Source organism: Olsenella phocaeensis, from assembly GCF_048189965.1.
Lineage (GTDB): Bacteria > Actinomycetota > Coriobacteriia > Coriobacteriales > Atopobiaceae > Olsenella_I > Olsenella_I phocaeensis.
In genome coordinates this window covers 1-55,972 of the sequence record NZ_DBEZHV010000009.1, presented here as the reverse complement: position 1 = coordinate 55,972, position 55,972 = coordinate 1, and the positions used below count along the sequence as shown (strand labels likewise).

The window sequence follows — 55,972 nt, the reverse complement described above, 5'->3', positions numbered from 1 at the left end:
CCCATGCGCATCAGCTTCCCCATTGCGAGCGAGTCGCGCCTGCGCCCCGTCCTCACCCACGACGAGGCGATGACCCTCATCGGCGAGTACCCGAGCCTGGACGTCGTGGAGCTCGGTCCCAACAACAACGCCATGGAGGAGTACTTCAAGAACAAGATTCGCCGTGGCAGCTGCCGTGACTCCGTGCGCGTGGCGAAGACCTTCCGCCGCCGCATCGCGCAGGTCAGGGCCAACAACAAGAAGCCGCCCGTGGCGTACGAGCGCATCCTCAAGCAGGCGCGCGAGCGCTCCCTGCAGGAGCTTGCCGTGGCCCTGGACTCCACCAAGGAGGACGTGCAGCAGCTCTTCGCGCAGCGCGAGGATGCCGCCACGGCCTAGGTTACGCTTGTGCACCCGCTTGGCCCGTCCGGCCGGGACGGGGGCGGGACTGCCATACAATGGTATGACGCAGAACCAGCGTGGGCGCCGATGCGGTGCCCACGCGCTCTTTGAGGGGAGAAACGCCACATGGCGGTAGCAGACGAAGCCTCCAAGTCCCGTGCCATCATCACCGTCCTGGGCAGCGACCGCCCGGGCATCGTGGCCGCGGTCACGGCGGCGCTCGCGCATCACGGCGCAAACATCCTGGACATCTCCCAGACGATCCTGCAGGGTACCTTCACCATGACCATGCTGGTCGACCTGGCCGACTCCAAGGTCGACTTTTCCGCGCTCCAGGACGAGCTGAGCGGCCTCTCGGGCGAGCTGGGCGTGCAGACCAACATGCAGCGCGAGGAAGTCTTCAACTTCATGTACCGCCTCTAGCGCGGCCAGCCGCAGCGGCGCCCCCGCGCGCAATGGCGGCAGACGAGAGGAGCGTGGAAAGAGACATGCCCAAGAGCCCCCTGACGCATCGGGTTAGGAGCTTCCTCACCTCGAAGGACACCTCCGCCCTGAGCCACATAGCCGACGCCTACCCCATGCCCTCCGAGGGGCTGGGGCGTCCCGCCGCGTCCGATGGCCTCTACGAAGGCATGCAGCGTGCGGACAGGCTCCCGGACGAGCTCTACGAGCGCTACGACGTGAAGCGCGGCCTGCGCAACGCCGACGGCTCCGGGGTGCTTGTGGGCCTCACCACCATCTCGAACGTGCACGGCTATAACAAGGTGGACGGGCGCCTCGTCCCCGACCGCGGGGACCTCAGGTACCGTGGCTACTCCATCTCGGACCTTGTGGAGGGAAGCCACGCCGACGATCGCTTCGGCTACGAGGAGGTGGCCTACCTCCTCCTCTCCGGTGCCCTGCCCACCCAGGCGGAGCTCGACGACTTCCGTGCGCGCATCGACTCCCGCCGACAGCTGCCCGAGGGCTACCTGGACATCTTCCCGCGCGTCACCTACAGCCACTCCATCATGAACGTGCTGCAGCGCGCGACCCTCCTGCTCTACGCCTTCGACCGCAACCCGGACGACACCTCGCCCGAGCACGAGATAGACGTGGCGCTCTCGCTTCTGGGCCGCTGGCCCCGCGTGGCGAGCGTTGCGCACCAGGCCTACGTCGCCTCGAACGAGGGGGTGCGCCTGCGCGTGCCTCCCGCCCGAGAGGGCTACTCCATGGCCGAGACCATCCTGGACGTGCTGCGGGGGGACGAGGGCTTCAGCAGGAGTGAGGCCATGCTCCTCGACGCCATGCTCATGCTGCACGCGGAGCATGGCGGCGGCAACAACTCGAGCTTCACCTGCCGCGTGCTGAGCTCTTCGGGCACGGACGCCTACAGCGTCTACGCCGCCGCGCTGGGCTCCCTCAAGGGCCCCAAGCATGGGGGAGCCAACTACAAGGCAGGGGAGATGATCGAGGACATAGCCGCTCACGTGGGCGACTGGTCGAGCGACACGCAGGTGGCGGACTACCTCACGCGCATCCTGGGGCGCGAGGCCTTCGACGGGACCGGCCTCATATACGGCCTGGGGCATGCCGTATACACCGTGAGCGACCCGCGCGCCGAGGTCGTGCGCGAGCAGGCGAGGAAGCTTGCGGAGGAGAAGGGGGAGCTGGACAAGCTCGAGCTCATTGGCCGCGTGGAGAGGCTTGGCCCCGAGCTCATGCGCGAGGTGCGCGGCATCACCAAGCCCATCAGCACCAACATCGACCTCTACACCGGCTTCGTGTACTCCATGCTAGGCATCCCCAAGGACCTCTACACGCCCATCTTCGCCATGGCCCGCTGCGCCGGTTGGGCGGCCCATCGCATGGAGGAGCTCTATGGCGCCGCGCGCATCATACGTCCCGCCTACCGTTCGGTCATGGGGGACTTCGCCTACGTCCCCATAGGCAGGAGGGGCTAGGCTCGCTCCTAGAGGGGGTCCATCTGGCCCGAGTAGTCTGCCTTCGTGGTCGCAATCGCCCGGCGCATCTTGTGCAGGGTCTCTGATACCTGGGGCATCCTGAACATCACTGCCGTGTAGAGCGTGTCGATGAGGACGAGCTGGGAGATGCGGCTGGAGAGCGACTCGGAGCGATAGCCCGTCTCGTCCGAGATGGAGACGAGGACCACGTCCGCATTCTCCAACAGCTTGCTCGAGGGGTAGCTCGTGATGACGATGGTGCGCGCGCCCGCATCCTTTGCTATGGCGGAGAGGTGGATCATCTCCTTGGTGAGCCCGGTGTGGCTGATGATGATGGCGCAGTCTTCCGGCCCCATGACGGATGCCTGCATGAGCTGCAGGTGGTAGTCTTGGGCGAACTGGGAGCGCAGGGGAGAGCGAAGGAACTTCTGGTATGAGTCGTAGGCGACTGCGTTCGACTCTCCACAGCCGTGGAATGACACTCGCATCGACCCCAGGAGTATGTCGACGGCGTTCGATATCGCTTCGGGGTCCTGCAGGCGCAACGTGTCTTCGAGAGACTTGATGCTTGACTGGAACACGTGCTGGGTTACGGTCGGGATGTCGTCGTCCGGGCAAATGTTCTCATGGATGGACGTCTGCGGGTCGTAGGCATCTGCGAGAAGGTCGTCACGGAATTCCCTGAATCCCTGGTAGCCTAACCGCTTCGCGAACTTGAAGATGGTCGAGTCCGCAAGTCGGAGCTTCGAGGCCATCTCGCTGATCGTCATTCGGGAGGCCTCGACGGGATTGGCAAGGATGAACTGAGCAATTTTCTGCTCCTTCGGCGTGAAGGTCGAAGAAGAGGACTTGATTCTGAGCAGCACGGCAGGGGTTGCGCTCATTGCGCTCGTCCAATCTCAAGAGTAGAACGTCGCTTTTAATAAAAGCAATTATAAAAAATACCTGCAATATTATCGCCTGAATGACCTGCCACCGCAAATCGCGACAAAAAACAAAAAAATTTCGACACCAAATACTAAATTGGAAAAAACTAGTCTAGAATATGACGAGTCTCAGGAGTTCATGTGTGGTTTGCGTTGTCCAGAAGGATCTCTTTGAAAGGGGAGCGCCATGGGCAGTTACGTGGGAGTCGTCGGAATGGGAGTGATGGGCCAGAGTCTTGCCCTCAACATCGCCAATCATGGCTATACCGTCTCGGTCTACAACCGTCACGGCGAGGCGACCAAGGACTTCATGGAGAGTCGCGTGAAGGCCCAGAAGGACAAGGTCACCGCAACATACGAGCTCAAGGACTTCGTGGACTCGCTTGAGGCTCCCCGCAAGATCATCCTCATGGTGAAGGCCGGTCCCGTGGTCGATGCGGTCACCGACAGCCTCCTTCCCTTCCTCAGCGAGGGCGACATCGTCGTCGACGCCGGGAACTCCTATTACAAGGACACGAGTCGCCGCATGGCGGACTATGCAAAGAAGGGAATCAGCTTCTTTGGCATGGGCGTATCCGGAGGCGAGAAGGGCGCTCTCGTCGGTCCGTCCATCATGCCCAGCGGTGACAAGAATCTCTATGACAACTACCTTGGCAAGCTGCTGACCGACATTTCGGCCCATACCGAGGACGGCAGCCCCTGCTGCGACTACATCGGTCCGGAGGGCTCCGGCCAGTACGTCAAGATGGTGCACAACGGCATCGAGTACGGTGACATCCAGATCATCGACGAGGCCTACTTCATCATGAAGAACGTGCTCGGCATGAGCAACGCCGAGATGGCAGACACCTTCGAGAGCTGGAACAACGGCCGCTTGGATTCCTTCCTGATAGAGATAACCTACAAGATCCTTCGCGAGAAGGACCCTGATACGGGTGACGACCTCATTGACCACATCTTGGACGAAGCCGCCCAGAAGGGCACGGGCATGTGGACGGCAATCGAGGGCCTCGAGATGCACATGGCGATTCCCACCATGGCGGAGGCCGTATTCGCACGTAACCTCTCGGCCGTGAAGGACGAGCGCGTCATCGCCTCAAAGGTGTTCACCGACAAGCCGAGCGTGAGCGTCGAGGACAGGGATGCGCTGCTCGCCGACCTCGAGCAGGCGGTGTACGCGAGCAAGATCATGTCCTACGCGCAGGGGTTCCAGCTTCTGGAAAAGGCATCCCGCGAGCATGACTGGAACCTCAAGCTCGGTGACATCGCACTGCTCTGGCGCGAGGGCTGCATCATTCGCGCGAAGTTCCTCGGCCGCATCAAGGCGGCATATGACCAGAGTGACGGCAAGGTTCAGAACCTCATGCTCACCGACGAGTTTCGCGACGAGATAAAGGCTGCCGTGCCTGGTTGGCGACGTGTGGTCGTCAAGGCCATCGAGGCCGGCGTCTATGTCCCGACCCTTGCCAACTCCCTTATGTACTTCGATGGCTATACGAGTGAGTTTCTCTCTGCGAACCTCTGCCAGGCGCAGAGGGACTGGTTCGGCGCCCACACCTATCACCGTGACGACCAGCCTCACGATCTCTCCTTCCACCACAGGTGGGAGGAGCTGGACTAGAAACGAGCCTCCTCCACCAAAAAAGGAGCAGACACATGCTTGAGAACTGGCTAAACAAAGATTGCATCAGCTTGAACGTTGACGCTCAGGACTATCGCCAAGCGATTCAGATTGGTGGTGATCTACTTGTTGCAAATGGCAAGGCAGAAAAAACTTTTGTCACGGCCATGATTGATGCTGTTGCTGACCTAGGGCCGTACATGGTTGTCGCTCCTGGTATTGCAATCCCTCATGCTCGTCCCGAGAGTGGTGCAAAGGCAGTCGGTCTTAGCCTGGTGACACTGAATAGCCCAGTTAACTTCGGGAACCTGGAAAACGACCCCGTGTGGCTTGTTGCTTGTCTATGCGCGCTGGATTCCGAGTCGCACATTGAGCTTCTACAGCGCTTCGCGAACCTCCTCGCTGATGATGAAGCGGTTAAGAAAATAAAGAACGCTAGTGATGCCGAAGAGGTTATTGAATTGATCTCAAGGTATTAGTAAGGAGGTATCGAGACCGCGAGTGCACATCTGAGCAAAGGAGAGATTTATGAAAAAGAGATATAGCATCACCGCTCTTTGCGGCATGGGACTTGGTACAAGCAGTCTTGCGCGTATGGCAATCATGGATTACGTCAAGAGTCATGGAATTGATGCGAATGTGACTGTCGCTGACATTGGTAGTGTCAAGGGCATTACGAGCGACATCATCCTGACCACTAAGAGCATGGCAAACCACATTCCCAGCTCTGTGAGCGAGCAGTCCACTGTCATTCTCGTTACGAACCTCATCAAGAAGGACGAAATCAACTCGAAGTTAGATGAGTACTTCTCCTCAGTTAGTGAGTAGCACGTTCTTGTCTGAGCTGACTCAAACAAAGGGGTAGTCATGGAATTGCTTAGCAATATTGGGAACTTTATTATCTTCCAAATTCTCGACCAGGCACCTATTTTCCTCGGTCTCATCACTCTTGTGGGTATGCTTCTCCAGAAATCCAAAGGGTCCGAAATCTTTGATGCCGTCATCAAGACTGTCGTCGGCATGCTTATCCTTAGCGCTGGTGCCAATCTCATTTCTGGAACCATTACCCCGGTCATGCAGCTCCTCAACAATGTTGTCGGCGTTAGCGGTGTCATGCCTATGAACGAGGCCGCTTTCGGAGTCGCCATGACATCAGTGGCTGAGACTGCCGTGACCATCTTTGTCTTCGGCTTCTTGATTCATCTGGTCCTCGTATACCTCATCCCAAACAAAGGCATGAAGAACGTGTACCTTACCGCGCACATGATGCTTTATCTTGCTATCTTTCTGACACTTACAGTGAACTCCACGTTGGGTCTCGAGGGCATTCCCCTAATTGTTGTTTCCTCTGTCCTCGCGGCGCTCTACTGGACCTTTACTCCAGCAATTCCACGTGCCCTTGGTAAGAAGTATTTTGGCGAGGACTTTACTCTGGGCCACGCTCAGCAGTTTGGCACCCTGATAGGCGCTCTTTGCGGCAAACTCTTCAAGAACCATGCCGAGGAGGAAGACGCAGACAACATCGTTCTTCCCGGCGGTCTTTATCTTTTCCAGGACGTTACACTGGCGCTTTCCCTCATTATGCCCATTCTTTTCGTGATCATCGGTGTAGTGGTTGGCGAGGACCAGGTTATGACCCTTGCAGGCACCCAGAACTGGATTATCTTCCTGCTGATGCAAGGTCTACAGTTCGCGGCCGGGGTTGCGGTGATGCTCTACGGAGTGCGCATGTTCCTGAACTCGATCATACCCGCCTTCAAGGGCATTTCTGAGAAGCTCATTCCTAATTCAGTTCCCGCACTCGATTGTCCCGTCCTGTACCCTTACAGCCCCTCTGGTGCAATGTTCGGTTTCCTTGGATCTATTCCTGCTGGCATTCTTGTGTGCGTGCTTACGGCTGTGCTCGGCTCCGCGGTCGTTGTCTTCCCAAGTCCCATCATCCTTTTCTTCGACGGATGCACAGTCGGTGTGTTTGGTAACAAGTACGGTGGTTGGAAGGGCGCACTCCTGGGCGGCTTCGTTTCCAGCCTCATTGCTCACCTTGCTATCATCCCGCTATACCCAATGATGGGTTCTCTCTTCGGGTCTGGTCTCATGTTCAGCAACATTGACTACGCAGTCCTCTGGCTGCCTCTTCTGCTGGTATTTAAGTTCATTGGTGGCCTCATCTAATTTCAGTCTTGTCGGTGTTATGCCTGAATGGAGGTTGGTCATGAGATATGTCCAGACAGTTCTCGGAAAAGTGCCGGTTGATGACATCGGGATGACAGACGCTCATGACCACCTCATTCGTGTTGGTGGCATCGAGGTAATCTGCAATGGCTCAGATTTCGACATGCATGACGAACGCAAGGCACTGGAGGAACTTGAGCTATTCAAAGCGGTGAACGGAAACACGCTGGTCGAAATGACACCCATCGGCAGCGGCAGATCAATTGAAAGCTTGAGATTCCTTAGTCGTGAGTCAGGAGTTAACATCCTGTCAACGACAGGCTTTCACAAGTCAGAGCTCTATGACAAGTCTCACTTCTTGTGGAAATACGATCGAGATACACTTGCTCAACTCCTGATTGATGATGTGATGAGGGGTATAGACGTCTACGACTATGCTGGTCCAGTCGTGAAACGTTCAGAGGGCAAGGCTGGACTCATCAAGGCGGCATGTAGCCTTCAGAGCATCACATCGATTGAAAAGAAGGAACTTGAGGCGGCAGCGATTGCCTCAGGCGAGACGGGCGCACCGATTTCTCTTCACCTTGAAAAGGGAACCATGGCGCTTGAGGCGATTGACATCCTAACAAGAAACGGGGTTAGCCCGGACAACATCATCCTTGGCCACATTGATCGCAATCCAGACCTCTACTACCACAGAGCGATAGCCGAGCGTGGAGTGTTCCTGGCATACGATGGCGCTGCACGAGTTAAGTACTACACAGACGCTGTGATTGTTAGTCTGTATAAGAGCATGATTGACCTGGGCTTTGAGGATCAGCTCCTGATGGGTGCGGATCTCGGTGGAAAATCCTATTTCAGGGCATACGAGGGCGGTCCGGGATTGGGCTACAACTTCGGAATATTCGTTCCGAGATTGATTGATTGCGGCGTGCCTGAGGAAACCATACGAAAGATAACGATATATAACGCTAGAAATGCGTTCTGCAACAAAAAATTTGAGATTTAGCTCTTCAGACTTACTTTGCTGAAAGACGAAAAGAGATTGGGATTCATGGACTATCAAATTGCAATCGTTAATTCATCATCTTTTGGTCAGTACTATCCGGAGCACCTGGAGAGACTGGAAAAAATTGGCAGGGTGGCTCGTGTGCGCATTGCTGGGGATGCCCATGGACGTGAGCTCGCCAATGTCCTCAGGGACTTTAATGTCGTCATTTCATCCGTTACCCCGTTTTTTGATGCCGAGTTCTTCGAGTACAAAACGGACTTGCTCCTTCTGAGCAGGCATGGAATTGGGTTCAACAACGTGGATGTTGTTGCTGCAAAGAGGGCCGGGACCTTGGTGACAACTGTCTCCCCGAGGGTTGAGCGCGATGCGGTCGCAGAAGGTGCGGTTGCGACGTTGTTGGATGTCATGCGAAGAGTCAGTGACTCTCATGCTGCAGCGAATGCGGGTCGGTGGGCTGACAGAGCAAGCTTTATTGGGTCTGGTTTGAGTGGAAAGACCCTTGGTATTGTTGGCTGTGGCAATATAGGCTCTCGTGTGGTCGAGATTCTGAGCCGTGGCTTTGACATGCGAGTTCTCGCATACGATCCTATTCAACATGGGATGTGGGCTGATGTTCTCGGAGTGAGGTACTGTGGTCTCGACGAGGTTATCTCCCAGTGTGATGTCCTCTCGCTCAACGCAGATCTCAATGAGAGCTCACATCACATTATCAACGAGCGTACTTTGTCGCTCATGAAGAGAGGCGTCTATGTCGTTGACAATGCGCGAGCAGACCTCATAGACCAGGAGGCGATGTTGAGGGCGCTTGATAACGGAACCGTAGCTGGTCTCGCTCTTGATGTCATGCATGATGAGCCGCCTGCACCGGATGACCCTTACTTCAACCACCCAAAGGTCCTGGTTACGACACATATTTCTGCGTATACCAGGGAGTGTCTGTACGGAATGGGTGAGAAATGCGTCGGTGATGTCGAGAGGTTTGTACGGGGCGAAGCGCCTGTCAATGCAAAAAGCTAACGCGATTTCCCCATTGAACTGAACGTTGGTGGCTGTCCTGACTGCTCCTCTGGTCGGGACAGCCATCTCCTTTTCGTCTTCTATATGAAAAAAATTCGACAATAGAAAGAAAATAGGAAAAAGAATTCGCTATACTGGAGTCAGGAGAGAAAATCTTTCTAGACAAAGCTAGGAGGGCAGATGACTGGTATTTCATTCATGAAGGAGAACGGCTTCTATGAGGACGTTGCTCGCTGTGGCGTGGTGCCTGTCGTGGTGCTAGACGATCCGGCTGATGCCGTTCCCCTGGCACGTGCGCTCGAGGAGGGTGGACTTCCTGCGGCGGAGGTGACGTTCAGGACCGCCGCGGCGGCAGAGTGCATCTCGCTGATTTCCCGCGAGTGCCCGGGCGTCCTGGTTGGCGCGGGAACCGTCCTTGACCTGGAGCAGGCAAAGCGTGCCGTCGACGCGGGTGCAAGGTACCTCGTCTCTCCAGGCACGGATCGCGATGTCGTCGAGTGGGCCCTCTCCGAGCGCGTGAACGTCATTCCCGCCGGCGTCACGCCAACCGAGATCACCTGGCTGAGGAACCAGGGAATCGACGTGACGAAGTTCTTCCCGGCGAATCTTTTCGGAGGCGCAAAGGCGATCACTGCACTCGCTTCGGTCTTTGTCGGGCATAGGTTCATGCCCACGGGAGGAGTGAGCCGGGACAACCTTGGCGAGTACCTCTCCAATCCTGCGGTGATTGCGGCAGGGGGAACGTGGATGGTGAAGCCCGCCCTGTTCGCGGACGGCGACTTCTCCGAGGTGACGCGCATCGCGCGAGAGGCGTCGGAACGCGTGTCAGGGATTCGCTCCTAAGGACACGAGGGCTTTCGCAGTATTCACGCCGTGTGGATGGAGATGAGTGACATGGCAAGCAGCACGACAGAGCTGGACACCGCAATCAAATTCGGAGCAGGAAGGTATCGCCAGGAACGGGGCTTGCTGGCGGAGTGCGGCCCAGAGATCGGCCGATTCGGGAGGCGTCCCCTCGTGGTCGCCGGCCCCAACTCCTGGGAGGCAATGGGAGACGCCCTGATGCGCAGCATGGAGGCGGATGGGCTCAGGCCCCAGGTGGAGGTCTACGGGGGATGGTGCTCCTTCGAGGGTGCCGAGGAGCTCGCCGAGAAGGCAAGGAAGTACGGTGCCGACGAGGTCGTCGGCGTTGGCGGGGGCAGGATCATGGACCTCGCCAAGGCAGTCGGCGAGACGGCGGGCCTGGGCACGGTGAACATTCCCACTGCGGCATCGAGCTGTGCCCCCTTCACCTGCATGAGCGTCATGTACACCGCAGAGGGCGGCAAGAAGCTCAGCTGGCGCTTCGACCACGAGATCGACGCATGCCTGATGGACATGGACGTCATCGCGAACTGTCCCATCCGATTTACCGCGGCTGGCATCGTCGACGCCATGGCCAAGCGCATCGAGATGCTGAACGGAAAGCCCGCCCTCAGCCTGGCAGACACCCCCGTCGACATCTTCAGCGCCTACAGCATCGCCGAGTACACCTACAGGGTCCTCAAGGACAACGCCCTCACGGCCATCGAAGACAACCGCAGGCACGAGGCCACCAAGGCACTCAACGACGTGGCGTTCATGAACGTTCCCATCACGGGCGTCATCGCCAACACGACGAAGAGCTTCAAGCAGTCCGAGCTCGCGCATGTGATCTACGACGGCGTGAGGACCATCTTCACCAAAGAGGGCCAGAAGGCCGTCCACGGCGAGATCGTCGGCGTCGGGCTCTTCTGCCAGCTCTACTTCAACGGCCAGCAGGACCAGGTGCAGGAGCTTCGGGAGTTCATGCGTGCCATGGACATGCCGCTCAGCTTCGAGGACCTGGGCATCGAGTCGAGCGACAAGAACCTTGACGCCATCGAGGAGTACATTGTCAACTCGAGGCACTACAACAGCGACGACCCTGATGACCGTCGTCGCCTTCACGAGGCCGTCCATCAGATGGCATAGGTTCGATAGCCAAGGAGCTTGGCTGGCGAGAGGGGAATGCGATGACCGGGATGCCGCAGATGGTCTTCTGTGACTTGGACGGGACCCTTCTCGACGGCGAGAAGCAGATGAGCGACCGCACCCGGAGGGCCCTGCAGAGGCTCGCCGGGTGCGGCATTGGCTTCGTTCCCAGCACGGGCCGTTCCGTGGTGGGCATTCCGCAGGAGGTCATCGATCTCTCTGGCGCTCGTTACGCGATCACGGCCGATGGTGCCACGGTCTGCCAGCTTTCCCACGGCGGGCAGACGGACCTTCGCGCCAGCACGATCCCGCGGGACGCGGTCGTCGGCCTCCTGGACCTCGTCGGTCACTCGGCTTCGTACATCGACCTCTTCAGCGAGGGAGAGGCGTATGTCGAGCGGGGGGAGATGCGAAAGCTCGATGGCTTCGGGCTCCTGCCTGGCGACGTGGCATACATCCGCTCCGTCCGCAACGAGATCGACACCACGCTGGTGGACTTCGTTGCCCAGGGACACCCCGTCGAGCGACTCACGGTCTTCTTTGCGGATGAGAGAATGCGTGACGCCGTCTATGGCTTCTCACAAGAAAGAGGGGACCTGGCCTGCTACACCTCCCAGCGGGCGAACATCGAGGTCACGAGTGCCGGGGCGAGCAAGGGCAGTGCCCTGCTCTGGCTTTGCGACCGATTCGGCATACCTGCGGAGGAGACCATCGCGTTCGGGGACTCCCTGAACGACGTCTCGATGCTCAGGGAGGCCGGAGTCGGCGTCGCCATGGTCAACGCCGACGAGGGAGTCAGGATTCAGGCGGACGACGTCACTCGCCTCGGCAACGACGAGTCCGGCGTTGCCGAGTACCTCGAGGGGCTCCTCCCGGCCTGATCCGGAGACGTGCCGGCCAACCAGATTCTGTCGCGTCAAGGGAGGTCAATCGTGCCCTGCAAAGCCCTCTGCCTGCATGCCGACGACGATGTCGCCACCGTGCTGTCGGACGTCGCCATGGGCGACCGCGTCGTGGTGACCGACAAGGCTGGTGGACGCGTGTGCGAGCTCGTCTGCCAGGACTCGATCGACGCCTTTCACAAGATCGCCCTGCATCCCATCGGTTCGGGCGAGGTGGTCCATAAGTACGGAGAGGCGATCGGCAGGGCGACCGAGGACATCCTTCCGGGTGGCCACGTTCACGTGCACAACCTGGAGAGCATAAGGACGAGGAAGCATGATTAGCGGATACGTCCGCCCCGGCGGCAAGATGGGTATCCGGAACCACGTGCTCGTCCTCTCGAGCGTGGGCTGCGCCAACAATGTGGTACGACGCATCGCCCAGCAGGTCGAAGGCGCCGTTGGCGTGGAGAACACCAAGGGGTGCGGCCAGGTGGGCAACGGCATCAGGATCATGCGACGCTGCCTTGCCAACCTGACCCAGAACCCCAACGTCTTCGCAACTCTGCTTGTCGGATTGGGCTGCGAGAGCACGAAGCCCCTGGAGCTCGCCGAGCAGGTCTCGCGGATGAGCGACAAGCCTGTTGCCGCCATCACCATCCAGGATTGCGGCGGCACCCTGAAGGCCGTCGAGGAGGGCGTGCGCATCGCCCGCGAGCTGGTGGCGCAGTCCGCCCTGGCCCGGCGCGTTCCGATGCCCCTGAACAAGCTGGTTCTGGGAACGAACTGCGGAGGCTCGGATGCCACGAGCGGCCTGGCGGCAAACCCCACCATCGGTCTCGTGAGCGATTGGGTCATCGATGGCGGCGGCACCGTCCTCATGGGCGAGACGACCGAGCTCATCGGTGCCGAGCACATCCTCTCGCGCCGTGCTGCCACCAAGGAGGTCTCGGACGACATCCTGAGGATGGTCGGGCGTCTCGAGGACGATTTCCTGGCCAATGACATAGACGTGCGTGGTGCGAACCCCTCGCCCGGAAACATGCGCGGCGGCCTGTCGACGCTCGAGGAGAAGTCGCTGGGAGGCATCTCCAAGGGTGGCTCCCATCCCGTCTCGCAGGTGGTCCGGTACGGAGAGGTGCCCTCAAAGGGTGGCTTCGTCTTCATGGACACCCCGGGCTACGACATCGAGTCCGTCTCGGGCATGTCTGCCGGGGGAGCGCAGGTCATGCTCTTCTCCACGGGCAGGGGCACCCCGATAGGGAACCCCCTCATGCCAGTCATAAAGGTGACGGGGAACGCACTTACCTTCCAGCGCATGAGGGACAACATCGACTTCGATGCCTCCGGGGTCATAGCGGGGCGTTCTACGCTGGGGGAGCAGGCAGACTCCCTCAAAGCCCTGCTCCGTGACGTCTGCAACGGCACCCCATCCAAGGCGGAGCTCCTGGGATTCGACGACTTTGCCATCTATCACGGGCAGGAGTACTGGTGCGGCTGCGAGTTCGCATCGTAGCCCTGGCATGGCAGCCGGACCCCTGAGGCAGACATAAGGGTCTTCGACAAGACGAGAGGCACCGGACTGCGTCCCCGGTGCCTCTCGTCACTGAATCGCGCATGTGAAGGCTGGTCCTACTCCTCGCCCTCCTCGTCGAAGTAGCCCGCGTCCCCCGAGCCCTCCTCGTCCTCGTCGTCGATTACGAGGGGCCTGAAGCTCGCGGTGTCGCCACCGACGATCTCGTGCTCGACCTCCTCGGCGGCGATGGCGATCTGGCTCTTCATGGTGTCGGTGAAGATGTCGCCCTCCTCCTCGACGGCCTCCTCGGCCGTGACGGGTCGCATGCTGCCGGTGCTGCTCACGCCGGCGATGCGGGTGAGCTTGTGCTGGCGCTTGGACTTGCCGAACAGGGGGACGTGCTCGAAGATCAGGCTCGAGTTCTCGAGGCCGTACCAGCGTGCGGGAGAGCCGCAGATGCGGCGAATCAGGTACTTCAGGGCGATCACGTTGGCGTTCAGGCCCGAGATGTCGGACTCGGGCGAGAGGACCTTGCGGATCAGGCAGAAGCGGAAGTCGCCCACCTGGCTGTGGTCGCGGTAGATCGAGTACTTGTGGTCCTGCGGCGGCAGCTGGCCCGACGACATGAGGTCGGCCACGATCTGGTAGAGGTAGGTGTTGATGCGCTGGTTGACCCTGAAGCCCAGGCGCAGCTGCACCTTGAAGGCGAAGTCGGTGCCGAAGTCGTTCACGATGTACTCGTGGGTGTAGGGCTCGTTGGTGACCTGCACGTTGAGGAAGTAGTACGCCTTGGCGCGCTTGGGCCTCTTGTCCAGGATGGAATAGAGGATGTCGCGGTCCAGCTTGTCGGTCGAGGAGTCGTTGGTCAGGAAGATCAGGTTGTCGGCCACGTAGGGGTAGTCGTCGTCGTTGCGCAGGGCGTCCAGCTGGCCGATGTACTTGTTCACGGGCAGGTAGACGGTCTGGGTGTGCTCGACCGCCGTGCCGCGCCTCCACACGTACATGACCACGAAGATCGCCGCCGCCATGAGCACGGTGAAGTAGCCGCCGTGGAAGAACTTGGTCAGGCTCGAGAAGAAGAACATGAACTCGATGGCGCCGAAGAAGACCAGGAAGACCACGGCCAGGGCGCGCCGGCGCCTCACCTGCGAGAGGTAGGTGTAGAGCAGGATGGTGGTCATGAGCATGGTCACCGTGATGGCCAGGCCGTAGGCGGCCTCCATGTGGCTCGAGCGCTGGAAGAGCAGCACGACGAAGATGCAGGCCACCCACATGATGGAGTTGACCAGCGGGATGTAGATCTGGCCGCGGGTCTCGGAGGGGTAGTTGATCTTCATGTGGGGCATGAGGTCCAGGCGGATGGCCTCCGACACGATGGAGTACGAGCCGGTGATGAGCGCCTGCGAGGCGATGATGGCTGCCAGCGTCGAGAGGATGACGGCGAAGACGCGGAAGTCCTCGGGGACCATCTGGAAGAAGGGGTTGAGGTCGGTCACGCTGGCCAGGTGCTCGTTGCCACGCTGCGAGAGGATCCAGGCCCCCTGGCCCAGGTAGTTCAGGATGAGGCAGACCTTCACGAAGGGCCAGGTCATGTAGATGTTGGGCTTGCCCACGTGCCCCATGTCGGAGTAGAGGGCCTCGGCGCCGGTGGTGCAGAGGAAGACGTTGCCCAGGACCATGAGCCCCACGGCGTTGATGCTGCCGTCAAAGAGGAAGGTGATGCCGCGTAGGGGGTTGAGCGCGCGCAGCACGCCGAAGTCGGCGCCCATGTTGAGCAGGCCGGTGATTCCCAGAAAGAGGAACCACAGCGTCATGGCGGGACCGAAGATCTTGCCGATGGTGGAGGTGCCGGCACGCTGCAGGGCGAAGAGGGCGCAGAGGATCGCGATGGTGATGGCGATCACGACGCGCTGGTTCTCTCCGATGATGCCATAGAAGAAGTCGATGGTGCGCAGGCCCTCGATGGCGGTGGTCACCGTGACGGCGGGGGTCAGGATGCCGTCGGCGAGAAGGGCCGCCCCGCCGATCATGGCGGGGATGATGAGCCACTTGGCGCAGCGCTTGACCAGGCTGTAGAGGGCGAAGATGCCGCCCTCGTTGTGGTTGTCGGCCTTCATGGCCACCAGGACGTACTTGACGGTGGTGATGAGGGTCAGGGTCCAGATGATGAGCGAGAGCGCGCCCAGCACCGTGTCGGTCTGCATGCTCGCGAGGCCGCCGTTGTCGGCCATGATGGCCTTGAGGGTGTACATGGGGCTGGTGCCGATGTCTCCGTACACCACGCCCAGGGTCACCAGGACCATTCCGGCGGAGAGGGGAATCCCGGCGCCCCTCGACCTCGGTCGCCTCTTGGGGGTGGTGGCCGAAAGCTTGTCTTGACTCATGACGCTCCATCCGACGAGGACACGCTGCCCGTGGCGCGTCGCGTCCCGGGCAGGGTTGCCACGCACAAGGCGCAGGCAGCCTACCAGATAAGGATAGTTCAAACCGAAGAACTCTAGCACGACCTGGCCTGGCGTTGTACGTCGGGGCCCCTGCTGTGAAGATGTCGTCTTGGGGCCCGGGTTTGCCCAGGTGAGGGACGGCCCCGCGCAACTCGCCCGCCCCGTTGCCGCACCGGCGCATACAATGGCCGGGAATGAGTGGGAGGCCCCTCTCGCCCGTTGGCGCGGGGTAGGAGGCCAGGCATCGGCCCTCGGGCCAGTGAGGAGAAACGATGGCAGAGCAGGACACCGCCAACGCCGCGACCGCGCCGCAGGCGGCCACAGCCACAAGGATTCCCAAGGACAGCTTCATGACCGTGCCGGCGGACCCCCGCCTGGAGACCCCCCAGTCCGCGACGGCCCGCCTCGCCTGGGACGGCTCGGGTGCGAGCGCTGGCGAGCACATCGACTACGACTGCACGGCCGCCCACCTGGACGTGCGCGCGGACACCGGTGCCCTCATCGGGCGCATGTTCTCGATGACCTACGTGGCGGTGGACGGCGAGGGCAGGGCTGACGCCGCCCGTCCCGTGACCTTCGCCTACAACGGCGGTCCCGGCTGCGCGAGCGTGCCCATCAACTTTGGTGGCATCGGGCCCCGTCGCGTGCGCACCGACGGCGTCAACCACCTCGCCCATCCCATCGTGGTCGAGGACAACCCCTGCACCCTGCTGCGCCAGACTGACCTCGTCTTCCTGGACGCCCTGGGCACGGGCTGGTCGAGCGTGGCGGAGGGCGCCGACACCTCCAAGATCTTCGGCGTGGACGGCGACGCGGACGCCTTCGCGCGCGCCATCAGCCAGTGGCTGGAGGAGAACGGCCGCTGGACCAGCCCCGTCTACCTCTTCGGGGAGTCCTACGGCACCGTGCGCAACGCCGTCCTGATGCGCCTCCTGGGCGAGCGCGACGTCAAGCTGGCCGGCGTCACCATGCTCTCGGCCATCTTCGACTGGGTCCAGGTCCAGGAGGGGGAGGACCTCTACCACTTGGGCATGATGCCCACCATGGCCGCGGCAGCGCAGTTCTTCGGCAAGGCGGGGCAGGGCGTGGGTGAGGACGAGTGGTTCCAGCGCGCCATGGACTGGAACGAGGACGTGCTGGCTCCGGCGCTCCTGCGCGGCGACCGGCTTGACCCTGCACGCGAGGACGAGGTCGCGCGCCAGATGGGCGAGTTCATCGGACTTCCCGCCGAGCACATCCGCCGCGCGCGCCTGAGGATCACCCTGGACGACTTCCGCCGCAACATCCTGGCCGACGAGGGGAAGGTCTGCGGCCGGCTCGACATGCGCTTCAGCTCGGACGCGCCGGTGGCCGTCCAGTCGAGCAACGCCTGGTTCGCGGGTGAGGACGCGGCCGACGACGCCGTGGAGTCCAGCTGGACCAGCGCCTTCAGGCGCTTCCTCCACGACGAGCTGGGGTATCGCGGCCCGGCGCGCTACCTCTCGAGCAACTACGAGCGCGTGGGAGTCAACTGGAAGTGGACGCACGAGGAGCCCGGCAAGGACGGAGAGAGCTTCGCGCCCAACGTCGCCTACGACATCGCGGTCGCGATGAGGCGCAACCCCCACATGAAGCTGGCGATCTTGGGAGGGCGCTACGACGCGGCGACCACCTACTGGAACGTGGTCCACGACATGAGCTGCCAGTTCCTCTCGTCCGAGCTCAAGGGACAGGTCGAATGGCACCTCTATGGCTGCGGGCACATGGCCTACGTGGACGTGCCCACGCTCGAGGCCATGTCGCGCGACATGGAGGCCTTCTACAAGAGGGCATAGGCGCGCGCGACCCTACGGAGCTCGCGGCGAAGCATGCGGGGGACAGGCCGTTGGCTTGCCCCCGCATGCAGCTGGCGTGAACCCGAAGAGGCAGGGGCTAGGCCAGGGCGGCCCGCTGCCGTCCGGAGGGCCGCCCTGGCCGGCTTCCCTCTGCGAGCCTGCGCTCGATGCTGGCGACGGTCACGAAGGTGTGCCTGCCGATTCGGAACCCATCCAATATCCCGGAGGCGATCATCTGGGTGACCCTGCCCGCCGAGACACCAAGCCTCCTGGCGGCTTCGGCGGCGCTGACGCGCTCGCCGGGCAGGACGTAGGAACCGTCTGTCTGGAAATACACGGCGACAGCCTCGCGTCCGTCGTCAGGGGAGACCTGCCGGGGCTCGGGGACGGGCTCGCCGTGGGCAAGCAGGGACGCGATGTAGGTGGCCATGGCGTCAGCGGCGCTTGCGAGCGCCCTCATGCGCGTGTCGCCATGGCTGAAGCAGCCGGGGAGGTCGGGGACGCTGACGTCATAGCCCCCCTCCTCGTCCTTTTCGAGCACGGTCATGAAGACATAGTCCCTCATCGAACCAACCCCTTCGCTCCCTAGATCCAGCCTGCCGCCTTGGCGATGTTTCGGTACGTGCCGACGGGAATCTCGCGCTTCGCCGTGGGGACGGTGATCATCCATCCTGACCTGCGAAAGACGATGTGACTGCCACGACCCGGCTCGTCGTCCTAACCTTCGCGCCTCAGACGGCTGATCACCTCTCGGACCTCTTGCTCTTTCGGCATTCCCTCTCCCTAACTATAAAGACTTTATAGTTATAGTCAATGGGATCCTAGTTACGTAATACGATATTACATAACTGAAATCAGCATGGAGTCCAGGGAATGGGCGAGAGGGGCGCGCCGGCTCGATCGAGGGCCTAGTACATAGCTCCGAGGGGGCGGGCACGGAGCCCACCACTCTCGTTATGCGAGGGATGCCAGCTCGCGCCTAGTCACATGGTCGCTATCGGTGCCCTGGCCATGCCGCATGGGCGACGTCCTGACTGGTCGCCATGCGCGGGGTCTCTCGCGTCAGGTCGCTCCTATGGGCCGACGGCCCTACGCGCGCGACTCCGTGGCGACGCGCCGCAGAACGTAGCAGTGGTGCACCTTCTGGTTGCGCGAGAAGTCCTCGGGGATGGTCTGCGTGGTCACGTCCTCGAGCTCCACGCCATAGCGGCGGAGCTTCTCCACGTCGGGCCTGAAGTCGCGCAGGTTGCAGCAGAAGACGGCACGGCCGTTCCTGGTCAGGACGCGGCTCAGGCCTATGAGCAGCTCGGCATGGTCGCGCTGCACGTCCCAGCTCCCGCGCATGCGGTTGGAGTTCGAGAAGGTGGGCACGTCGCAGAAGATGAGGTCCCAGCGGTTCGCGGTGCGTCTCTGCTCGCTCACCCACCCTATGACGTCCGCCTGGACGAACTCGTGCTCCGGTCCGTCGAAGCCATTGCGCTCCATGTTGCGGCGAGCCCAGTCAAGCGAGGGGCGGCTCATGTCCACGGTCGTGGTGTGCTTGGCGCCCCCGTCCGCTGCGTAGCAGGTGGCGGACCCGGTGTAGGCGAAGAGGTTGAGGAAGCGCTTCGAGCCCTCGGTCTTCTTGGCCATCTCGCGCAACATGGCACGGGTCTCGCGGTTGTCGAGGAAGAGCCCGCAGTCCAGGCGGGTGGAGAAGCTGACCTCGAAGGTGAGCCCACCCTCGTCCACAAGGTGCGCGCCCTTGGGGAGCGTCGGCCGGCGGGGGTGGTCCTGTCGAGCGTGCGCGTCCCTCTCCCTCCCATAGACGCGCTCGCGGCGAGCGTCCTGGCCCGCAGACGCCTCGTCGGCGTACTGCGAGCCGCCACGGGCGCGGGTGCGCACGCGGACGAAGCAGTCCTCGGGGCGGACGTCCAGGACGCGCGGCGCGATGGCCAGCACGTCGAGGAGCCTCATGCGCGCGAGCGCGGGGTCGACGGACTTCGGCGGGGCGTACTCGAAGACCTGCAGCCAGCGCCCCCTGCCCTTGCGCGCGGGCATGAGCTCGGAGCCCTGGAAGAGGTCGATGGTGACGGCGTAGTCGGGCAGGTCTGCGTCATAGACGCGGTAGCAGCTCACGTCCTCGCGCCGCGCCCACTTGCGCCGGAACCGGGCGACCTTCGCCAGGCGCGCGGCGAACTGGTCGCTGGCGGGTACCAGCACGGGGACCCTCTGGCCGTCGGGAAGGGTCAGCTGGGGGCGCTCCCGGGCCGCCCCTCCCAGCGCCTCGGCGGCAAAGACGCGCACGCTCGCCCTGTCCTGACCCACGTAGACCTCGCTCGTGCTGGCAGGGCTGGCGCCCAGGACGGAGTCGACCGTGGCGTCCTTCGCCAGCACGACGAGCCGCGACCGGTCGTCAGCGAGCGCCGACAGCGAGACGACGTCCGCCAGCGATGACGCCTGCACGGCGACCTCGTCCTCGGCAAGCCATGACAGGTCGGCCACGAGCAGGGGAGAGAAGCCACCCTTCCGCTCGGAGCAGTGGCCCTCGAGGAGCTCCTGCAGCCATGACAGGCTGCCCATGCGGAGCTCGACGTCCATTCCGGCCGCGCGGAGCGCCTGGCGGGCGGAGTCGAGTGCGCCCTTGCGGGCCTCGGAGGCGAGGAGGACGAGCTGCGTCCGTCCCGAGCTCACGCGTTCCTGGCCGAGCTCCGCCCGCTCCTGGGCCTCGGCGAGGAGGCGCTGCCATGTCTCCTCGTCGTGCCCAAGCCAGCCCTGGAAGCCCCAGCGCCGCCTGAGCAGCCCCGGGGCGCGGTCGAGCGCCTGCGCGGCCGCCTCGACCACCAGGGTGCCCGCCCCGGAGTGCGCGACGGCGAGCGTGGGGTCGTCGCGGCGGCAGCTGCGGAACCAGCCACCCGCCGCGAGGAGGGCGGCCGCGTAGTCGGGCCTGAGGGGCGTGATGCTCGCGCGCGGCGAACGCGCGGCCTCGTATCCGCGGCGGAAGAGCGCCTCTCCGCTGAGGTCTATGCCCACGGTCGCGCGCTCGCGCGAGACGCGCACCACCACGCGGAGGTCTGGGTGCGAGGTGTCGACGTCAGGTCGTGCCCCGGTGCGCGCGAGCATGCGGTCGACGATGGCGTCCTTTGCCCTGACCGCCACGAACTGGGTGTTCCTGAGCTGGGAGTTGGTGCCGTGGGCGTCCACGGCCACGGTCGAGCTGGGGAGGAGCTGCTCCTCCCAGGGAATCTCGGAGATACCCTGATAGAGCGCGTCGGCATCGCGCGCGCTCACACGGGCGAGGACCAGCACGACGCGGGAGGCGATGCGGGACCAGAGGCAGGCGCGGTAGGCGTCCTCGAGGCCGCCCACGAAGCCGACCTGGCCCCTGAGGGGGCGCAGCTGCTGGATTCGCAGGCCAGAGAGCTCGTCGGCGAGCAGCCGCTCGAAGCCGGAGGGGCAGCTCGCGAAGAACTCGAGGCCTCCGGTTGTCTCGCGGCGCGCGTCGCCTTCGTCGGAGACTTCTGTGGCTGTCTGGGTGGTGGGGCCTGGCTCGGCGTTCATCGGGTCACCTTTCGCCCGTGGAATGTAGGTGCGAACCATGATAGCTGGGCTCCTCTCGCCGTTCTGGGAATCGTCGGGTGCTCCCCAAAGCCACACGCCCCGTCACGCCGGGAGGCTGGCGCGCAGGCTGGGGCCAGGTTGCGCACGAAATTCTCCCGAGCTGGGAAAACGTGAGATTGCGCGCAGACTGTCCGTGGCTTGCGCGCCGCAGACGAGACTCCGGGGCCATTGCCGCGCAGGTCGCTTGCGGTTTGCGCGCGAATCTCTGCTGGGCTGGGGAAAGGCCGAAACCCGCGCAGTCTGTCCGCGGTTTGCGCGGCACGCACCTGCCGTCCCTCGCTCCGCTCCCCGCCCGCGGCATGCGCCGCCCCTCTGGCGCGGCCGCGACCCCGGAGGTGCCCCCCAACGACTACCATGATGGGCAAGGTACATATAGGGCGCGAGAGCGCAGCAGGTCGACCCAAAGGAGAAGCACATGGACAAGGACACGCAGGCCAAGGTCCAGCTTTGGAGGGAGAAGGTCAGCGAGCCTGACCTCAAGGCCGAGCTCGAGGGGCTGGCATCCGACGACGAGGCCCTGAACGACGCCTTCTACCGCGACCTCGCCTTTGGCACCGCGGGTCTGCGCGGCGTCCTGGGCGTGGGCACCAACCGAATGAACGTCTACGTCGTTGCCCAGGCGACCCAGGGTGTGGCGGACTACCTCAACGCCCACTACGACAAGCCCACGCTCGCGCTCGCCCGCGACTCCCGCCTCAAGGGGGAGGACTTCCAGAAGGTCGCGGCGGGCGTCCTTGCCGCCAATGGCATCCACGTGTACGTCTACCCCCGCATCGAGCCCGTCCCCACGCTCTCGTTCGCGGTGCGTTACCTGCACACCTCTGCCGGCATTGTGCTCACGGCCTCCCACAACCCCGCGCAGTACAACGGCTACAAGGTCTACAACGACAACGGTGGCCAGATCACCGACGAGGCAGCGGACGAGATCAGCGCCAACATCGCCAAGGTCGATCCCTTCGAGGACGTCAAGCGCATGGACTTCGAGGAGGGCCTGGCCAAGGGTCTGATCGAGTGGACCCCCGAGGAGGTCCTGGACTCCTTCATCCAGAGCATCAAGAAGGTCTCGGTCCCCGGTTTCAAGGCGGACGAGAGCTACTCTGTGGTCTACACCCCGCTCAACGGCACGGGCATGGAGTGCGTCACGCGCATTCTCAAGGAGATCGGCGTCGAGAACGTGACCGTCGTCCCGGAGCAGGCCGAGCCAGACGGGAACTTCCCCACCTGCAAGTACCCCAACCCCGAGTTCCGCGAGGCGCTCGAGCTCGGCCTGAAGCTCGCCGACGAGGTCAAGCCCAACCTCCTGGTCGCCACCGACCCCGACGCCGACCGCATGGGCACCGCCATCCCGCACGACGGCGAGTACAAGCTGCTCTCGGGCAACGAGATGGGCGTCCTGCTCATGGACTGGCTCGCCAACATGGCCGAGGCCAATGGCGAGGACGTTGCGCGCAAGGTCGCAGTCACCACCATCGTCTCGTCCGCGATGCCCGACGCCCTCGCGCGTGACAAGGGCTTCGAGCTCAGGCGCGTGCTCACCGGCTTCAAGTACATCGGCGACCAGATCGACCAGCTCAAGGACGAGGGCGAGGAGGACCGCTACCTCATGGGCTTCGAGGAGTCCTACGGCTACCTCGTGGGCACCCATGCCCGCGACAAGGACGCCATCGTCGCGGTCGAGATGTGCGTCGAGATGGCGTCCGACTACGCCTCCCGCGGCATGGACCTCTACGAGGCCATGGAGGCCCTGTACCAGAGGTATGGCTACTACCTCAACGGCACGGTCAACGCCGCCTTCCCCGGTGCCGCCGGGGCGCAGAAGATGGCGGGCATCATGCAGGGCCTGCGTGACAACCCACCGGCGGAGATCGGCGGCCTCAAGGTCGTGGGCATGACCGACTACGCCACCGGCGCCCAGATGCCGCGCGTCTCTGGCCTGCAGAAGGAGGAGGCGCAGGCGCTGCCTCCCGCCAACGTGATCGAGTTCCGCCTGGAGGACGACAACAAGGTCATCTTCCGTCCCTCGGGGACCGAGCCCAAGGTCAAGGCCTACCTCTTCTCCAAGGGTGCCACGCGCGCCGAGTCCGAGGCCGTGAGGGACAAGCTCCAGGCGGCCTCCGAGGCGCTCCTCTCGTAGGACGCGGGAAGACATCGCCTGGCCTGCCTGACGGATGGCGTCGGGCAGCTTACGGGGCCGGGTCGCCTGGTTGGCGGCCCGGCCCTTCGTTGGTTGGGGTCAGGGTGCCTTCGGGCACGGTCCCTCTGGCGTGGGTCCCCGTTGCCGCCACGCATGGAGATGCCCCGGGCGAGAGGTGAGTCCCCCTCGCCCGGGGCATGGGCCAGAACGTTCGTGGGACTACTCGCCGGAGGAGTTGCCCTCCGTCGCGGACGACCCGCCGTCGTAGCTGAGGGCGTAGAAGACCGAGGAGTTGGAGCCGATGGTCCCGGCCGCCCAGCCGTGCGAGGAGGCCTGCTTGGAGCTGGGGTCGCGCAGGATGACCGAGCCGTCCTGGTTGGTGCCCACGACGACGGCCCAGTGGACGTAGGGGCTGTCGAAGTTCGCCGCGAGCTGGACGATGACCGCGACCTCCTGGCCGTCCGCGAGGATGGTGGAGAGGTTCTCTCCCGAGGCCGTGTACTCGTGCAGGGTGAGTCCCAGCTTCTGGGCCTCGCTCGCGAAGAAGTCGGTCTTGGTCGCGATGTCCTCGTTGGTGGCGTAGCTGCCGCTCGTCGCGTCGGCAGCGAGGTCGGCGGGGGTCTTGTCGGACTTGCCCGTGAGGCCCATGTAGGCTATGGCGAGGGAGGTCGGTCCCGAGCCGTTGACGCCGATGTTGCTGCCCGCGTAGTCCACGAAGCCCCAGCGGATGTCCCAGTCGTAGAGCTCGGGGAACGTGCCCTGGGTGACGCTGTCCTGGTAGGCCTGGGCGCTCTTCTCGGCCGTGGGGACCGCCGTCACGAAGTCGATGGCGTCGGGCTCGAGGAGGGCCAGCTCGCAGAGTCGCTCGTCCGGGTACTTGTTGGCGTTGGCCGCTATCTGGGCGATCTTCTCGCCGTGGTCGAGGGCGGTCGAGAACTTGGCCGTGAGGTCGTCGCTCGCGCCGGCGGCCACGCGCGAGTCGAGGGAGTTGCCTCCCTCCGCCTGCGAGGTCTGGTCGCCCTGGTCGGGCTGTGCGGGGGAGGAGCAGCTCCTGACGCAGCTCGAGACCCCCGCCACGAGGGCGAGGATGACGACGAGTCCGGCGAGGAGCAGGAGGAGCGAGCGATTGTTGAGGCCGTGGCGACCCAGCAGCCCTCCCGAGCCGCGCTCGAAGCCTATGCGGTGCGACTTGAGCGAGTAGCCCGTGTCATGGCCCGCGATGGAGCGGTAGTTGCGCTCGCTGCGGTAGCGACCCTGGTTCCTCTGGCTGGGGTGGGACGTGCCCTTGAGGGTGCGCCCCTGCCTGGAGCGCGAGTAGTCCCTGCTGTTGGTTGACCCGTAGCGCTGCTCGCTCTGCCGCTGGGCGACGGACCTGGCCGAGCGGCCCGAGGAGCCGCGGCGTCGTCTTGGGTCTGGGGAGTTGGCCATTTCGATTCCTCCGTAGCACTCTGGCGGACGCGCCCGGAACGTGCGCAATCGCACCACGTGCATCACATATTACGGCAGGCTGTCAGAACGGGTGCCAGGGGAGCGGCTAACGGAGGCCTGGCCAGGCAAGGTGCTAGTATCCTGGTCCCATGGGTCGGCGGCGCTGCGGCTGACGGTGCTGCCTGGGTCGCGTTGGGAAGGGCGTCGCGTGGCCACCGCGCCGGTAAGGAGATGGCCTGCGCATATCGAAGCACCTTGTGCGTTTAGCCAATACTTCTTGACTTTTATTTACATGCTGGAGCACAGTAAACATGTTTGTGAGAAAACCTTATCGCATATGCGTAAAGGGTGAGAATCGCGTCGCTCGTCGACGCATGCATATTGGGAGGACGAGTAGTGGTCAAGAGGCGCAACAACAGGCAGGACGCCATCAGGGACATCGTGAGGGGCAAGTCGATCCGCACCCAACGGGCGCTGGTGGATGAGCTTCAGTCCATCGGCTACAACTGCACTCAGGCGACGGTCTCGCGCGACATCGCGGACATGGGGTTGCGCAAGCTCGCGGAGGGCATCTACGTGCTGGCCGAGGACCTTCACCTGCAGCGCATGGTCTCCGAGTTCGTGAGCGACGTGGAGAGGGCTGGCAACCTCGTGGTCATCAAGTCGCAGCCCGGCACCGCCCCTGGTGTCGCCGCCGCAGTCGACGCCGCCGCGCTTCCCGAGGTCAAGGGCTCCGTTGCCGGCAATGACACCGTCTTGGTCGTCTCGGGCAGCGAGGATGCCGCGAAGGACCTGGTCAACCTGGTCAGCAAGCTGAGGGACACGCACAACAAGTAGGAAAGGGCGCACCTCTCGCTCGCATCTTTTGCCATAGAAAGCGGCTTGCCCCCGGCACGCGCACTTCCGGCGCCGGGGGTAAGCGTGTCTTGCGGCAATGTGCGTGGGGAAGGTGCCTACTCAGTCGTCGATCTGCCTCCGCCCGCCGTCTCGGCCGGGGGCGTGGACTCGCCCGTGCCGGACGTCCCGCCCGTCGACGCGCCAGACGCCCCGCCCGTCGACGCGCCGGGCGTAGCCTGTGTGCCGCCTCCGGACTCGGACTCGTCACGGGTGCGTTCGCGAGTCTGCCTCTGGGTCTCCTCGTCGACCTGGGTCTCTTCCTCGTCGTCCTCGACGGTCTCGTAGTAGTAATAGTTGCTGTTCGTGTACTCGTTGGTCTTGCTGAACTTCCAGGAGCTGTTCTCCTTGTAGGTGGGGCTGGTCGTGACGCTGGGGAACTCCGCCCGGTCGACGCCGTCGAGGGCCTGGTTCACGAAGCTCACGAAGATGGGCACGGCGGTGTTGTAGGGGTGGCCGTAGGAGCCGCCCACGATGACGGGGGCCTCTTCCTGGTAGCCGCACCACACGGCGACGGAGAGCTGCGGGGTGATGCCGCAGAACCAGAGGTCGCGGTAGTTCTCGGAAGTGCCGGTCTTGCCGCCCACGGGCTGGTTGGCACTCATGGTGTAGCCCACCACGCTCGCCGTGCCGCCGCTGCGCGTGACGCCCTGGGTCACCTTGCGGATGTCCTGGGCCACGGAGGGCTCGATGACCTGCGTGGGGCTGTCCTGGTGCTCGTAGACTGTGTTGCCGTTGCGGTCCTCTATCTTGGTGATGGCGATGGCGTCGCGATGCACGCCGCCGGAGGCGATGGTCGCGTAGGCCTCGGCCATCTGCACAGGGGGCACGCCCTCGGTGCCCAGGGTGATCGACTCGTAGGCGGGAAGGTCGACGTCAATGCCCATGGCCTTGGCCATGCTGACCACCTTGTCCGCGCCGACGGCTTCGATGACCTGCACGAAGCCCGTGTTGGACGAGATGGCGAAGGCGTTGGCGAGGCTCAGGGTGCCGTAGCTCTCGTTGCCGAAGTTCTGGACCTTCCAGGTGGGGGTGAACTGCATGGGGGAGTTGCAGTTGATGAGCACGCTGGGGTTCATGCCCGCGTTGAGCGCCGCCGCCAGCGTGAAGATCTTGAAGCTGGAGCCCGGCTGCCTGCGAGCCTGCGTGGCCAGGTTGAACTGGTTCTCCGAGTAGTCCCGGCCGCCCACCATGGCGACGATGTAGCCGGTGCTGGGGTCCACGGCACAGAGTGCGGCGTCGAGGCGGTCGTTCCCGATGGACTCGAGACGGCTCTGGACGGCATCCTCGGCCGCCGCCTGCTTGCTGGGGTCGAGGGTGGTGTAGACCTTGAGGCCGCCCTGCATGACGGTGTCCTGGTCGAAGTCCTCAAGGAGCAGCTGCTTCACGTAGTCGGTGAAGTAGGGGTAGTTCGCCGCGGCCTCGGAGAAGCTGCCCTCGTTGAGGGTGAGCTCCTCGGAAACGGCGGCGTCGTGGTCCTCCTGGCTGATGTCGCCCTCGTTGAGCATGTGGTCCAGGACCGTGTTGCGCCGGGCCGTCGCCGCCTCGGGGTTCGAGAAGGGGTCGTAGGCGGAGGGGGACTGGGGGAGGCCGGCCAGCGTTGCCGCCTCGGCCAGGGTCAGGTCGCTCGCGTGCTTGTTGAAGTAGGTGGTGGACGCCGCCTCGATGCCGTACGCGCTGTGGCCGTAGTAGATTGTGTTGAGGTACATGTTCAGGATCTGGTCCTTGCTGTACATCTTCTCCATCTGGATGGCGATGTACGCCTCGCGGACCTTGCGCTTGATCGTCTGCTCGAACTGCTCGTCAGAGAGGACGGTGTTGCGGACGAGCTGCTGGGTGATGGTGGAGGCGCCCTCGGAGCCACCGCCGAGCTGGGCCACGACCGCGCGCAGGATGCCCTGGGGGTCCACTCCGTTGTGCTGGTAGAAGCGGCGGTCCTCGGTGTCGACCGTGGCCTGGAGGACGTACTTCGAGATCTGGTCGAGGTCGACGCTCCTACGGTTCTGCAGGTAGTACTCGGCGATGGTGGAGCCGTCCGCGGCGTAGACCGTGGTGGGCTCGGCGACCAGGTAGGCGTTGGCCGAGGAGTAGTCGGGCAGGCTCTGGAGCCAGTTGCTCACCATGGCGCCGAGAGAGATCGCCAGCGTCACGAACAGCAGGGCGATGAAGCCGAAGACCCCGGCGATGCCAAACCCCACCACGTGGGTGCGGGAGTGCATGTGGGCCCTGCGGGTGCGAATTCCCATGTATTCCTCCTCCAAGGAAACAGTCACTCCCAAATTATATGCCGAGTTGACAAAGCGTTTTGGGATGGGTCCTACCCTCGACCCGGATACCATGGGGCAGACCGAGGCCTAGACTGGACGCGACGTCCCGAGAGTGCCCACGGGCGAGAGGAGCCCCAGACATGCCCCGACCAGCCTCCATGGCGCTCGCCCTCGTCCTCCTTGCCGTGCTTGCGGTGTGCGGCTTCGCGCTCTACATTGCCTCGACCATCGCACGCCCCCACGGGAACAGCCTGACAGAGGAGCGCCGATGGGAGCAGGACCACGGGCTCTGGGGAGACTTCGAATCGCTGGAGAGGACGGCGTACGTCGCGCCCGGCAAGGACGGCTACGAGCTCCACTGCGAGCTCGTGAGCGCGCCCGAGCCCAGCGACCGCTACGTGATCATCTCGCATGGGTTCAGGGCCAATCGCTACGGTGCCGCGAAGTACGTCGGTGCCGGGGGAGCCTCGGCTACAACTGCATCGTCTATGACCTACGCGCCCACAGAGAGAACGCACCTGCCACCTGCACCCTGGGCAAGGCCGAGTCGGAGGACCTCCTGACGCTCGTGGCGGACGCCCGCGAGCGCTTCGGCGAGGACATCACCCTGGGGCTCATGGGGGAGTCTATGGGGAGCGCCACCACGCTCTGTGCCCTGGGGTCGAGGCCGAAGGTCGACTTCGCCGTGGCGGACTGCCCCTTCGCCAACCTGCGCGAACTCCTCCGATCCGGCTACGACCAGGCGCGCGTGGGTCCGCTCCTGCCCGTGGTGGACGCAGCCTGTCGCCTGCGCTATGGCTTCGAGCTCGCCGAGACGAGCCCCGTCTCGGCGCTCGCGGGCAACCGCGTCCCCCTCTGCCTCATCCACGGGGAGGACGACGCCCTCATCCCACCCTCCAACAGCGAACGCTTGCGCGACGCGACCGCGGGTTACGTCGAGCTGCACCTGGTCCCGGGAGCGGGCCATGCCGAGTCGCGCGAGGCGCTGGGCCAGGAGGGATACGCCCAGATCCTCTCCGCATTCCTCTCCCGCGCAGGCGTCTAGGACTTCCGCCGACTACGTCGAACGCGCCGCACTTACGTCCGACTACGTCGAATGCGCGGCCTTTAAGCCCGACTACGTCGAACGCGTCTAATGCCGTCGCGTTTGCCCAGTTGCCAGAGGGCGGAGAGACGTATCGGACGTATTCGCGCAGAATCGAGACGCGTCGGACGTAGTCACGCGTGAGAAAGACACGTCGGACGTAGTCACGCGTGAGAAAGTCGCGCAGGACGTTGCCGCGGGCGGGCGACGTGCGATCGGCATGTGCGCGGGCGATGCGACTAGAACGCGGAGAGGTAGATCGCCCGGGCGTCGTCCATGTCGAGCGGCCTGACCTCTCCGAAGACCGGGCCCTTGTTCTGGGCCAGGGTGCGAACCCAGGCGTCGACGTTGGAAGGCGAGAGGCCCAGCTCGCCCAAGGTGCGCGGCATTCCCAGCTGGGCGAGGAAGTCCTCGAGCGCGTCGATGCCCGCCAGGACGGCGCGCTCCCGTGCCGCATCGCTGCCGTCGTCCGGCTCGATTCCGAAGACCCCTCGGGCGAAGGAGAGGAAGGGCTGCGGGTTGGAGCGCCAGGCAAAGCGCATCCAGGTGGGGAGGATGACCGCCAGGCCGGCGCCGTGGGCCACCTCGGGGTGATGGGCCGATATCTCGTGCTCGAGGCCGTGGCTCTCCCAGCCGCCCGCGCGTCTGCCGGCGGCAGGCCCCCTTCCGCAGCCGCAGAGGTCGTTGTGCGCCAGGCTGCCCGCCCACATGAGCGTGGCGCGGGCGTCGTAGTCGTCGGGCCGCCCGTGCACCACGCGCGCCGCGCCCATGATCGCGCGGATGATGCCGTGGGCGACGTTGTCGGTTACGGGGACGGGTCCGGCGTTGCTGAAGAGCCGTTCGCAGACGTGGCAGATCATGTCGGTCACGCCCGCAGCGGTCTGGTAGGGAGGGAGCCCGAAGGTCAGCTCGGGGTCCATGACCGCCACGCGCGGGCGCAGGGCATCGGAGCTCGTGCCCTTCTTGACCTGCAGCTCGTCGTTGCTGATGACGCAGGAGGCGGAACCCTCGGACCCGGCGGCGGGGATGGTGAGCGCCACGGCGACGGGGAGGCAGGCGCCGACCTTCGCCTTCCCGCAGAAGAAGTCCCACACGTCGCCCTGGTAGGGCACGCCGAAGGCTATGGCCTTGGAGCTGTCGATCACCGACCCGCCGCCCAGGGCGAGCACCAGGTCAACGCCCTGGGCACGGGCGAGCTCGATGCCTTCGCGCACGAGGGAGACCTCGGGGTTGGGACGCACGCCTCCCAGCTCGTCGAAGTCGACGCCTGCCGCGACGAGGGAGGCTCGGACGCGGTCGAGCGCGCCGGAGCGCGCGACGGATCCGCCACCATACACCAGGAGCGCGCGTCTTGCGCCAAGCCCCCTGACCTCCTCGCCCACGCGGTCGACGAAGCCGCGGCCAAAGACGAAGCGGGTGGGTGACTGGAAGATGAAGTCGTTCATGCTGCCCTCCTGGCGATTGACTGACCTCAGGCTACTCCTCGTGACGCGGAGCGTGGTCGAAGGACGGGCACAAGAGAGAAGTTCCTCTCACCTAGGAATAGAATGCAGACAAGGGCGCGCGCCGGGGAGTGCCGCGCCAGGGGAAGAGGGGATGGCCATGGCAGGGCTCCACTGCAGCGACTGCGTCTTTGCCGAGTTCTCGCTCAACGAGAGGACCGGGATGTACCAGGGGACCTGCAGCCGGGGCTTCACCCTGGCCGATCCCCGCGTCCATCACGAGCCCGAGATGTACTTCGCCGCGCGCGAGGACGGCCTGGTCCCGGTACGCGACCCCTTTGGCAGGGAGTACCTCCGGACCAAGAACATCTGTGACCGCTTCCAGCCTCGCAAGAAGGAATAGCCGCGCGGCATCCGCCCGAGGTGCTTACCTACTTCGGTGGCGTCCGCCTGCGCCTGGCGTCCGCCTGTCGTCGCCGGGAATCCGCCCCGAGGCACTCGTCTCCCATGATGGCGGGACACAAGAAAGGGGGACGCGCCCGAGCACGTCCCCCTTGGCCTTGCCATGTCCCGGCTGAGTGCCGGTAGCGTGGTGCCTATGCCGCGTGGGCGCCGCCCTCGATCTCTCCGCCGCAGTGGGGGCAGCGCGTGGCGCCCTCCTTGACCTCCTCGAGGCAGTGGGGGCACACGGGCGCGGCCGCGGCCTCCTCGACGGCCTCCTTGTGACGGAGCTTGTCGGCCTGCTCCTGCATCTTGTTCAGGGCCTTGACCATGCAGAAGACGACGAAGGCGATGATCAGGAAGTTGATGATTGCCGAGATGAATGCGCCGAAGTCGATCACGGTGTCGGCGTTGACGGGAATCTGCAGGCCCGAGACGCCGGTGCCGCCGCCCGTGACGAGGGTGATGAGGGGGTTGATGATGTTGGACACCAGCGACGTCACGATGGCGGTGAAGGCGCCGCCGATGATGATGCCGACGGCCATGTCCATCACGTTGCCCTTGGCGATGAACTCCTTGAACTCGCTCATGAACTTCTTCATTTGATAGAACCTCTCCTTGGTTAACGCCAAATGTGCCCAATAGTCTAGCCACTTTTCGGCGAACGGTTTCGCAGCGTTTGCAAAGCAGGAAAAAAGCCCCGCTACCACCTTGGGCCGGCGAGCTCGTCGGTGTCGAGCCAGATCGTCACGGGGCCGTCGTTCACGAGCGAGACCTGCATGTCGGCTCCGAAGACGCCACGGCCCACGTGGGGGCAGTCTCCCTCGGCCAGCTCGCAGAAGCGCTCGTAGAGGGGGACGGCGACGTCGGGCCGGGCAGCGCCCGTGAAGCCCGGGCGGTTCCCGTGGCGCGTCTGGGCATAGAGGGTGAACTGGCTCACCACCAGGACCTCGCCTCCCACGTCGGCAAGCGAGAGGTTCATCCTGCCGTCCTCGTCGTCGAACACCCTGAGGCGGCGGACCTTGTCCCAAAGCCTCTGGGCGGTGGCCTCGTCATCGTTGGGGCCCACGCCGAGGAGCACGAGGTAGCCCCTGCCGCAGCGCCCCTTGAGCTCCCCCTCGACGCGCACCTCCGCGCCCGTGACCCTCTGAAGCAGCGCCCTCATGCGCCCTCCCCACAAGAAGGCCCCGGACGGCTGTGCGTCCGGGGCGCGTGCCCGGTCCTGGCCCCTGCCCTACAGGCCGTAGATGGCCGAGAACTTCTCGACCAGGTAGTCGCAGTAGTGGCGCGCGTCGAAGGGCTCTCCGCAGGCGTCCTCGACGATCTGCGCGGGGTCCTTGGAGCGGCCGAAGCGCCACACGCGGTCACGCAGCCAGGCGCGGATGGGGGCGAGGTCGCCCGACGAGAGCACGCCCTCCCAGTCCATGCCCTCCTCGATCATGCGGTGGCGGAACTGGGCCCCGTAGGCGCCTCCCAGCGCGTAGGTGGGGAAGTAGCCGAAGAGCCCGTCGGCCCAGTGGGTGTCCTGCAGGGCGCCGTGGGTGTCGTCGGTCACCTTGACTCCCAGGTAGTCCTTGTAGCGCTGCCTCCAGAGCCCCGGGACGTCCGTCGCCTTCGCCTCGCCTGAGAAGAGCAGCTGCTCGATCTCGTAGCGGATCAGGATGTGCAGGGGGTAGGTGAGCTCGTCGGCCTCGGTGCGGACGAGCGAGCCCTCCGCGCGGTTTGTCGCCAGGTAGAACTGGTTGGGCGTAACGCGGCCCAGCTGGCCCCTGAAGTGGCGGGACATGGTCCCGAGCAGCGTGGGGGCGAAGGCGCGGTCGCGGCCGACGTAGTTCTCGAAGAAGCGCGACTGGCTCTCGTGGATGCCCGAGGAGGTGCCGCCCTTGAGCGAGGTGTAGTTGAGGCTGGGGTCGACGCCCGTCTCGTACAGGGCATGACCGCCCTCGTGGAGCATGGTGTACACGTTGCTCACCACGTCATCGGGGTGGACGTGCGCGGCGATGACGGCGTAGTTGGTGGTGAGCGCGTCCGAGTAGGGATGCTCTGTCTTGGTCAGGAACATGACCTTGGGGTCGAGGCCCTCGAGCGCCATGAGGTCGCTCGCGAGCTCCCACTGGCGCCTCTCGTCGAACTTGCCCTCCACGCAGCTGCGGCTGGGCTGCCACCGCTTTGCCTGGATCTGCGCCAGCAGGGGGACGACGGTCTCCTTCACCTGCGAGAAGAAGGCGTCATAGAAGGCGCGGTCGCTGCCGTGCTCGAAGTCGTCGAGCCAGACGTCGTAGGGGTCCGCCTCGGGCCTACGAAGCTTGGCGATGCGGCGCATGGAGTCGACCACGCGGTCCAGGTAGGGCTCGAAGGAGGCCCAGTCGTTGGCGTCCTTGGCCTTGCGCCAGACGGCGTCGGACTCGGTGGTGAGGCGCGTGAAGGCGGACGCCTCGACGGCCGGGATGTCTACGAGCCTCGAGCGGTCGCGCGTCAGGACGCGCACCTGGGCGCGCTGGGTGGGCGAGAGGAGCTCGCCCACGGAGCCGAGGCGCTCGAGGAGGGCGCCCGTCTCGGCCGAGCAGAGCAGCGCCTGGTCCTCCTCCTGGAGGATGGAGAGGGCCTCGCCGCGGTCTTCCGTCGCCGCCTCGGGGTCGATCGAGGGGCCGTAGCACTCGATGCCGATGGAGGCATAGCGGTGTGCGAAGAGGTGCCGCTCGAGGTCGTTCAGGGCCGCGATGTCGGCCTTTGGGTTGGCCAGGGCGGCGGGGTTGGGGCTGGCGGGCATGCCGGGGATGCTGGTCTGCCCCGCGGCCGTCGTCGTCGCGGTGGCGGCGACGGGCTCGTCGAGGTCGTCGAAGCTGGGGATGCCGTCGGTGGTCTCGGCCATGTGAGCTCCTCTTCTCTGCCCGCTCGCGCGGGCGCGTCTTGTCTGCCTGTCCAGAGTCTAACCCCGAAGCGCCGGGACCCGTCGCGATTCCGCCGCCGCCCACACCGTCTGCGTGCGCCCCGGTCCCGCGGGCGGCGTCTTGTTGGATAATCGTTGCAGACGGGCCGGGACCCGGGGGCCTCGGGTCGGGCGGCCCGCCCGGCAACGACGACGGAAGGAGAGGGACATGTCCGACGAGCTTGGCGGTCGCACCGACGACGGCAGGTCCTGCGTGCTGGGAATCGACGTGGGCGGAACCTCCATCAAGGCGGGGCTCATGAGCTGCGAGGGCGAGCTCTTGGGCACGACCAAGATCCCCACGGGCTCCATCGTCGGGCAGGAGGCGTTCCGGCGCATCGTCGAGGGGTTGGACGCGCTCGTGGCCGGCCAGGGCAGGGTCGCGGACGACCTCCTGGCGGTGGGGCTGGACGTTCCCGGGCCCGTGGATGACGAGGGCCGCGTGGGTCTGCTCGCCAACATCGACCTCGACGCGGACGGCCTGCGCGCCGCGCTCAGGGAGGCGTACCCCGGGGCCACCCTCGCCTTCGTGAACGACGCGAACGCCGCGGCCCTGGGCGAGCTCTGGAAGGGCTCGGGCAAGGGCATGGGGAGCTTCGTCATGATCACGCTGGGCACGGGCGTCGGGGCGGGCGTGGTGGTGGACGGCAGGCTCGTCGCCGGCGCCTTCGGGGCTGCCGGCGAGGTGGGGCACCTCACGGTGGAGCCCGGCGAGGAGCGCGTCTGCGGCTGTGGCAGGAGGGGCTGCCTGGAGCAGTACGCCTCGGCCAAGGGCCTGGTCTGGCTGTATCGCGACCGCTGCGCCCGGACGGGCGCCAGGCCCGTTCCCATAGCGCATGCCACCGACGCCGTCGCCGTCTTCGACGCATACCGCGAGGGAGACGAGGCGGCGGCATGGGCCGTGGGCCAGATGTGCCAGAAGCTGGGCTTCGCCCTGGCGCAGGTCTCCGCCGTGGTGGACCCGGCAGTCTTCCTCATCGGCGGCGGCGTCGCGGGCGCCTTCGACCTCTTCGGAGAGGAGCTCGCCCAATCCTTCCGCTCCCACTGTCTGGCACCCTCCGCCGCCGCGCGCATCCTGCCCTGCGTCCTGGGCAACGACGCGGGCATGTACGGAGTCGCCTACGAGGCGCTGCTCCAGCGCGGCTAGGCGGCCTCGATGGGACCGCATGGTTCCAATGGTGGTATCCTAACCTTGTCTTTCTGGCACCTGCCAGGGCCCGGCGCGCAGGCATGCCAGCCTGCCTGCCAGGCACGAAACAGAGCGCGGTTCTCGCCCTCGTCCCGAAGGAGCAGCCAATGAGTGACTTTGTCCAGGCATCGCACGTATTCCTCGACAACCCCGCGAAGAACGTGGACGAGGCCCTCGAGTTCCTCTCCAGGAAGGCGGTCGAGCTGGGCGTCGCCGACGACGAGCGGGCCGTCCTCGACGCCTTCAAGGCGCGCGAGGCAGAGGGCACCACGGGCATGATGTCCGGCTTCGCCATCCCCCACGCCAAGTCCGCCGCCGTCAAGGAGGCCACCGTCATGGTGGTCAAGTTCGCGGGCGACGTCGAGTGGGAGTCCATGGACGACAAGCCCATCGTCGTGGCCATCGCCCTGCTCGTCCCCGGGGCCGAGGCGGGCACCACCCACCTGCAGCTCCTCTCGAAGGTCGCCGTCATGCTCATGGACGAGGGCTTCAGGAACGACGTCCTCGGCGCCACCGACGAGGCGAGCATCGCCGAGCGCATCAACTCGAAGCTCGACTAGGCGGCACCCGGCCCCCTGGGGCCCGCCGCCACGCCGTGCGAACGCGTCACGAGGGGAGGGGAGAGGATCCCCTCCCCCTTTTTGCGCGTGGTGTCCCCGATCGTGTCGCGCACGAGCATAATCCCAGCTCATCCGGCCGGCGGCCGGCCGAGGGGGCCATCCCTGCGTGCCATCGTCCGCCCTGGCGGCCCGAGGGGCCGCAATGCTCCCGGGGGCCTGACAAAGGAGGCTCCCGTGCCTGTCCGTTGCGCTATAGTGAGACGTGTCTGGGCCGTTGCCGCATGGAGAGGCGCGTGGCGGAGGTCCAAGCAGCGCTGGTCCCCGGGACCGAGGGTCCTGGGGCGTGATTCTGCAACAGCCACCGGTGTGGTGGACCGTATCGCTTCGAAGGAGAGGATATGGCAAGAAAATTCAAGTCTATGGACGGCAACGAGGCGGCAGCCTGGGTGTCTTACGCCTTCACCGAGGTCGCGGGCATCTACCCCATCACGCCGTCCAGCCCCATGGCCGACCATGTCGACCAGTGGGCGGCCAAGGGCCTGAAGAACGTCTTCGGCACGCCCGTGCGCGTCGTCGAGATGGAGTCCGAGGCCGGTGCCGCAGGCACCGTCCACGGCTCGCTGGGTGCTGGTGCCCTCACCACCACCTACACGGCCTCCCAGGGCCTGCTCCTCATGATTCCCAACATGTACAAGATTGCCGGCGAGGGCCTGCCCGGCGTCTTCCACGTGTCTGCGCGCACCGTCGCCTCCCACGCGCTGAACATCTTCGGCGACCACTCCGACGTCATGGCCTGCCGCCAGACCGGCTTCGCCATGCTGGCCGAGGGCAACGTCCAGGAGGTCATGGACCTCGCCCCCGTCGCCCACCTCGCCGCCATCGAGGGCAAGACGCCCTTCGTCAACTTCTTCGACGGCTTCCGCACCTCGCACGAGATCCAGAAGGTCGCCACCTGGGACTTCGAGGACCTCAAGGACATGCTCGACATGGACGCGGTCCAGGCCTTCCGCGACCACGCCCTGAACCCCGAGCACCCGCACGCCCGCGGCGCGCACGAGAACGGCGACATCTTCTTCCAGCACCGCGAGGCCTGCAACGCCACCTATGACGCGCTTCCCGCCGTCGTCGAGTCCTACATGGACAAGATCAACGAGAAGCTCGGCACCAGCTACCACCTCTTCGACTACTACGGCGCCGAGGACGCCGACCGCGTCGTGGTCTGCATGGGCTCCTTCTGCGACACCCTCGAGGAGGCCATCGACTACCTCAACGCGCACGGCGAGAAGGTCGGCCTGGTCAAGGTCCGCCTCTACCGTCCCTGGTCCATCGAGCACTTCGTCAAGGCGCTCCCCAAGAGCGTCAAGAAGATCGCCGTCCTCGACCGCACCAAGGAGCCCGGCTCCATCGGCGAGCCCCTGTACCAGGACGTCGTCACCGCCCTCTACGAGGCCGGCATGAGCGACCTCACCGTCGTGGGCGGTCGCTACGGCCTAGGCTCCAAGGACACCACCCCCGCAGACGCGTTCGCGGTGTACACCGAGCTCAAGAAGGACGAGCCCAAGCGCGAGTTCACCATCGGCATCGTCGACGACCTCACCAACCTCTCGCTCCCGCGCGAGGAGGACACCCCCAACACCGCGGCCCCCGGCACCATCGAGTGCAAGTTCTGGGGCCTCGGCGGCGACGGCACGGTCGGCGCGAACAAGAACTCGATCAAGATCATCGGCGACCACACCGACAAGTACGTCCAGGCGTACTTCCAGTACGACTCCAAGAAGACCGGCGGCGTGACCGTCAGCCACCTGCGCTTCGGTGACTCTCCCATCCGCTCGCCCTACTACGTGACCAAGGCCGACTTCGTGGCCTGCCACAACCCCTCCTACATCACCAAGGGCTTCAAGATGGTGCGTGACGTCAAGCCCGGCGGCACCTTCCTGGTCAACTGCCAGTGGGACCTCGAGGAGCTCTCGCAGCACCTCAACGCCGAGGCCAAGCGCTACATCGTGAAGAACGACATCCAGGTCTACACGATCGACGCCATCGACCTCGCCATCGAGGTCGGCATGGGCAAGCGTACCAACACCATCCTCCAGTCCGCGTTCTTCGCGCTGGCCAAGGTCCTGCCCGCCGAGGACGCCCTGAAGTACATGAAGGACGCTGCCACCAAGTCCTACTCCAAGAAGGGTGAGGCCGTCGTCGCCGCCAACCACAAGGCCATCGACGCCGGCGCAACCGCCTTCAAGAAGCTCGAGATCCCCGCTGACTGGGCGACCGCGACCGACGAGCACGTCGAGCTGTCCCTCGAGGGCCGCGAGGCCATCGTCAAGCAGGTCAAGGAGCTCCTCGGCCCCATCAACCTGATGGACGGCGACTCCCTGCCCGTCTCGGCCTTCAAGGACAACCCCGACGGACAGTGGGAGCTCGGCGCCTCCGCGTACGAGAAGCGCGGGACCGCCGTCATGGTCCCCCATTGGGACGAGTCCAAGTGCATCCAGTGCAACCAGTGCGGCTACGTGTGCCCCCACGCCACCATCCGTCCCGTCGCCCTTGACGCCGACGAGGTCGCGGCCGCGCCCGAGAACATGCGCATGCTCGACGTCACCATGCCCAAGGATAGTGGCCTGAAGTTCGCCATCGTCGTCTCCCCGCTGGACTGCATGGGCTGCACCAACTGCGTCAAGGTCTGCCCCAAGGACGCCCTCACCATGGTTCCCCAGGAGAGCGAGTCCGACCAGGCGCAGGTCTGGGACTACGCGGTCAACCACGTCACCGAGAAGAAGGAGCTCCAGGGCAACAACGTCAAGGGCTCCCAGTTCCACAAGCCCCTGCTGGAGTTCTCTGGCTCCTGCGCCGGCTGCGCCGAGACCTCCTACGCGCGTCTCGTGACCCAGCTCTTCGGTGATCGCATGTTCATCTCCAACGCCACCGGTTGCTCCTCCATCTGGGGCAACCCCGCGGCCACCTCGCCCTTCACGGTCAACGCTGAGGGCCATGGCCCCGCGTGGAACAACTCCCTCTTCGAGGACAACGCCGAGCATGGCCTGGGCCTCGAGGTCGGCTATGAGGCCGAGCAGAACCGCCTGGTCGAGCTGACCGAGCAGCTGCTCAAGGTCGAGGGCCTGCCCGAGTCCCTCAAGGACTCCGCCACCTCCTGGCTCGAGGACCACAGCAAGGATGCCTCCGCGGCCTACGTGGCCGAGCTCGAGGGCTCCGACAACGACGTTGCCAAGGCGATCCTGGCCGACAAGTCCTACCTGTCCAAGAAGTCCTTCTGGATCTTCGGCGGCGACGGCTGGGCCTACGACATCGGCTTCGGCGGGCTCGACCACGTCCTGGCCTCCGGCCGCAACGTCAACGTCTTCGTCTTCGACACCGAGGTCTACTCCAACACCGGCGGCCAGGCCTCCAAGGCCTCCAACCTGGGCCAGGTCGCCCAGTTCGCGGCGGCGGGCAAGGAGACCAAGAAGAAGTCCCTGGCCGAGATCGAGATGTCCTACGGCTACGTCTACGTGGCCCAGGTCGCCATGGGCGCCAACCCCATGCAGACCCTGAAGGCCATCCAGGAGGCCGAGGCCTACGACGGCCCCTCCCTCATCATCGGCTACAGCCCCTGCGAGATGCACTCCATCAAGAAGGGTGGCATGACCAACTGCCAGAACGAGATGAAGAAGGCAGTCGACTGCGGCTACTGGAACCTCTTCCGCTTCAACCCCGACGCCCCCGCCGGCAAGAAGTTCGTCCTGGACTCCAAGGAGCCCAAGGGCGGCTATCAGGACTTCCTGATGAACGAGGCCCGCTACGCCCGCCTGACGACCGAGTTCCCCGAGCGCGCCGAGGAGCTCTTCGCGCGCAACGAGGAGGCCGCCATGGCCCGCTACGCGCACCTGCTCAAGCTCAAGGAGATGTATGCCGAGTCCTAGCGCAGCTTGCCTGACGGCATCCGCCAGTTAGCCGAGGGGCCGGGGGAGAGATCCTCCGGCCCCTTCCTTGTGCGAAGGTCGTACTGGTCCCACGTCCCGATGACAGGGACTTGTGTGCCACGAGGGAAGGCGGCCGGCGCGTAGGTCGCGCCGGCCGCCTGGCCGTTCCTCGGGAGCCCGGCCCTACGCGTCGAGCAGTGGGGTCATGGGGCCCTGGCTGAGCACGACCACGCGATGCATGGCGCGGCTGATCGCCGTGTAGAGCCTCCTGCGAGATATCTCGTCGCCCGGGTAGGCCTCCGCCTGGGCGTCGGGCACGATGACCTCGTCGAACTCGAGGCCCTTGGCGAGCCTCAGGTCCAGGAGCACCACGCCTTCCTTGGGGAGCTCGTCTCCCTTGCCAAGGTATGTCACGGAGTCGCCCAGCTGGCGCGAGAGCCAGTTGGCACGGGCCTTGTCCTGCGCCACGACGGCACAGAGGCCCTCCCGGCCCCGCGCCTCCTCGACCCGTGCCCGCAGCTCGGCCAGGTACGCGTCCGCGTCCTGGGGACAGGCGTGGATGAGGGGTGCGACGCCCGGCCTCCTCACGGAGCTCAGGGTCACGCGCTCCTCCTCGTCGAGGAGGCCGCAGAAGAGCTCGGTGATCTCGGGGGAGGAGCGGTAGCTCGTGAGCAGGCGGCACTGGGCCACCGTGTCGTGCGTCTCCTCGAAGATGGAGCGGATGGCCTCGAAGCTCGCGCTGCCCTCGCGGATGGCCTGGTGACGGTCTCCCAAAAGGAGGAAGTGGGCACGGCCGAAGTAGCGTGCGAGGAGCATGAGCTGCGCCTCGCTGTAGTCCTGCACCTCGTCCACCATCACGTAGCGCGCGTCCTGCGCCCCGTCCCCGGTGAGCGCGAGCTTGAGGTAGAGCCATTCGACGGCGCTCAGGGCCTGCCTGCCGGTGACGCGCATGCCTATGCGGTCCAGGCGCAGCCAGGAGCAGGAGTCCACGTCGGAGAAGGCGGGCGAGAAGAGCTCACGGGCATAGCGGCGGGCGCAGGCCACGGTCTCGTCCTCGTCGGCGGGGGCGACGAGCTCCCCGAAGATGCGCATCTGCTCGTCCACGTCGAGGGAGAGCATCTGTTCCTGCAGCTCCTCGTTGTGGGCAAGCTGCGACATCCGACGCTCGACCTTCTGGTGCAGGTCCTCCTTCACGAGCGCGAAGAGGCGGGGGCCCATGCCGAGCCTGCCCACGTGCTCCTCGACGGACTTGCGGATCTGTGCGGCGGACACCAGTCGCACGTCGCCCACGCGGACGTCGCGGAAGTCGTCGTCCTCGAGGACGATGGAGGCGACCGACCGTCCGAGCTCCCTGAGCGCGGAGGCGTCCACGCCCTCGCCTCCCGAGCGCTGGTCGAGCCCCTGCCCTGCGAGGAAGGACTTCCAGGTGAGGGTGTGCGGGTTGGACTCGCCCAGGCTGGGCAGGACGGTGTCGATGTAGCGGGCGAAGATGTCGTTGGGGGAGAAGAGGTAGACCTGGTCCGGCCTGAGGCTCTCGCGCTCCTGGTAGAAGAGGTAGGCGATGCGCTGGAGCAGGACCGAGGTCTTACCCGAGCCGGCGATGCCGTCCACCAGCAGGGCTGGGACGTCCTCATGGCGCACCACCTGGTTCTGCTCGCGCTGGATGGTTGCCGTGATGGCCTGGAGCTTCTCGGAGTGGTGGCGCCTGAGCGCCCCGAGCAGGAGGGCGTCCTGGATCGCCACGCTGGTGTCGAAGTAGGACCTGAGACGGTCCTGCACGACGTCGAACTGTCGGCGCAGCTCGAGGTTCACCGTCTTCGTGCGTCCGTCCACCTCGTAGCTCGTGGGGCCGACCTCCTGGTTGTAGTAGGTTTGGGCGACGGGGCTGCGCCAGTCCACGATGAGGGGGACCTGTCGCTCGTCCGTGATGCCCGCGGTCCCGATGTACACGTCGCGGGCGGGCCGCCCCGGCCTCATCTGGAGCCGCACCTTGGCGAAGTAGGGTTGCCGCAGGAGCAGGAGGGTGCGCCGCAGGCGGTCGAGCGTGAAGTCGTGATGCTGGTTGTAGGTGTCGATGACGCTGTTCAGGGTCTCGATGGCGGCCAGGGTCTCCATGGTCTCGTCGTCGCTGTTGAAGTTGAGCCTGACTTCCTCGCTCATGTCGCGCAGGTCCTGGGCAGCATACTCGTGCGTGGTCTCGAGCTCCCTCTGCACCGCGTCATGGATGTCCCGCAGGCGCTCGTGCGTCCTCTTGAGGTGGTCCTGCTCCTCGAGGAAGACGGGGTCGTCCTGATGGGTCGCGGTCGCGTCTGCGGCCGAGGTCATGGGCTCTGGCATGGCATCCCTCCGTTGCCGTGGCTCCGGGGAGTCCGGCTGTTCCAATGGGGCGCTCGGCCCCGACTCAGGGGATAGATTGTACCCGCCGCGGGGCGCCTGCTTGCAGCTTTGGCCGCCCCGCCGCCCCTGGCCGCCGTCTCCCTCGCCAGCGCCCCCAAAGCCACCGTTCGCGGAAATGACCAGAAAAACGCATACAATTCCCGAATCTGGGGTACGATTGCATCAACACAGGAAGCCGATACGAGCCATCGGCCAACCGAGGGGGTGATGCCAGTGGACAGGGAAGAGCCGATATCAGGGCGTCCCGCAGCTGGCGTCGCGAGCCCCGTCTTCTTCTAGAGGCCATAGCAAGCAGGGCCTAGTAGGCGATACGAGCATCGCAGAATCCAAGGGACAGTCGGAAGTGCCGACCCAGCTGCGCAGGAGCCGGAGCGCCACCCGATGAGGCGCTGTGCTTCAGTCGCATCTGTCCTCGATCAAACAGCAACCTCAGCTAGGGCGTGTGACAAGTTATCACATCTGTCGCAGGACACCCAGGTTCTGGGGTGTGAGCCAAGGAGGGGAGTCCAAAGGGCTCTTAGGGTGCCCGAAGGGGCGCGGCAAGAAGGCGTTTGCCAGCACGGTGGCAAAAGGCACGTGGTACGGCATGCTCCAGGGGCGGGTGGCCAAGACGGCACCCGCCCTTCATTGCGTTAGGATGGGAAGAGCGTCCCCGTCACAGGAAGGCCCACATGATCCGCCTCGCGCTCACCGACCTCGACGACACCCTCATCGCCTTCGGGCGGCCGCGCGCGAGCGACCGCGCCCTCGCCGCGATTCACGGGATGCTCGACGCAGGGCTCCACTTCGGGCCCGTGAGCGGGAGGCTCCCTGCCGCCATGGGCTGGATGTTCGGGGGCGACGAGGCGTGCTGCGCCACTGGCGCCTACTGCAACGGGCAGATGGTCTACCTGGACGGCGAGCCCATAAGCGTCACGAGCCTGGACGGGGGCGAGCTCGACCGCGTCGCGGCGTGGCTCACCCAGAACACGGACGACACCGTGCTCGCGGTCTTCGACGTCCAGGGGGGAAGCGGCGTCGACGGCGACGCCATCTGCGTGACCACCGACGCGCAGAGGCTTGGACGCATGGGGGACGAGTTCGGCTGCGCGGGCATCGTGCCACGCCTCGGTGCCTCGAGCTACGTGAAGTCCAACATCCGCTGCGGGGGTAGCCCCGAGCGTCGCCTCGAGCTGCGCGACGCCCTCAAGGGGGAGTTTCCCGCCTTCGACTTCGTGTTTCCCAGCAACTGGGCGCCCCTCATCGACATCACGCCCAAGGGCTGGACCAAGGGCTCGGGCGTCCGCGTGCTGGCGGATGCGCTGGGGATAGGCCTCGACGAGGTGGCCACCTTCGGTGACTCCGAGAACGACCTGGGAATGATCGCGGGCTTCCCCAACTCGGTCGCGGTGGCGAACGCCAGCGACGAGGTGAGGGAGGCCGCCCGCTGGCACATAGGGCCGAGCTCCGAGGACAGCGTCGCCGACGCGCTCGCGGACATCGCCGTGGCGGCGGGCGAGGGCGGCATGCCCCGCTTCATGGCCGGCGCGTGAGGGCGGGTCTCCTCTCCCGGCCGGCGTGCCTCTCCTACGAGGCGTTGCCCAGCGAGAAGCGCAGCGCCACGGGGTTGTGGTCGCTCGTGGCGAAGCCCGTGTCCACGTTGGTCGCCGTGGCGCTCACGTTGTCAGAGACGATGAAGCCGTCCACCGTGGTCTGGTAGCTGACGCCGGACTGGTAGGGGATGTCGTCCCCGCGACAGCTGGCGACCTCCTCCAGGTTCTGTGCGCGCACGACCGAGAAGCCCTGGGGCAGGTCCCCGTCGTCCATGACGGCAACCCAGTCGGGCACCTGCTGCCGGCTGGGGTACAGCTCGAGCGAGCCGCAGAGGGCATGGTTCCAGTCCCCGCCCGCAATCACGTAGTTGCCGCGGGCGCGCTCGGAGGACAGGACGTCGCCCAGCATGGCGAGTTGGCGCGCGCGGCTGCCCCCTCCCGCGTCGTAGGCGGACATGTGGCTGTTGACCAGCACGAGCTCGTGTCCGTCGGCAACGGGGATGCGCAGCATGGCGAAGCAGCGGTCGAGGTCGAAGAACTTCGTGGGGAAGCTCTCGTCCACCGGGTAGCTCCTGCGCGTGGCCGAGGTCACGTTCGCGTCCGAGAGCGTCAGGAGGCCCGAGCTGACGCGTCCGTGCGGGGCCGTGATGGGCCAGGCAAGGAAGCCGGAGTGGAAGTTCGAGGCGAAGACGGACTGGTACCCGGCAAAGGCCCCCTCGAACGCCTTGACCTGATTGACATGATGGCTGCGGTCGGAGTCGACGTCGACCTCCTGCAGGAGGACGAAGTCCGGGCCCTCGCCCCCGAAGGCGTCCCTCAGGCTCGAGACGTCGCCCTGGGTGCAGGCCTCCACCGACTCGCGGCTCGTCGCGACCGAGCTCGTGCCCCGGGTGGGCGTCCCGTCGGCCATGCGGCCCTCGTCCATGAAGAAGGTGTAGTCGGGGGTGTAGGCGCCGAAGCCGATGTTGTAGGTCGCTGCCGTGTACTCCCTCCCCGGCTCGAGCTGGCGCGCCGCGTCCTCGGCGCCTGCCTTCCCGATCTGGACCAGCTCGTCGTCGGGGATGCGCGCGTAGTGGCTCTCGAGGTAGATGGCATAGCCCCCGACGACGGCGGCCGCGACGACGGCGAGGGCCAAGATGGTGCGGAGGAGCGTCAGGAGGGCCCGTGCCACGCCATGCCGCCCCCGTCCGTCCTCCCGCTTGCGGGTGTGCTGTCTCCGACTGTGCTTGGACATGCCCCGCCCCTTCTCCGGGGCCGTGCCTCGCGCACGGCCGATTCCACAACGGTATATGACGCCGCGTCACGGCAGAAGGATGCTTTCGACGAGCGCGCCTGGATTGGCGCTTCGTGTGGCACCCGGGCCTACCGTTGCGCGGCCTAGGCGTCCGCCTGCGGAGATATGCGCAAAAACGCGCATCCCGCGTCTAATATCGAATCAGGTGGATAAGTGACTCCGCCACGAGAGAAGGGGGCACGCATGGGACAGTATGTCATGGTCGAGAAGGAAGGGCTCTACCAGTTCAACCTCTGCGACAGCAACGGGCATGTGGTCCTCGCGTCCACGGTGTATCCCTCGCGCGAGGAGTGCCTTGCTGGGATGGACTCGACGAGGGCCCTTGCGGTGGGCGCTCCCGTGCAGGATGGCACGGTCCACGGCTTCGGTCGCGTCGCCGCGCCAAAGTGCCGCATCTACCAGCAGCTCGATGGCAAGTACTACTTCGTCTTGGTGGACGACGCGGGAGACGCGCTCGGGCGCTCGCATGCGTATCCGAAGAAGGAGAGCCTGCTCAGGCGCATAGAGCGCATGAGGAAGGAGAGCCCGTCTCCCCTGGCGCTCGAGGAGTAGGGGAGGCCCGCCGCCCGATGGCGCGCCGGGCATGCCAGGCTATGCGTGGATGACGACCTCGAGGGTGGGGTTCTGGATGCCGGAGCGCTCGATGACGGCTCGTGCGCGATCGAACCACGAACCGTCGCCGCGCCTTGACCCGTCCTGCTCCAAGGTGATGCGCGTGGGAGCGGCGAGCTCCTCCAGGCAGTCGGCCAGGGCGGAGAGGTTGCCCCCGTAGTAGGTGGGGAAGCCCAGCTCTCGGGCGAGGAGCGCGTGGAGCTCCTCGGGCCCGCCCAACGCGCTCTCGCGCAGCTCGACCTTCTTCACGCGTGCCTCCCGTCCGGCTGGACCCCGCTAGTACAGCCGCTCGAAGCTCTTATAGTGGTCGCCGGTGTAGTAGACGAGCCCGTCGTTGGAGAAGACGATCCTCTCGCCTCCACGGAAGCCGCCGGGGTAGTTGACGTCGCACTCGGTCCAGCTGCGCCCGCGCTTGTCCGGGAGCTGCCCGTCGTCGTTGTGGTAGCGGCTCCCGCCGATGGACATGCCGGGACAGACCTCGTCCAGGTTGCCCTTGGAGCTGTCCCAGCCCGCCTCGCGTGCCTTGGTCTTGCTGACGAAGTTGGCGGGCAGGTGGCCGAACTCGTGGACGTAGGCGGCCAGCTCGTTCTTGGAGGTGTAGCGCCCGTCCTCCCTGACGCCCTCGGAGGGCGCGTCGTCCTGCAGGGCGGTTCCCTGGGTGCCGGAGGTGGGGGAGCCTGTCTGGGCCGCACCCTCCTGCGGCGTGCCCTGGCCCGCGTTGCCGCCGGATCCGCCCGCAAGCGCCACCACGATGGCCACGAGCAGGGCGATGATGGCGCTGGTGACGCGTGCGACCTGCTTCTTCCCGAACATCCGTCCTCCTGCCGTCTTGGTGCCGTGGATCCGTTGCCCTAGTAGAGCGGCAGCTCTCCCGTGATGGGGTCGACCTGGTCGGCATGGAGGGGCTCGAAGGCGAGGCAGGTGTAGGTGGGCTCCCCGTGGAACTCCGTGAGGCCGGCGTCTCGCACCAGGGCGACGGCGAGGCCCCGCTCGCGCCCCTCGTCCGCGATGCGCAGGAGCTCCTCCTCTGAGTCGACGTAGACGCAGACCTTGGCCACTCCCGCCGCGAACCAGTCGGAGAGCGGGGTGGGCTCGCGCGCGCCCTCCTCGAGGTAGACCCAGCCCTCGTCGGGCGTGGCGCGCAGCTCGTCGAGCCTTCCCTCGCGCACGAGGGCCATGAGGGTCGCCTCGACACAGGCGTGCCCCGCCTGGGCCGCGATCTTGCCCTTGCGCATCTTGAGGTCGCGCCTCATGACGATCATCTGCTTCGACTTGTACGCCATCGCGTCACTTCCGTCCTCGTCCGCGTCGCGCGGACGCATGGCTGCGCCCCCCGCCATCACCGGTGGCAGGGGGCGCGGGGTGTGCGGCATCGCCCTACATGGGCCCCATGGGGAACTGCTCCTCGGCCAGCTTGGCCACGTCCTCCATGGCTCGGGCGATGTCGTTGGCGCGCTCGACGCCTAGGAACTTGACGACCTCGTCCACGAGGTCCAGGCCCACCTTGTACTCCTTCTCGAAGGCGTGGACGTTGTCCTTGTTCAGGTGCACGAAGACGCGCCTGCGGTCGACCTTGCTGTGCTCGCGGGTGATGATGCCCTTCTCCTCGAGCTGGTTCAGGTTGCGGTTGACCTGGGACTTGCGGATCTTGGTCCGCTGCGCGATCTGGGTGGGCGTGATGGGGATGCTGGGGTCCCTCTGGTCTTGCAGGTAGAGCGCGTAGCAGACCATCATCTCGTTGCGGGTGAGCCCGGCGGAGATGCTGACGTTGTCTATGGTGGTCGCGAGGTGGAGCCAGGCGTGAAGCAGGGGTTCGCTGGTGGTGTTCATCTTCGGTCCTTTGGACGTCGTGGCATTTCTGCAACGTCCCGGCCCATTTCCTTTCCCGAGTGCCATTCGGTCGGGGGAGGGGGTGACGTAGTGGCTACTCGCTGACCTCGAGCAGTTCGATCCTGAAGTTCAGGGCCTTTCCGGCCATCTCGTGGTTCATGTCGAAGGTCACGTGACCCTCGTCCTTGGCGGCGACCACGGCCTGGAAGGGTTGGCCGGAGGGGGAGCTGAGCATGACGTGCGCCCCGACCTCGAGCTCCTCCGCACCGGGGATCTGCGCCAGGGGGATGGTCTGGACGAGCTCGTCCCTGCGGGGGCCATACGCCTCGTCGGGCTCGAGCCTGACGTCGACGACGTCACCCACGGACATGTCGCGCACCGCGAGGTCGAAGCCCTTGATCATCTGGCCGGCCATGCAGGTGAAGGCGAGCGGCTCGCCCCTGTCGTGGGAGGAGTCGAACTTGCTGCCGTCGTCGAGGGTGCCTGTGTAGTGCACCCTCACCTTCTTGCCTTCGTTGCCCATGTCGCCTACCTCTCCTCTCGCGTGGTCAGTCGCAAGACTTTCGAGCTGATTTCGTTTTCCTTGGGTAGCTGGACCCATATGGCCTCTACCTGCGACATTTTAATGATGGACACTTTAGCAAATTGTGCGGGAAGTGTCAGTCCCGCGGCGAGCGGGTATCATTTGCAGCTGAGTGACGAAGCTAACTTTTTGCCGCGGGGCGCGTCGCCCGCCCGCGGCCGCGCCGCTGCGGCGCAGGGAGGGTGTTGCCGGATGTTGGACAGGCGTCTCTTGGACCTGGTGCCTGGGGCCCTGCGCCACGTGCTCCTCGCCGTGGGGCTCAAGTGGGTCTCACTTGCCTGCGACGTGGTGCTGGTGTGGGCGCTGGCGCCCGTGCTGGCGGGGCTCGTGGGGGCTTCCACCCAGGGGTTCGTCCCCGCCTTGGCAGTGGGGCTTCTCTCCTGCGCCGTCAAGGCGGTGGCGACGCGGCTCGAGGCCGACCAGTGCTTCGAGGCCTCCTCGGACGTGAGGCGCGTGCTGAGGCAGCGCATCTTCGAGAAGCTCCTCAGGGTCGGTCCCGGCTACACGCGCGACGTTCCCACGGCGGAGCTGGTGCAGCTCTCGGTCGAGGGCACGGAGCAGCTCGAGACCTACTTCGGTAGCTACCTGCCCCAGCTCCTCTACTCGGTGCTGGCGCCGCTGACCCTCTTCCTCGTCCTCAGGGGGACCTCGCTGGCGGCGTCCCTCGTGCTCCTGGCGTGCGTGCCCCTGATTCCCGTGGCCATCGTCCTGGTGCAGAAGGTCGCCAAGCGCATCCTGGCGAGCTACTGGGACGAGTACGCGACCCTGGGTGACTCCTTCCTCGAGAACCTCCAGGGCCTCACCACCCTCAAGATCTACCAGGCGGACGCGGCCCGGCACGAGGCCATGAACGAGGAGTCCGAGCGCTTCCGCGTCGTCACGATGAAGGTCCTGCGCATGCAGCTCAACTCGATCATCGTGATGGACGTCGTGGCCCTGGGCGGGGCCGCGGCGGGCATGGCGGTGGCGCTCTGGCAGCTCGCGGAGGGTGGGGTCGACCTCGCGGGCTGCATCTCCGTCGTGCTCCTCTCCGCCGACTTCTTCCTGCCCATGCGCATGCTGGGCTCGTACTTCCACGTGGCCATGAACGGGATGGCGGCGGCGGACAAGATCTTTCGGGTCCTCGACCTCCCCGAGGGCGATGGGGAGGGGGGCGAGAGGATCGTCCCCGGCGACCACCTGTCCGTCTCGCACCTGAGCTTCTCCTATCCCGGCGGCCAGGAGGTGCTGCACGAGGTGAGCCTGGACGTGCCTGCCGTGGGCGTCACGGCGCTGGTGGGCGAGTCGGGCTCGGGCAAGTCCACCGTGGCGGCGCTCCTCGCGGGCAGGGAGTCGGGCTGGGAGGGCCAGCTGCTGTTGGGGGGCAAGCCCCTCGAGGGCTTCTCCCGCGCCGACCTCGCCCGCTACGTGACCACCGTTCCCAGCGCGGCCCACCTCTTCCGCGGCAGCGTGCGCGAGAACCTCCTCATGGCCAGGCCCGACGCGAGCGACGGGGAGCTCTGGGACGCCCTGGGCTCGGTCTCGCTCGCAGGCTACCTCAGGACGCAGCAGGGGCTCGACACGGTCGTGGAGCAGGAGGGGCAGAACCTCTCGGGCGGGCAGAGGCAGCGGCTCGCCCTGGCCCGGGCACTCCTGCACGAGTCGTCCGTGCTCGTGCTGGACGAGGCCACGAGCAACGTGGACGTGGAGAGCGAGGACGCGATCATGGCGGCGGTGCGCGAGGTCGCGCGCTACAAGGCGGTCGTGCTCATCTCGCACAGGCTTGCCAACGTGGTCGACGCGCCCAGGGTCTACGTGCTGGAGGAGGGTCGCGTGGTGGGCTCGGGAAGCCACGAGGAGCTGCTCCGGGGCTGCGAGGCCTATGGGAGGCTCTGGGGGAGCCAGAGGGAGCTCGAGGGCTACGCCGGGGCGGGCGCCCCGGCCGAGGTCGAGGGGACTGGTGCGGATGAGGACGAGTAGGTTCCGGGTCATGGGGAGGATGCTGGCGCTCACCCGTCCTCTCGCCGGCGTGATGGTCGTGGCGGTGGCATGCGGGGTTGCGGGCTTCTGCTGCGCCACCTTCCTTCCTGCCCTCGCGGCCTGGGCAGCCGTCTCCGTCGCTCGCGGCAGCCTGGGGGCGGAGGGCCTGCCTGCGGTGTTCTGCGCCCTCGCCGCCTTGGCGGTCCTGCGCGGGGTGCTCCACTACGCCGAGCAGAGCTGCAACCACTACATCGCCTTCCGCCTCCTCGCGCACGTCCGCGACCTCGTCTTCGGGAAGCTCAGGGAGCTTGCGCCGGCCCGCCTCGCGGGGAGCGACCGTGGCGACCTTGTCTCGACCCTCACGGCGGACGTGGAGCTGCTCGAGGTCTTCTTCGCCCATACCGTGTCGCCCGTGTGCATCGCGGCCGTGATGTCAGGCATCATGGTCGCCTTCCTCGGCCGTTATGACCTGCGCCTGGGCATGGTCGCCCTCGTGGGGTACCTGGTGGTGGGCCTGGCGCTCCCGTTGCTCGCCTCGCGCGCCTCGGGCGGCCTGGGTCGTGAGCTCCGCGACCGGGCGGGTGGCCTTTCGGGCCTCGTCCTGGACGGGCTCAGGGGTCTCGCCGAGCTGCTCCAGTTCGACGCCGGTGGGCGCTACCTGGAACGGCTCGGGGAGGACTCCCTCGCCCTGAGCGGGCTGCAGCGCAGGATGTCCGGCCTGGGAGGGATGGGGTCGGCCGCCGCCGGGGCCTGCATCACCCTCCTCTCGCTGGCCGAGCTTGCCCTGGCGGCGCATCTCGTCGTCTCGGGGAGCCTCGACGGGGCGTCCGCGGCCGTCTGTGTGGTCGCCTTCCTTGGGTCCTTCGGCCCCGTCGTTGCGCTGGCGCGCCTGGGCACCGGCCTGCAGGCCACGCTCGCCGCGGGCAGCCGCGTCCTTGACCTCCTGGACGAGGAGCCCCAGGTCGAGGAGGTCACCGATGGCGCGCAGGTAGGCTTCGACGGTGCGGAGCTGAGGGGCGTGAGCTTCTCCTACGAGGGCGAGAGGGTCCTGAGCGACGTGTCGCTCGAGCTTCCGCGGGGGAGCGTCGTGGGCGTCGTGGGCAAGAGCGGGTCCGGCAAGTCGACCCTCTGCCGTCTGCTCATGCGCTTCTGGGATCCCGACCGCGGCAGCATACTGGTGTCTGGGGAGAGGATCGACTCCCTGGACACCGGCTGCCTGCGCTCGCTCGAGGCCCTGGTGGAGCAGGACACCCAGCTCTTCCACGACAGCATCCGGGACAACCTGCTCATAGCCCGTCCCGACGCGACCCAGGAGGAGCTCGAGGAGGCCTGCCGCGCGGCGTCCGTCCACGACTTCGTCACGAGCCTGCCCCAGGGCTACGACAGCATGGTGGGCGAGCTGGGGGACACGCTCTCGGGCGGAGAGAGGCAGCGCCTGGGCCTGGCCCGGGCCTTCCTGCACGACGCCCCCCTCCTGATCTTGGACGAGCCCACGAGCAATCTGGACTCCCTCAACGAGGGCACCATCCTGCGCAGCCTCGACCGACAGCGCGGCAAGAGGACGGTGCTCCTGGTGAGCCACCGCGCCAGCACCATGTCGCTGGCCGACGCGAGCTTCTCCATGGACGACGGGCGCGTAAGCTAGGGTGGGCACGCGGCCCTGTCATGGCAGGACGGGTCGGCGGGGCCCCGGAAGGGAGGGCGCATGGCGTCCGTCGATGGCTTCATAGGCGTCTTCGACTCCGGCGTGGGCGGGATCAGCGTCCTGCGCGAGCTCGTGGGCCTCCTGCCGCACGAGGACTTCGTGTTCTTCGGCGACTCCGCGCACAACCCCTACGGCGAGAGGGGCGTGGGGGAGCTCAGGGAGCTCTCTGGGGGCATCGTGGACTCCTTCCTGGCAGAGGGCGCGAAGGCGGTGGTCATCGCCTGCAACACCGCCACCAGCGCGGCCGCCGCCCAACTTCGGCTCGAGCACCCCAGCCTGCCCATCGTGGGGGTGGAGCCCGCGCTCAAGCCCGCCACCGAGCACGACCCACACGACCGCATCCTCGTCATGGCCACCCCGGTAACCCTGAGGCTCGACAAGTTCCACCGCCTCGCCCGCGAGTTCGGCTCGGGCTCCGAGGTCATCGCCGTCCCCTGCGTGGGGCTCGCACATCGCATCGAGCAGGGCGACCTGGACGCCCCCGACCTGCTCGAGCTCATCGAAGGCCTGGTGGGGGAGTATGCCGGTGCGGTGGACTCCGTGGTCCTGGGCTGCACCCACTACCCCTTCGTCGCCCGCCAGATCCGTCAGGTGCTGGGTGACGTGCCCCTCTTCGACGGCGGCGCGGGGACCGCGCGCAGGCTGCGCTCGCTCCTGTCCGAGGCCTCGCTTCTCTCGCCCTCGAGGGGGAAGGGCAGGGTGGAGCTCCGCTCGAGCCTGAGGGGGCCGGGCGTCCTGGAGCGCTACGAGGAGTTCTTTCGCATGAAGGCCTAGCCCCCGCGCGAACGGGGACAGAAGCTCCTGTTGAAGTCTGGTCGTCTGGTCGGCCATCCCCCAACCTAGCCTCCGCGTGAACGGGGCTGGAAGGACGCTCGCGAGCCCGCCATCGACGGGCCGGCGGTCGTGGTGCCGCGGGAAGAGCTACCCGGCTAGGCGCGGGGCTTGCCCCAGAAGAAGAGGGCGACGGTGCCCGGGCCGGTGTGGCAGCTGATGGTGGCTCCTATGTCGAAGTGGAGCACCCTGCCATCCATTTGGGGGAACTCGGCCTCGATGCGGTCCGAGACGGTCCTGGCGTCGTCCAGGCAGGTGGAGTTGCTGATGAAGACGCGCTTGTCGTAGTCGTCACCACCCTGCGCGAGCTCGTGCATGAGCTGCACCACGCGCCTCTGCGCCCGGCCCTTGGTGCGTATCTTCTCCACCACCGCGAGCGAGCCGTCCGCCTCCACGTCCATGACGGGGCAGATCCTGAGCAGGCCACCCACGAGTCCCGCCGCCTTGGAGATGCGCCCGCCCCTGATGAAGAAGGTCAGGTCGGACGAGAAGAACCAGTGCTGGACCTCGAGGCGGTGCTCCAGGGCCCAGGCGGCGAGCTCCTCGATTCCCATGCCGCCCTCGCGGAGTTCCGCGAGGCGGTCCATGAGCAGTCCGTATCCTGCCGAGGCGGCAAGGGAGTCGACGACCACGAGCCTGCGCTCGGGGAACTCGGACGCGAGCTGGTCGCGGGCGGCACAGGCGGAGCCATAGGTGCCCGATATCCCGGACGAGAGGGTCAGGTGCAGCACGTCCCTCCCCGCCTCGAGGAAGGGACGCCAGAACTCGATGTAGTCGCCGACGGAGACCTGCGAGGTGGTCACGTCCGCGCCGGAGAGCATCCGCTCGAAGAGCTCGGCGGGGGCGTGCGTGCGACCGAAGTCGTCCTTGCACCAGACGCCGTCGACCTGGTAGTTGAAGTACACGCACTCGATGTCGCGCGCATGGAGGAAGTCCTCCGTCACGTCGGCGGTCGAGCAGCAGCTCAGTACGTAGTCATGCATCGCATCCTCCTGATGGGACGTGGCCGTGGCTTGGTCTGGTGCTTGCCCGTGCGGACGAGAGGCGCCTTCCCCGGCGCCTTCGGACTCCTCGCTAGAAGACGCCCAGGAAGCCGTGGACGAAGAGGGCTGCGGCGACGGCACCCACGAAGGGGGCGATGCCCGGGACGAGAAGCCCGTAGCGCCAGTTGTTATCCACCTTCCCCTTGATGGGGAGGAGCTGGTAGGCGAGGCGGGGACCCAGGTCGCGGGCTTGGTTCATGGCAAAACCCGTGATGCCGCCCATGCCCATGCCCACGGCCCAGACGATGAGGCCCACGGCGATGGCGAGCATGATCACGTTCTCGCCCGCGCGGCTGGCGGCGGCGAGGATGGCGCTGATGAAGACGAAGGTGCAGAGCGCCTCGCAGGCGAAGTCGCGCGGGAGGTTCTGGATCACGGGGTTGGTGGAGAAGATGTTGCGCTGCGCCGTGGCGTCGATGACGCCCTCGGAGGCGCGGAAGTCGTCCGCGTACATGAACCAGGCGACGACGGCCCCCAGGAAGGCCCCGAGCATCTGGGCGACGACGTAGGGCACGAACATCCCCCAGGGGACCAGCCCCAGGATGCACTGGGCGAGGGTCATGGCGGGGTTCATGCAGACCGAGCCGCCGAAGACGAAGAGGCAGACCGAGATGCCGAAGGACCAGGTGGTGATGGCGAACATGTGCCCCGATCCCTGGTACTTGGTGCCTTTGAGCACGGTGTCGCAGTGCACGCCGATGCCGAAGACGATCATGAGGGCCGTGCTCGCGAACTCTGCCAGGACTGCGTGGGGCATGGGGGCCTCCTTGTGTCGGCCATCTGGGCTTGGGCTCCCACCATCTTAGCAGGCCCCGGGCCCCGTCCCGCCCGCCCCGGCGCATCCTGCCGGACGGGCATGGAGAAGGGGCCGCCGCCCGAAGGCGACGACCCCTGGTCAGAACTTGTGGCTGGTGAGGGCGCCTACTTGGCGAGGGCCTCCTCGACCGCGACGGCGCAGGCCACGGTGCAGCCTACCATCGGGTTGTTGCCCATGCCGATGAGGCCCATCATGTCCACGTGCGCGGGGACGGAGGAGGAGCCGGCGAACTGGGCGCTGGAGTGCATGCGGCCCATGGTGTCGGTCATGCCGTAGGAGGCGGGGCCGGCGGCCATGTTGTCCGGATGCAGGGTGCGGCCGGTGCCGCCGCCGGAGGCCACGGAGAAGTACTTCTTGCCCGCGAGCGTGCGCTCCTTGAAGTAGGTGCCCGCGACGGGGTGCTGGAAGCGCGTGGGGTTGGTGGAGTTGCCGGTGATGGAGATGTCGACGTTCTCGTGCCACATGATGGCGACGCCCTCGCGGACGTCGTCGGCGCCGTAGCAGTTGACCTTGGCGCGCGGGCCGTCGGAGTAGGGGATGGTCTCGACGACCTTGAGCTCGCCGGTGAAGTAGTCGAACTGGGTCTTCACGTAGGTGAAGCCGTTGATGCGGGCGATGATCTGGGCGGCGTCCTTGCCGAGGCCGTTCAGGATGACGCGCAGGGGCTTCTTGCGGGCCTTGTTGGCGTTGTTGGCGATGCCGATGGCGCCCTCGGCGGCGGCGAAGGACTCGTGGCCGGCCAGGAAGGCGAAGCACTCGGTGTCCTCGCCCAGGAGCATGGCGCCGAGGTTGCCGTGGCCCAGGCCGACCTTGCGGTCCTCGGCGACGGAGCCGGGGACGCAGAAGGCCTGCAGGCCCTCGCCGATGGCCGCGGCGGCCTCGGAGGCGGTCTTGCAGCCCTTCTTCACGGCGATGGCGCAGCCCAGGGTGTAGGCCCACTTGGCGTTCTCGAACGCGATGGACTGGATGCCCGTGGTGATGTCATACGGGTTAAAGCCGAGGTCGGTGCAGATCTTCAGGGCCTCGTCGAGGTCGGCGATGCCATACTGCTCACAGGCCTTGGTGATCTTGTCGATGCGGCGCTCGTAGCCTTCGAACGTAACTGCCACTATGCTCAGCTCCTCTCTCTACTCTTCGCGGGGGTCGATGACCTTGGCCGGGCTGTCCCACTGGCCGTAGCGGCCGATGGCGTCGTCGACGGCCTGCTTGGGGTCGACGCCCTTCTTGATGGCGTCGGTGAACTTGCCGAGGTTGAGGTACTCGAAGCCGATGATCTCGTCCTTCTCGTTGAGGGCGAGGTGGGTCACGTAGCCCTGGGCGAGCTCGAGGTAGCGGGCGCCCTTGGCCTTGGTGCCGTAGGTGGTGCCCACCATGGAGCGCAGGCCCTTGCCGAGGTCGTCGAGGCCGGCGCCGACGGGCAGGCCGCCCTCGGAGAACGCGGTCTGGCTGCGGCCGTAGACGATCTGCAGGAAGAGCTCGCGCATGGCGACGTTGATGGCGTCGCAGACGAGGTCGGTGTTCAGGGCCTCGAGGATGGTCTTGCCGGGGAGGATCTCGGCGGCCATGGCGGCGGAGTGGGTCATGCCCGAGCAGCCGATGGTCTCGACGAGCGCCTCCTCGATGACGCCCTCCTTGACGTTGAGGCTCAGCTTGCAGGCACCCTGCTGAGGTGCGCACCAGCCGATGCCGTGCGTGTAGCCGGAGATGTCCTTGATCTCCTTGGCCTGGACCCACTTGCCCTCCTGGGGTATGGGTGCAGGAC

Annotated in this window: 49 protein-coding genes and 1 pseudogene (1 of these 50 cut by a window edge); 28 read left to right on the top strand and 22 right to left on the bottom strand. The window is 65.7% G+C overall.

Features of this window, described 5'->3' with window-relative positions:
• The 3 genes from ACMPH2_RS04505 to ACMPH2_RS04495 form a co-directional block, all read left to right on the top strand.
• Window positions 1-378: the 3' portion of a CarD family transcriptional regulator gene (locus tag ACMPH2_RS04505; RefSeq protein WP_062529804.1), read on the top strand. It extends 114 nt beyond the left edge of the window; 378 of the gene's 492 nt are visible here — the last part of the coding sequence; its start codon lies off the left edge, out of view; the stop codon is at window positions 376-378.
• A 129-nt stretch (window positions 379-507) separates the two neighbouring features.
• Complete coding sequence (locus ACMPH2_RS04500; protein WP_009279658.1) at window positions 508-804, top strand: ACT domain-containing protein; 297 nt, start codon at window positions 508-510, stop codon at window positions 802-804.
• Window positions 805-869: 65 nt separating this feature from the next.
• The gene (locus ACMPH2_RS04495; RefSeq protein WP_082719468.1) at window positions 870-2,324 is read left to right on the top strand and encodes a citrate/2-methylcitrate synthase; all 1,455 of its coding nucleotides are present in this window, start codon (window positions 870-872) and stop codon (window positions 2,322-2,324) included.
• A gap of 8 nt (window positions 2,325-2,332) precedes the next feature.
• On the opposite strand, the gene ACMPH2_RS04490 is transcribed toward ACMPH2_RS04495, so the two are convergent.
• A complete protein-coding gene (locus tag ACMPH2_RS04490) occupies window positions 2,333-3,208 on the bottom strand; it encodes a MurR/RpiR family transcriptional regulator (protein ID WP_062529805.1) in 876 nt (291 codons plus the stop codon).
• Window positions 3,209-3,437: 229 nt separating this feature from the next.
• Between ACMPH2_RS04490 and gndA the strand changes: the two genes are divergently transcribed.
• The 11 genes from gndA (at window position 3,438) to ACMPH2_RS04435 (ending at window position 13,461) form a co-directional block, all read left to right on the top strand.
• A complete protein-coding gene (gndA, locus tag ACMPH2_RS04485) occupies window positions 3,438-4,871 on the top strand; it encodes an NADP-dependent phosphogluconate dehydrogenase (RefSeq protein WP_417118733.1) in 1,434 nt (477 codons plus the stop codon).
• Window positions 4,872-4,906: 35 nt separating this feature from the next.
• Complete coding sequence (locus ACMPH2_RS04480) at window positions 4,907-5,350, top strand: PTS sugar transporter subunit IIA (protein WP_072500683.1); 444 nt, start codon at window positions 4,907-4,909, stop codon at window positions 5,348-5,350.
• A gap of 49 nt (window positions 5,351-5,399) precedes the next feature.
• Complete coding sequence (locus ACMPH2_RS04475) at window positions 5,400-5,699, top strand: PTS sugar transporter subunit IIB (RefSeq protein WP_062529810.1); 300 nt, start codon at window positions 5,400-5,402, stop codon at window positions 5,697-5,699.
• A gap of 39 nt (window positions 5,700-5,738) precedes the next feature.
• Window positions 5,739-7,043: a PTS ascorbate transporter subunit IIC gene (locus ACMPH2_RS04470; RefSeq protein ID WP_062529812.1), complete on the top strand. Its 1,305-nt coding sequence runs from the start codon at window positions 5,739-5,741 to the stop codon at window positions 7,041-7,043.
• A gap of 40 nt (window positions 7,044-7,083) precedes the next feature.
• Entirely contained in the window at window positions 7,084-8,052 is a 969-nt protein-coding gene (locus ACMPH2_RS04465) for a phosphotriesterase family protein (RefSeq protein ID WP_062529814.1), read from the top strand.
• Between the two features lie 45 nt (window positions 8,053-8,097).
• On the top strand, window positions 8,098-9,072 hold the full coding sequence (locus ACMPH2_RS04460; RefSeq protein WP_072500684.1) for a D-isomer specific 2-hydroxyacid dehydrogenase family protein: 975 nt from the start codon (window positions 8,098-8,100) through the stop codon (window positions 9,070-9,072).
• Between the two features lie 180 nt (window positions 9,073-9,252).
• Window positions 9,253-9,915 (top strand): bifunctional 4-hydroxy-2-oxoglutarate aldolase/2-dehydro-3-deoxy-phosphogluconate aldolase, encoded by a 663-nt coding sequence (locus ACMPH2_RS04455; protein ID WP_197414916.1) that lies wholly within the window; start codon window positions 9,253-9,255, stop codon window positions 9,913-9,915.
• 51 nt (window positions 9,916-9,966) lie between these two features.
• Complete coding sequence (locus ACMPH2_RS04450; RefSeq protein ID WP_009279646.1) at window positions 9,967-11,064, top strand: iron-containing alcohol dehydrogenase family protein; 1,098 nt, start codon at window positions 9,967-9,969, stop codon at window positions 11,062-11,064.
• 41 nt (window positions 11,065-11,105) lie between these two features.
• Complete coding sequence (locus tag ACMPH2_RS04445) at window positions 11,106-11,945, top strand: HAD family hydrolase (protein WP_062529820.1); 840 nt, start codon at window positions 11,106-11,108, stop codon at window positions 11,943-11,945.
• 51 nt (window positions 11,946-11,996) lie between these two features.
• Entirely contained in the window at window positions 11,997-12,290 is a 294-nt protein-coding gene (locus ACMPH2_RS04440; RefSeq protein WP_072500685.1) for a UxaA family hydrolase, read from the top strand.
• Window positions 12,283-13,461, top strand: a complete 1,179-nt coding sequence (locus tag ACMPH2_RS04435; protein WP_062529822.1) for a UxaA family hydrolase — start codon at window positions 12,283-12,285, stop codon at window positions 13,459-13,461. The genes ACMPH2_RS04440 and ACMPH2_RS04435 overlap by 8 nt, the downstream gene beginning before the upstream one ends.
• A 116-nt stretch (window positions 13,462-13,577) precedes the next feature.
• On the opposite strand, the gene ACMPH2_RS04430 is transcribed toward ACMPH2_RS04435, so the two are convergent.
• On the bottom strand, window positions 13,578-15,845 hold the full coding sequence (locus tag ACMPH2_RS04430) for a KUP/HAK/KT family potassium transporter (RefSeq protein WP_062529824.1): 2,268 nt from the start codon (window positions 15,843-15,845) through the stop codon (window positions 13,578-13,580).
• A 332-nt stretch (window positions 15,846-16,177) separates the two neighbouring features.
• On the opposite strand from ACMPH2_RS04430, the gene ACMPH2_RS04425 reads away from it, so the two are divergent.
• Window positions 16,178-17,719: a S10 family peptidase gene (locus ACMPH2_RS04425; protein ID WP_417118732.1), complete on the top strand. Its 1,542-nt coding sequence runs from the start codon at window positions 16,178-16,180 to the stop codon at window positions 17,717-17,719.
• Window positions 17,720-17,816: 97 nt separating this feature from the next.
• Here ACMPH2_RS04425 and ACMPH2_RS04420 read toward each other — a convergent pair whose 3' ends face one another.
• The 3 genes and pseudogenes from ACMPH2_RS04420 to rlmKL all read right to left on the bottom strand — a co-directional run bounded on the left by ACMPH2_RS04420 (window position 17,817) and on the right by rlmKL (window position 21,259).
• A complete protein-coding gene (locus tag ACMPH2_RS04420; protein ID WP_062529827.1) occupies window positions 17,817-18,284 on the bottom strand; it encodes a type II toxin-antitoxin system HicB family antitoxin in 468 nt (155 codons plus the stop codon).
• A 20-nt stretch (window positions 18,285-18,304) separates the two neighbouring features.
• A pseudogene (locus ACMPH2_RS04415) lies at window positions 18,305-18,412 on the bottom strand (type II toxin-antitoxin system HicA family toxin); the annotation flags it as partial.
• Between the two features lie 396 nt (window positions 18,413-18,808).
• Complete coding sequence (gene rlmKL / locus ACMPH2_RS04410; RefSeq protein ID WP_417118731.1) at window positions 18,809-21,259, bottom strand: bifunctional 23S rRNA (guanine(2069)-N(7))-methyltransferase RlmK/23S rRNA (guanine(2445)-N(2))-methyltransferase RlmL; 2,451 nt, start codon at window positions 21,257-21,259, stop codon at window positions 18,809-18,811.
• A 475-nt stretch (window positions 21,260-21,734) separates the two neighbouring features.
• Between rlmKL and ACMPH2_RS04405 the strand changes: the two genes are divergently transcribed.
• Window positions 21,735-23,453, top strand: coding sequence for a phospho-sugar mutase (locus ACMPH2_RS04405; RefSeq protein WP_062529831.1), 1,719 nt, complete (start codon window positions 21,735-21,737; stop codon window positions 23,451-23,453).
• Between the two features lie 219 nt (window positions 23,454-23,672).
• Here the strand turns inward: ACMPH2_RS04405 and ACMPH2_RS04400 are convergent, their stop codons facing one another.
• On the bottom strand, window positions 23,673-24,881 hold the full coding sequence (locus tag ACMPH2_RS04400) for a cysteine peptidase family C39 domain-containing protein (RefSeq protein ID WP_062529833.1): 1,209 nt from the start codon (window positions 24,879-24,881) through the stop codon (window positions 23,673-23,675).
• A gap of 396 nt (window positions 24,882-25,277) precedes the next feature.
• Between ACMPH2_RS04400 and ACMPH2_RS04395 the strand changes: the two genes are divergently transcribed.
• Window positions 25,278-25,718: an arginine repressor gene (locus ACMPH2_RS04395; RefSeq protein WP_009279636.1), complete on the top strand. Its 441-nt coding sequence runs from the start codon at window positions 25,278-25,280 to the stop codon at window positions 25,716-25,718.
• A gap of 116 nt (window positions 25,719-25,834) precedes the next feature.
• Here ACMPH2_RS04395 and ACMPH2_RS04390 read toward each other — a convergent pair whose 3' ends face one another.
• Window positions 25,835-28,021, bottom strand: a complete 2,187-nt coding sequence (locus ACMPH2_RS04390) for a transglycosylase domain-containing protein (protein ID WP_417118730.1) — start codon at window positions 28,019-28,021, stop codon at window positions 25,835-25,837.
• Window positions 28,022-28,182: 161 nt separating this feature from the next.
• Here ACMPH2_RS04390 and ACMPH2_RS04385 point away from each other — a divergent pair, with 161 nt between their 5' ends.
• Together ACMPH2_RS04385 and ACMPH2_RS04380 are read left to right on the top strand one after the other, a co-directional pair.
• Window positions 28,183-28,605: a hypothetical protein gene (locus ACMPH2_RS04385; protein ID WP_200781425.1), complete on the top strand. Its 423-nt coding sequence runs from the start codon at window positions 28,183-28,185 to the stop codon at window positions 28,603-28,605.
• 5 nt (window positions 28,606-28,610) lie between these two features.
• Window positions 28,611-29,087: an alpha/beta hydrolase gene (locus ACMPH2_RS04380; RefSeq protein ID WP_197414918.1), complete on the top strand. Its 477-nt coding sequence runs from the start codon at window positions 28,611-28,613 to the stop codon at window positions 29,085-29,087.
• Window positions 29,088-29,365: 278 nt separating this feature from the next.
• Here the strand turns inward: ACMPH2_RS04380 and ACMPH2_RS04375 are convergent, their stop codons facing one another.
• On the bottom strand, window positions 29,366-30,571 hold the full coding sequence (locus ACMPH2_RS04375; RefSeq protein ID WP_417118729.1) for an iron-containing alcohol dehydrogenase: 1,206 nt from the start codon (window positions 30,569-30,571) through the stop codon (window positions 29,366-29,368).
• A 157-nt stretch (window positions 30,572-30,728) separates the two neighbouring features.
• On the opposite strand from ACMPH2_RS04375, the gene ACMPH2_RS04370 reads away from it, so the two are divergent.
• Window positions 30,729-30,971 (top strand): hypothetical protein, encoded by a 243-nt coding sequence (locus ACMPH2_RS04370; protein WP_303131896.1) that lies wholly within the window; start codon window positions 30,729-30,731, stop codon window positions 30,969-30,971.
• A 193-nt stretch (window positions 30,972-31,164) separates the two neighbouring features.
• On the opposite strand, the gene mscL is transcribed toward ACMPH2_RS04370, so the two are convergent.
• From mscL to ACMPH2_RS04355, 3 genes are all read right to left on the bottom strand, one after another.
• Window positions 31,165-31,611, bottom strand: a complete 447-nt coding sequence (gene mscL / locus ACMPH2_RS04365; protein ID WP_009279631.1) for a large conductance mechanosensitive channel protein MscL — start codon at window positions 31,609-31,611, stop codon at window positions 31,165-31,167.
• Window positions 31,612-31,712: 101 nt separating this feature from the next.
• Complete coding sequence (gene dtd / locus ACMPH2_RS04360; RefSeq protein WP_417118728.1) at window positions 31,713-32,174, bottom strand: D-aminoacyl-tRNA deacylase; 462 nt, start codon at window positions 32,172-32,174, stop codon at window positions 31,713-31,715.
• Window positions 32,175-32,243: 69 nt separating this feature from the next.
• Entirely contained in the window at window positions 32,244-33,881 is a 1,638-nt protein-coding gene (locus ACMPH2_RS04355; RefSeq protein WP_417118727.1) for a carboxypeptidase M32, read from the bottom strand.
• Window positions 33,882-34,107: 226 nt separating this feature from the next.
• Here ACMPH2_RS04355 and ACMPH2_RS04350 point away from each other — a divergent pair, with 226 nt between their 5' ends.
• The 3 genes from ACMPH2_RS04350 to nifJ all read left to right on the top strand — a co-directional run bounded on the left by ACMPH2_RS04350 (window position 34,108) and on the right by nifJ (window position 39,607).
• Entirely contained in the window at window positions 34,108-35,085 is a 978-nt protein-coding gene (locus ACMPH2_RS04350) for an ROK family protein (RefSeq protein WP_417118726.1), read from the top strand.
• A gap of 149 nt (window positions 35,086-35,234) precedes the next feature.
• Window positions 35,235-35,687: a PTS sugar transporter subunit IIA gene (locus ACMPH2_RS04345; RefSeq protein WP_009279627.1), complete on the top strand. Its 453-nt coding sequence runs from the start codon at window positions 35,235-35,237 to the stop codon at window positions 35,685-35,687.
• Between the two features lie 398 nt (window positions 35,688-36,085).
• On the top strand, window positions 36,086-39,607 hold the full coding sequence (gene nifJ, locus ACMPH2_RS04340; RefSeq protein ID WP_417118725.1) for a pyruvate:ferredoxin (flavodoxin) oxidoreductase: 3,522 nt from the start codon (window positions 36,086-36,088) through the stop codon (window positions 39,605-39,607).
• 183 nt (window positions 39,608-39,790) lie between these two features.
• Here nifJ and ACMPH2_RS04335 read toward each other — a convergent pair whose 3' ends face one another.
• Entirely contained in the window at window positions 39,791-41,944 is a 2,154-nt protein-coding gene (locus ACMPH2_RS04335; RefSeq protein WP_417118724.1) for a HelD family protein, read from the bottom strand.
• 731 nt (window positions 41,945-42,675) lie between these two features.
• Here ACMPH2_RS04335 and ACMPH2_RS04330 point away from each other — a divergent pair.
• On the top strand, window positions 42,676-43,536 hold the full coding sequence (locus ACMPH2_RS04330) for an HAD family hydrolase (RefSeq protein WP_314639156.1): 861 nt from the start codon (window positions 42,676-42,678) through the stop codon (window positions 43,534-43,536).
• 34 nt (window positions 43,537-43,570) lie between these two features.
• On the opposite strand, the gene ACMPH2_RS04325 is transcribed toward ACMPH2_RS04330, so the two are convergent.
• Window positions 43,571-44,770, bottom strand: coding sequence for an endonuclease/exonuclease/phosphatase family protein (locus ACMPH2_RS04325; protein WP_314639157.1), 1,200 nt, complete (start codon window positions 44,768-44,770; stop codon window positions 43,571-43,573).
• A gap of 243 nt (window positions 44,771-45,013) precedes the next feature.
• On the opposite strand from ACMPH2_RS04325, the gene ACMPH2_RS04320 reads away from it, so the two are divergent.
• Window positions 45,014-45,382, top strand: a complete 369-nt coding sequence (locus ACMPH2_RS04320) for a YegP family protein (RefSeq protein WP_314639158.1) — start codon at window positions 45,014-45,016, stop codon at window positions 45,380-45,382.
• Window positions 45,383-45,421: 39 nt separating this feature from the next.
• Here the strand turns inward: ACMPH2_RS04320 and ACMPH2_RS04315 are convergent, their stop codons facing one another.
• The 5 genes from ACMPH2_RS04315 to ACMPH2_RS04295 form a co-directional block, all read right to left on the bottom strand.
• The gene (locus ACMPH2_RS04315) at window positions 45,422-45,691 is read right to left on the bottom strand and encodes a barstar family protein (protein ID WP_009279621.1); all 270 of its coding nucleotides are present in this window, start codon (window positions 45,689-45,691) and stop codon (window positions 45,422-45,424) included.
• A gap of 27 nt (window positions 45,692-45,718) precedes the next feature.
• Window positions 45,719-46,255 (bottom strand): ribonuclease domain-containing protein, encoded by a 537-nt coding sequence (locus tag ACMPH2_RS04310; protein WP_314639159.1) that lies wholly within the window; start codon window positions 46,253-46,255, stop codon window positions 45,719-45,721.
• Between the two features lie 38 nt (window positions 46,256-46,293).
• Window positions 46,294-46,764: an aminoacyl-tRNA hydrolase gene (gene pth2, locus ACMPH2_RS04305; RefSeq protein ID WP_009279619.1), complete on the bottom strand. Its 471-nt coding sequence runs from the start codon at window positions 46,762-46,764 to the stop codon at window positions 46,294-46,296.
• 55 nt (window positions 46,765-46,819) lie between these two features.
• Window positions 46,820-47,272 (bottom strand): MarR family winged helix-turn-helix transcriptional regulator, encoded by a 453-nt coding sequence (locus ACMPH2_RS04300; RefSeq protein WP_009279618.1) that lies wholly within the window; start codon window positions 47,270-47,272, stop codon window positions 46,820-46,822.
• 94 nt (window positions 47,273-47,366) lie between these two features.
• Window positions 47,367-47,795, bottom strand: coding sequence for an FKBP-type peptidyl-prolyl cis-trans isomerase (locus tag ACMPH2_RS04295; protein ID WP_009279617.1), 429 nt, complete (start codon window positions 47,793-47,795; stop codon window positions 47,367-47,369).
• A gap of 252 nt (window positions 47,796-48,047) precedes the next feature.
• On the opposite strand from ACMPH2_RS04295, the gene ACMPH2_RS04290 reads away from it, so the two are divergent.
• From ACMPH2_RS04290 to murI, 3 genes are read left to right on the top strand one after another with little or no spacing between them, the layout of a single operon-like run.
• Window positions 48,048-49,814 carry an ABC transporter ATP-binding protein/permease gene (locus ACMPH2_RS04290; protein WP_062529856.1) on the top strand — a complete coding sequence of 589 codons (1,767 nt, stop codon included), beginning with the start codon at window positions 48,048-48,050 and terminating at the stop codon, window positions 49,812-49,814.
• A complete protein-coding gene (gene cydC / locus ACMPH2_RS04285) occupies window positions 49,801-51,459 on the top strand; it encodes a thiol reductant ABC exporter subunit CydC (protein WP_197414919.1) in 1,659 nt (552 codons plus the stop codon). Before ACMPH2_RS04290 ends, cydC begins: the two co-directional genes overlap by 14 nt.
• Window positions 51,460-51,519: 60 nt before the next feature.
• Entirely contained in the window at window positions 51,520-52,293 is a 774-nt protein-coding gene (gene murI / locus ACMPH2_RS04280; protein ID WP_417118723.1) for a glutamate racemase, read from the top strand.
• A 155-nt stretch (window positions 52,294-52,448) separates the two neighbouring features.
• Here the strand turns inward: murI and ACMPH2_RS04275 are convergent, their stop codons facing one another.
• The 4 genes from ACMPH2_RS04275 to ACMPH2_RS04260 all read right to left on the bottom strand — a co-directional run.
• A complete protein-coding gene (locus tag ACMPH2_RS04275) occupies window positions 52,449-53,333 on the bottom strand; it encodes a DegV family protein (RefSeq protein ID WP_417118722.1) in 885 nt (294 codons plus the stop codon).
• A 91-nt stretch (window positions 53,334-53,424) separates the two neighbouring features.
• On the bottom strand, window positions 53,425-54,150 hold the full coding sequence (gene larD, locus ACMPH2_RS04270) for a D/L-lactic acid transporter LarD (RefSeq protein WP_417118721.1): 726 nt from the start codon (window positions 54,148-54,150) through the stop codon (window positions 53,425-53,427).
• 164 nt (window positions 54,151-54,314) lie between these two features.
• Window positions 54,315-55,319, bottom strand: a complete 1,005-nt coding sequence (locus tag ACMPH2_RS04265) for a GGGtGRT protein (protein WP_009279611.1) — start codon at window positions 55,317-55,319, stop codon at window positions 54,315-54,317.
• Between the two features lie 18 nt (window positions 55,320-55,337).
• The coding region (locus ACMPH2_RS04260; protein ID WP_417118720.1) for an iron-sulfur cluster assembly scaffold protein at window positions 55,338-55,972 on the bottom strand (635 nt) is incomplete at its 5' end.

Excerpts from the sequence above, each read along its gene's own strand:
- gndA (WP_417118733.1), top strand. The coding sequence starts at position 3,438 with ATGGGCAGTTACGTGGGAGTCGTCGGAATGGGAGTGATGGGCCAGAGT.
- ACMPH2_RS04375 (WP_417118729.1), bottom strand. The coding sequence starts at position 30,571 with ATGAACGACTTCATCTTCCAGTCACCCACCCGCTTCGTCTTTGGCCGC.
- dtd (WP_417118728.1), bottom strand. The coding sequence starts at position 32,174 with ATGAGGGCGCTGCTTCAGAGGGTCACGGGCGCGGAGGTGCGCGTCGAG.
- ACMPH2_RS04460 (WP_072500684.1), top strand. The coding sequence starts at position 8,098 with ATGGACTATCAAATTGCAATCGTTAATTCATCATCTTTTGGTCAGTAC.
- ACMPH2_RS04300 (WP_009279618.1), bottom strand. The coding sequence starts at position 47,272 with ATGAACACCACCAGCGAACCCCTGCTTCACGCCTGGCTCCACCTCGCG.
- ACMPH2_RS04310 (WP_314639159.1), bottom strand. The coding sequence starts at position 46,255 with ATGTTCGGGAAGAAGCAGGTCGCACGCGTCACCAGCGCCATCATCGCC.
- ACMPH2_RS04490 (WP_062529805.1), bottom strand. The coding sequence starts at position 3,208 with ATGAGCGCAACCCCTGCCGTGCTGCTCAGAATCAAGTCCTCTTCTTCG.
- ACMPH2_RS04390 (WP_417118730.1), bottom strand. The coding sequence starts at position 28,021 with ATGGGAATTCGCACCCGCAGGGCCCACATGCACTCCCGCACCCACGTG.
- ACMPH2_RS04290 (WP_062529856.1), top strand. The coding sequence starts at position 48,048 with ATGTTGGACAGGCGTCTCTTGGACCTGGTGCCTGGGGCCCTGCGCCAC.
- ACMPH2_RS04345 (WP_009279627.1), top strand. The coding sequence starts at position 35,235 with ATGAGTGACTTTGTCCAGGCATCGCACGTATTCCTCGACAACCCCGCG.
- ACMPH2_RS04455 (WP_197414916.1), top strand. The coding sequence starts at position 9,253 with ATGACTGGTATTTCATTCATGAAGGAGAACGGCTTCTATGAGGACGTT.
- ACMPH2_RS04295 (WP_009279617.1), bottom strand. The coding sequence starts at position 47,795 with ATGGGCAACGAAGGCAAGAAGGTGAGGGTGCACTACACAGGCACCCTC.
- rlmKL (WP_417118731.1), bottom strand. The coding sequence starts at position 21,259 with ATGAACGCCGAGCCAGGCCCCACCACCCAGACAGCCACAGAAGTCTCC.
- ACMPH2_RS04330 (WP_314639156.1), top strand. The coding sequence starts at position 42,676 with ATGATCCGCCTCGCGCTCACCGACCTCGACGACACCCTCATCGCCTTC.
- ACMPH2_RS04495 (WP_082719468.1), top strand. The coding sequence starts at position 870 with ATGCCCAAGAGCCCCCTGACGCATCGGGTTAGGAGCTTCCTCACCTCG.
- cydC (WP_197414919.1), top strand. The coding sequence starts at position 49,801 with ATGAGGACGAGTAGGTTCCGGGTCATGGGGAGGATGCTGGCGCTCACC.
- ACMPH2_RS04500 (WP_009279658.1), top strand. The coding sequence starts at position 508 with ATGGCGGTAGCAGACGAAGCCTCCAAGTCCCGTGCCATCATCACCGTC.
- nifJ (WP_417118725.1), top strand. The coding sequence starts at position 36,086 with ATGGCAAGAAAATTCAAGTCTATGGACGGCAACGAGGCGGCAGCCTGG.
- ACMPH2_RS04470 (WP_062529812.1), top strand. The coding sequence starts at position 5,739 with ATGGAATTGCTTAGCAATATTGGGAACTTTATTATCTTCCAAATTCTC.
- ACMPH2_RS04480 (WP_072500683.1), top strand. The coding sequence starts at position 4,907 with ATGCTTGAGAACTGGCTAAACAAAGATTGCATCAGCTTGAACGTTGAC.
- ACMPH2_RS04435 (WP_062529822.1), top strand. The coding sequence starts at position 12,283 with ATGATTAGCGGATACGTCCGCCCCGGCGGCAAGATGGGTATCCGGAAC.
- ACMPH2_RS04465 (WP_062529814.1), top strand. The coding sequence starts at position 7,084 with ATGAGATATGTCCAGACAGTTCTCGGAAAAGTGCCGGTTGATGACATC.
- ACMPH2_RS04450 (WP_009279646.1), top strand. The coding sequence starts at position 9,967 with ATGGCAAGCAGCACGACAGAGCTGGACACCGCAATCAAATTCGGAGCA.
- ACMPH2_RS04425 (WP_417118732.1), top strand. The coding sequence starts at position 16,178 with ATGGCAGAGCAGGACACCGCCAACGCCGCGACCGCGCCGCAGGCGGCC.
- mscL (WP_009279631.1), bottom strand. The coding sequence starts at position 31,611 with ATGAAGAAGTTCATGAGCGAGTTCAAGGAGTTCATCGCCAAGGGCAAC.
- ACMPH2_RS04430 (WP_062529824.1), bottom strand. The coding sequence starts at position 15,845 with ATGAGTCAAGACAAGCTTTCGGCCACCACCCCCAAGAGGCGACCGAGG.
- ACMPH2_RS04400 (WP_062529833.1), bottom strand. The coding sequence starts at position 24,881 with ATGGCCAACTCCCCAGACCCAAGACGACGCCGCGGCTCCTCGGGCCGC.
- ACMPH2_RS04405 (WP_062529831.1), top strand. The coding sequence starts at position 21,735 with ATGGACAAGGACACGCAGGCCAAGGTCCAGCTTTGGAGGGAGAAGGTC.
- ACMPH2_RS04445 (WP_062529820.1), top strand. The coding sequence starts at position 11,106 with ATGACCGGGATGCCGCAGATGGTCTTCTGTGACTTGGACGGGACCCTT.
- ACMPH2_RS04385 (WP_200781425.1), top strand. The coding sequence starts at position 28,183 with ATGCCCCGACCAGCCTCCATGGCGCTCGCCCTCGTCCTCCTTGCCGTG.
- ACMPH2_RS04420 (WP_062529827.1), bottom strand. The coding sequence starts at position 18,284 with ATGAGGGACTATGTCTTCATGACCGTGCTCGAAAAGGACGAGGAGGGG.
- ACMPH2_RS04275 (WP_417118722.1), bottom strand. The coding sequence starts at position 53,333 with ATGCATGACTACGTACTGAGCTGCTGCTCGACCGCCGACGTGACGGAG.
- ACMPH2_RS04325 (WP_314639157.1), bottom strand. The coding sequence starts at position 44,770 with ATGTCCAAGCACAGTCGGAGACAGCACACCCGCAAGCGGGAGGACGGA.
- ACMPH2_RS04355 (WP_417118727.1), bottom strand. The coding sequence starts at position 33,881 with ATGGCCGAGACCACCGACGGCATCCCCAGCTTCGACGACCTCGACGAG.
- ACMPH2_RS04475 (WP_062529810.1), top strand. The coding sequence starts at position 5,400 with ATGAAAAAGAGATATAGCATCACCGCTCTTTGCGGCATGGGACTTGGT.
- ACMPH2_RS04320 (WP_314639158.1), top strand. The coding sequence starts at position 45,014 with ATGGGACAGTATGTCATGGTCGAGAAGGAAGGGCTCTACCAGTTCAAC.
- ACMPH2_RS04370 (WP_303131896.1), top strand. The coding sequence starts at position 30,729 with ATGGCAGGGCTCCACTGCAGCGACTGCGTCTTTGCCGAGTTCTCGCTC.
- ACMPH2_RS04350 (WP_417118726.1), top strand. The coding sequence starts at position 34,108 with ATGTCCGACGAGCTTGGCGGTCGCACCGACGACGGCAGGTCCTGCGTG.
- pth2 (WP_009279619.1), bottom strand. The coding sequence starts at position 46,764 with ATGCGTCCGCGCGACGCGGACGAGGACGGAAGTGACGCGATGGCGTAC.
- murI (WP_417118723.1), top strand. The coding sequence starts at position 51,520 with ATGGCGTCCGTCGATGGCTTCATAGGCGTCTTCGACTCCGGCGTGGGC.
- larD (WP_417118721.1), bottom strand. The coding sequence starts at position 54,150 with ATGCCCCACGCAGTCCTGGCAGAGTTCGCGAGCACGGCCCTCATGATC.
- ACMPH2_RS04335 (WP_417118724.1), bottom strand. The coding sequence starts at position 41,944 with ATGCCAGAGCCCATGACCTCGGCCGCAGACGCGACCGCGACCCATCAG.